Raw genomic sequence first — 40,757 nt, forward strand, 5'->3', positions numbered from 1 at the left:
CTGAAAGTATTATACGATAATGATATGTTGGATGCAATTGACGAACTGGCCAAATAAATGGGCAAATAAGTCCGTCTTACTGTTCGTGCGTTTATTCTGAAGGAAATTGAGGTTTGACTTTGCTGCCTATCAATGTTAATATATCAATAAAGTAACCGGTTACTTTACCGGTTACCACAACAATAGAGTTATAAAGAAAAGGAGGAATGAGTCATGAGAAAGAACGTATTAAGAGGCATTTCACTGGGGCTGGCCCTTGTGCTGGCGCCGGCCATGCTGACCGGATGCAGATTCGGTTTCGCGAGTGACCCGGATGATCCGAATGAAGAGGTAAAAGAAGAGCCGATCGATACCTCTGTGGACACATTCGAGTACGACAGCGCGCTGTCAGGCACGAATATCACACTGTTAAACTCAAAGGCGGAGATTCAGGTGGCGCTGGAGAAGATGGGAGAGGAATTTGAGAAGAAGTCCGGGGTTCATGTGGAGGTGATGCCGGTAACAGATGATTCCCCTTATACAAAGGTAGTCAGCCTGTACAATTCAGGGAATCCGCCCACAATGTCCATCCTGGATACAACGGACGTCATTGCGCTGGCAGAGGAAAAAGCGGCGGATCTGTCGGAAGAGGACTGGACCGAGGAGGCGGAAGGCTATCTGACAGAGGTGAACGGCAAGGTATACAGCCTTCCCCTGTGTATTGAGGGACGCGGTATGATTTATAATAAGACAGTGATCGAGGATGCTCTTGGAGAGGAATTTGACCCGGATTCGATTACTACGCTGGAGAATTTTACAGCGCTTCTGGACAGGCTGGTAGATGCCGGTATTGAGAAGCCTGTCTCTATGGCAAAGGAAGACTGGTCACTGGGGGCGCATCACCTGCAGTTTGTCTATGAGACCTATGACGGGACTTCCGAAGGTGCACAGGAAGTGATTAAACAGATCAAGGATGGGACGATGGACTTACATTCCTATGACCGGATGCAGGAATTTCTGGATATGTTTGATGTCTTAAAAGAGTACAATGTGGCCAAAGGGGATCCGCTGGGAGCAGATTATGACGAGATGGCGATTGACCTTGCGGACGGGAAGACGGCATTCTGGTTCAACGGAAACTGGGCATGGCCGAACCTTTCCGAAGCAGGAGCAGAGAATGAGGATGCATATGGTTTCCTGCCCTATTTTATGAACAACGATGAGGATGATTTTGCAAACCGGCAGATACAGGGTTCTCCCTCCAAGCAGGTGATGCTGGACGGACAGATTGCCTCAGAAAAAGAACAGGCTGCGGCAAAAGAATTTTTGAACTGGATCGTTTACAGTGAGATCGGACAGCAGATGATGGTAAAGACATGCAACCTGATCCCGCCGTTTCAAAATAATCCATATGAGCCAAGCGACCCGCTGAGCCGGGATATCTATGAAAAAGTACATGAGGGCCGTGCGTTCAATGCATCTGCGATCGTACCCAATGACCATTGGGCTGTGCTGGGCGCGGCAATGCAGAAATATCTCGCAGGGAGAAGCGACAGGGAAGAGCTGATTACATCGATTCAGGAATATTGGGATGAACAGGAATAGAGGAGGACATGATGAAGTCGAAAAATAATGGAAAAGATTTCTGTATTTTTGCGCTGCCGGGGCTGTTTTGCTTTATTGCAGTGGTGGTCATTCCGTTTGTATATGGAGTGTATCTGACTATGACAGACTGGAACGGAGTATCTGCAGTAAAGAACTTTGTAGGGCTGAAAAATTTCGGAGGAGTGATGAAGGACGTACAATTCTGGACCTCGCTGCTCCTGACATTTAAATATGTGATTTTTGTGGTTGTGATCGTAAATGTGATGGCATTTGGAATTGCCTATCTTCTGACCAGGGGGATGAAAGGACAGAATTTCTTCCGTGCGGGATTTTTTACGCCAAATCTGATCGGGGGAATTGTACTGGGATATATCTGGCAGTTTGTATTTTCCAGAGTCTTTGTAAATATCGGAGAATCCACGGGATGGACTGCGTTTGAGGTGTCCTGGCTCTCTGACCCGTCAAAGGCATTTGCCGCATTGGTGCTTGTATCCGTATGGCAGTTGTCCGGCTATATGATTCTGATCTATGTGGCCGGATTTATGGGACTCAGCGAGGATGTGATGGAAGCGGCAAGCATCGACGGCGCTTCCGGATGGAGAAAGATGAGGAGCATCGTGATGCCGCTTATGATGTCCTCCGTGACCATCTGCCTGTTTTTAACGCTTTCCCGCGCGTTCATGGTATATGATGTGAACTTATCACTGACAGCAGGCGCGCCTTACGGGACTACGGAAATGGCGGCCATGCATGTTTATGAGAAGGCATTTACATCCAGGCAGTTCGGTGTGGGCCAGGCGGAAGCATTGATCCTGTTTATCATTGTAGCGTGCATCAGCGGGATCCAGGTATATCTGACAAAGAAGAAGGAGGTTGAGGCATAATGCAGCAGACAGTAGTGGGCGGAACAAAAAAGAAAGCGGCAAATATGCTGGCAATGGCCGGATTGATCGTTATATTTATTGCGTACATGTTTCCATTCCTCATGGTGGTGATCAATTCGCTGAAGCAAAAACGAGATATCATCAAAAGCCCGTTTTCCTGGCTGTTTACGATCAAGGGCTTATCGTTTGACAACTTTGTAAAGGCATTTACGCAGATGGATTTCCTGAACGCGTTTAAAAATTCTCTGATCGTAACGGTATCGGCAACGGCGCTCGTGACCCTGTTCGCGGCAATGCTGGCATACTATATCGTGCGTCATAAAAACTGGATCTCGAAGATTACGTTTGCCCTGATGGTGGCGTCCATGATCATTCCGTTCCAGGCGATCATGATTCCGCTGGTGAGCATTTACGGCGGGACGCTGAATATATTGAACCACCGGCTGACATTGATTTTCATGCATACCGGATTTTCCATGGCAATGTCGGTATTTATGTTCCACGGATTTATCAATGGAAATATACCGATCGCGCTGGAGGAAGCGGCTTATATCGATGGGTGTACACATTCCCAGACATTTTTCAAGATTGTATTTCCGCTGCTTAAGCCGATCATTTCCACAATGGTGATCTTAAATGCGCTGGCATTCTGGAATGATTTCCTTCTGCCGTCGCTGGTACTGACGGATAAGGAACTGCTGACGCTGCCGCTGTCTACCTACAGCTTTTATGGAACCTATTCGGCAGACTACGGCACGATCATGGCAGGACTTCTGCTGTGCGTTGTTCCGATCCTGATCTTGTATGTAGTATTGCAGAAACAGATCATCAATGGCGTGGTAGCAGGAGCTGTAAAATAAGAGCTTTTTAAAATAACAGCAGGAAAGGGGAAGCATGTGAAAAATATATTGCATTTAAAAGCGCCTGGAAATTGGATAAATGATCCAAACGGATTTATTTATTACCAGGGAAGGTATCACCTGTTTTACCAGTGCTTCCCCTATGCGCCCGTATGGGGAACCATGCATTGGGGGCATGCGGTAAGTGAAGATTTGGTGCATTGGGAGCATCTGGATATTGCGGTATTCCCGACTAAAAGATATGACAGCAACGGAGTATTTTCCGGAAGCGCGCTGGAGAAAGACGGCAGGCTGTACCTCTATTATTCCGCAGTGCGGTATCTGGAAGAAGAGGAAGAAAATATCCATATCCCGGTGCAGGACGTCTACGAAACAAGCCAGGCAGTGATGGTTTCTGAGGATGGATTTCAATTTGACAATTGGAATGGGAAAAGACAGATCATTCCGGTGATCCGGGATGAACAGATTGCTGACGCGGGACATACGCGCGATCCAAAAGTATGGTATGACAGCGGAAGTTATTATATGGTCCTGGGCAGTACGTTTAGGGAAAAGGAAGGCCGCGCCGTGTTTTTCCGGAGCAGGGACGGGGAACACTGGCAGTATGCCGCGCAGTATAGGAACCCAAGCTTCGGCAGGATCCTGGAATGTCCGGATTTATTCCGGCTGGGAGACAGATATGTGTTTGTCGGGTCCGCAATGTATACGGAGGACGCGGAGAACGGATATGAACACCAGTCGGTCACCGCACTGGCAGAGTTTGACAGCCGTACATGCACCATGGAAATATCCTCAGAATTTCAATATGTGGATTATGGTATGGATCTGTACGCTCCTCAGACCAATGTGGACCGGGAGGGAAGAAGAGTGCTGATCGGCTGGATGAGGATGCCGGAGGCCGTAAAGGAGGAAGGAAAAAAAGACTGGAACGGGATGATGAGCCTCCCGAGGGTCGTGGAGATCGCAGAGGAGCATATTTATTTCAGAATCCATCCGGAGGTGGAAAAATATTTTTCCGCAGAAAAGGAAGATAAGAGGCATATGGATCCGGGTATGCCCTGCCGTATCAAAACAACGCTGTCGGAAGGGGAATATCTGGAAATCGGAGGGTACAGGATCTGGGTTGAAAATGGATCTGTGAAAACGGACCGCAGCCGGGTATTTGCCGGGACAGATGGCCGGGCAGCGGTGTGCGGCACGCCGACAAGTCTGGAACACTGCGGTTTGGATATATTTGTGGAACCGAATCTGATCGAGGTCTTTATTAATGACGGCGAATATGTGATCAGCAATGTGGTCTATGGTCTGGGAAACCGGATTACCGGATATGTGGAACATGTTTATACAGGATGAATATCTATGAAAAATAAAAAGGCGCCTGCCACGCCGGAGGAGAGAACTCCGGTGCGGCAGGTGCTTTTTGGTATATCAGGGAAGGACAAGATATCTTTGATGACGGTTTCCTGCATTTTGGGGAGGATGATCTATTTGGCACTAACGGATGATGCCAAATTTGTTTTTCTATTTGTTGAAATAAAAGACAGGCCAAGTTTATAATAAACATACGATGAAGAAAACGTGATTGGCCGATCGCACTTCTGAATACCAAAAGAAAATGAGGTGTGGAATTTATGAAAGAAAAAGTACAGTTATTTGGAAGATCCCTAAGCGGCATGGTCATGCCCAATATCGGAGCTTTTATTGCCTGGGGACTGATTACCGCGTTATTTATCGAGACGGGCTGGATGCCCAACGAACGGATCGCGCAGCTGGTCAGCCCCATGTCATCCGTGCTGCTGCCCCTGCTGATCGCATATACGGGAGGAAATGTGGTCGCGGGACAGCGGGGCGGAGTGATCGGCGCCATTGCGACCATGGGTGTGATCGTGGGTTCGGATGTTCCCATGTTTATCGGAGCAATGGTGGTAGGCCCTCTTTCTGCATGGGTGATCAAAAAATTCGACAAGCTGATGGAAAATCATGTAAAAGCCGGATTTGAGATGCTGGTCAATAACTTCTCACTGGGGATCATCGGCGCGGTTCTTGCGGTTCTTGCCATGTACGGCGTGACGCCGCTGGTCAGCACTTTGAACGAGTGGATGGGTATCGGGGTCGGCTTCTTTGTAAAACATGGCATTCTTCCGCTTACCAGCCTGTTTATCGAACCGGCCAAGGTCCTCTTTTTAAATAACGCGATCAACCATGGAATCCTGTCTCCGATGGGGATTCAGCAGGTGGAGGAAATGGGCAAATCCATCTTCTTCCTGTTAGAAGCCAATCCGGGTCCCGGGTTGGGTGTCCTGCTGGCTTACTGTATTGCCGGAAAAGGAAATGCGAAGAGCTCAGCGCCCGGTGCGGTGATCATTCATTTTTTCGGGGGGATCCATGAGATCTATTTCCCATATATCCTCATGAATCCCCTGCTCCTCCTTGCAACGATCGCAGGCGGGGCAGCCGGAGTGTTTACCTTCAACCTGATGGGCGTGGGACTGACGGCGCCTGCTTCACCGGGCAGTATCCTGGCACTGGTGATGATGGCGGAGCGGCATTGTTACGTGGGGCTGTTCCTGGGCGTGCTGGCAGCGGCGGCGGTTTCCTTTGTGATCGCGGTTCCACTTTTGAAATTCATGGGAAAAGATACGTCTCTGGAAGAAGCGCAGCAGAAAAAGGATGCTATGAAAAAACAGGCAAAGGGAATCAAGGATGACAGCAGCGCGGCGGGAGAGCCTGCAAAGGGACAGGGAAAGATCCGCAAGATCGCGTTTGCCTGCGATGCGGGAATGGGCTCCAGCGCCATGGGAGCAACCGTACTGAAAAAGAAGATTGCGGCAGCCGGACTGGAAGGGATTGAGGTCATACATACACCGGTGTCCAGTATTCCGGCCGACGTACAGATTGTAGTGACGCACCAGGAGCTGGGAGAACGCGCGGAGCGCAGCAATCCCAATGCGGAGCGGGTTCTGATCACAAATTTCCTGGCGGCACCGGAATATGATGTCCTGGTGGAAGATCTGAAGAAGAGGAATCAAGGATAATACAGAAAGCCTGTCACTGGCAGCTTTTCTATACAAAAGAAGGGGAGGGGCTATGGATATTTCGGCTCGTATGAGACAGATCCTGCTGGTACTGCTTCAGGAGGAAAGACCCATTTCTGTGAAGCTCCTGGCGGAGCAGATCGGAGTGAGCAAACGGACGGCTCAAAGAGAACTGGAATATATGGAAAGTACGCTGAAAGCGTATGAAGTCCGTTTTTCGTCAAAGACTGGCGTGGGCGTCTGGCTGGAAGGCAGCAAGGAGGAAAAGAAGCGTCTTCTTGCCGAACTCAGCCAGGGAAATCCTTATGATGTGAGCAACCGGGAGGAGCGGCGGAAGCGGCTCGTCCTGGAACTGCTGAGAGAAAAGGGGCTGAAAAAGCTGTATTATTACAGCAGCCAGTTCGGTGTCAGTGAGGCTACGGTCAGCGCGGACCTGGAAGCTGTGGAAAGCTGGCTGACCGGGTATGGCCTGCAGATCAGCCGGAAGCCGGGAAGCGGGATCGAAACCAATGGAAGCGAGGAGGATTACCGCAGGGCGATCCGCGCGTTTATTGAAGAAAATATAGATACGAAGGTACTGCGGGAAGCCTATGAGGAGGAAACCACGGTGCTGGATCCGCAGGATCTTCTGCTGAAAAGCGAGATCGGGCAGGTGCTGAACAACGATGTACTGAAACGTGTGATCCGCTGTATTGCAGGGATGGATCATCTCCAGGTAAAGTCCCTGACGGAAAATTCCTATGTGGGGCTCGTGATCCATATTACCATTGCCATTGACCGGATCCTCAAGGATGAGACGATCGAGCCGGGCAGCAGCTGGGGGGAACAGCTTGAACGAGATGAGGATTACCTTCTGTCGGAGGAGATCGCGGCGGAGCTGGAAGAGGAATTCGGAATCCGCTTTCCGACGATGGAGATTTCCTACATCTGCCTGCATATCAAGGGTGCCAAGCATGAGCGGATACGGTGGAATGCCGGGGAAGCCCTGACGATTGAAAACCGGGAGCTGCAGTATCTGGTCAATGAGATGATTGATGCCTTTGACCCAGTGCAGGCATGCCTGCTCAAACAGGACGAGGAATTTATCCAGGGGCTTTTGGCGCATCTGCAGCCGACCCTGATCCGGATCATATATGGAATGCATATTCAGAATCCCATGCTTGCGGAGATCCGGGAGAGCTACCCGGAGATTTACCGGAAATGTGTTCATGTGGCGGCGGTTCTGGAGAAGAAGACGCAGCGGGAGGTGCCGGAAGAGGAGATTGGTTTTCTGACGGTACATTTCGGCGCTGCGGTATTCCGCCTGGAGGGACGCAGGGAAAATATACGGAAGGTCCATGCGGGAGTGATCTGCTCCAGCGGGATCGGGATCTCCCGTCTGATGGTGTCCAAGCTGGAGAAAACCTATAAGGATCGGATGGTCCTGACGGCATACGGAAAAAATGATATTACGCCGTACATCATCGGAAAAACAGATTTTCTGATTTCCACGATTCCCATGGACCCCCAGGATATCCCGGTCGTTTCCGTGAATCCGCTTTTGAATAAGGAGAACATGGAAGAAGTACGGGAAATGATCCTGCGGTATGAGAGAATGCCGGAAAAGCACAAAGAGGAAAATGAGTTTTCCGTGAAGCTGGAGGAGATCAATCTGGTTGCCGTACAGATCAAGACGATTCTGAAAAATATGGAATTTTTTAAGGTAGACAATGACATTACCTTTGAGGAGCTTTTGATTGCGGTAGGGGAAAAAATGTCCCCCTATTCGGACCGCAGCGGACAGATCCAGGAAGACCTGATGCGCCGGGAACGGATTTCCTCCCAGGTCTTTGCGGAATTTGGGTTCGCGCTTCTGCATACCCGGACAAAGGGCGTGCTGCGGCCGGAGTTTGCGGTCTGTATGACGAAAGATCTGGAAGCATTTCAGGATCCATATTTTAAGGGAATTCGGACTGTGATCATTATGCTGGTGCCGATTGACGGGAATGGACAGATCAATAACGAGATCATGGGATATATCAGCAGCATGCTGATCGAAGAATACGAATTTCTGGAAGTACTGGCACGGGGGGACAAGGAGGAGATCCGGGAGCTGCTTTCCAGGTATCTGAAGGAATATTTCAACCGATATCTGGCGAAGGTGTGATATGTGACCGCACTGTTACTGTTCAAGGTGCCTTTGCGCATTGCTGCAAGGCATCCGGCCAGTAAAATAGCGGTTCTGGCGCTATCGGATAGTGCCAAATCCCATTTTCTATTTGTTGAAAAGAGATGTTTCCGGGGCATATAATAAGGACACAAGGAACAAATCCTCCGGGAAAATGAAAAGAGATAGAGAGGACACAGGTGGTCAATATGTTTTTTAAGAAAAAGGAAGAAAAAAAAGAAAAAAAAGAAAAAAAGGAATTACTGTACCGTGAAAACGTACATGTAAACTGCGAACCCGATACAAAGGAGAACATCATCCGCAAGGTGGGGCAGATGCTGGCGGATTCCGGATATGTGGAGCAGCCGTATGTAGACGGGATGGTGGAAAGAGAAAAAACGTTTTCCACATTTATGGGAAACGGACTTGCGCTTCCCCATGGAATCGAAGCCGTAAAGGACCAGATCAAGGCATCCGGGATCGCCGTGATGACATTCCGGGACAGCGTGGACTGGGACGGGGAAGAGGTGAAGGTCGTGATCGGAATTGCCGGCGTGGGCGAGGAGCATATGGATATCCTGTCATCCATCGCAGAGAAGATGTTGGATGATGCGACCGCGGAACAGATCAAGACATGCGACGCGGATACGCTGTACCAGATTCTTTCCGGAAAGGAGTAGAGAAGGATGATCATAACAGTCACGATGAACCCGGCTATTGACAAGACGGTGGAGATCGACACGCTCAAGCCCGGCGGTCTGAACCGGATCCGGAAGGTGGAGTATGATGCGGGCGGCAAGGGGATCAATGTATCCAAGACGATCCATGAGCTGGGCGGCGAAAGCATCGCTACCGGTTTTCTGGGAGGGAATGCCGGAAGGACTATAGAAAATGTGCTGGACGCGCGGAAGATCATGCACGATTTTATCTGGGTAGACGGGGAGACAAGAACCAATACCAAGGTGTTTGAAGAAAACGGAGCAGTCACTGAGCTGAATGAGCCGGGGCCGGCCATTTCAGAAGAACAGATAGGGAAATTAATGAATAAACTGGAAAACTATGCAGGAGTGAATACGTTGATCGTACTTTCCGGCAGTATTCCGGGCGGCGTGGGCAAGGACATTTATGAAAAGATCATCAGGATGGCTCATGAAAAAGGCTCCCAGGTTCTGATGGACGCGGACGGCGAGGTGTTCCGCCTGTCTCTGGAGGCAGGCCCGGATATCATCAAGCCGAACCGTGTGGAACTGGAAGAATATGCAAGAATTGATTACCGCGCGTCAGGGAAGGAACTCCTGGAAATGACCCGGAAGCTGATGAAAAAGGGAATCCATACGGCGGCAGTCTCCATGGGGAAGAGTGGCGCAATGTTCGTGCGAGGCGGATATGAAGCGGTCTGCCCGGCCCTTCCGGTGAAGGCGCATTCTACGGTAGGCGCGGGAGACGCGATGGTGGCGGCGCTGGCGTATGCATGGGATCAGAAGCTGGGAGACGAGGAAACCGTCAGGTTGTGTATGGCGGCATCGGCAGGAGCGGTTACGACGATCGGAACGAAGCCTCCGGCGAAGGAACTGGTGGAAGAGCTGAAAATGCAGGTGAAGATTGAAAGTGTACAATAAATTTGAATCAATGAGGAGTGAGCAAAAATGAAGACAAGAGCAGTCAGAATGTATGGAACGAGAGACCTGAGATTGGAGGAATTTGAATTGCCGGAGATCAGGGAGGATGAGATCCTGGTGAAGGTCATGAGCGACAGTATCTGTATGTCTACCTATAAGCTTGCGGAGCAGGGCAAGAAGCACAAGCGCGCCCCCCAAAATATCGACACCAATCCGGTTATCATCGGACATGAATTTGCGGGTGTGATCGTGGAAGTGGGAGAGAAGTGGAAAGACCAGTTCAAGCCGGGCATGAAGTTCGCTCAGCAGCCGGCGCTGAATTATAAAGGAAGTCTGGCTTCCCCCGGATATTCTTATGAATTCTTCGGAGGGGCATGTACCTACTGCATCATCCCTCACGAGGTGATGGAGCTGGGATGCCTGATGCCCTACGAGGGAGACAGCTTTTTCGAAGCGTCTCTGGGTGAGCCCATGAGCTGCATCATCGGAGGCTACCATGGAAATTACCACACCAACAAGAGGAACCATGATCTGGCGGTGGGTACGAAACCGGATGGCGACATCATCATCCTGGGCGGCTGCGGCCCCATGGGACTGGGGGCGGTGAGCTACGGAATCCAGATTGAAAACAGGCCGAAGCGGATCGTGGTGACGGACATTGACGATGCTAAGATCGAGCGCGCAAGGGAAGTGATCCCGGAAAGCAAGGCGGCGGAAAACGGAGTAGAGCTCCTCTATGTGAATACGGCGAAGATGGAAGATCCGGTGGAAGGTCTGCGGGCGATCACAGGCGGAAAGGGTTATGATGATGTGTTTGTATATATCCCCAACCGTAAGGTGGCGGAGATGGGCGACCAGCTCCTGGCATTTGACGGCTGCATGAACTTCTTCGCAGGCCCCACGGACAACCAGTTCAAGGGGGAGATCAACCTGTATAATGTACACTATACAAGCGCGCATATCATGGGAACGACCGGGGGAAATAACGACGACCTGATCGAGGCGAATGACCTGGCCGCGAAAGGAAAGATCGAACCGGCTGTGATGGTGACCCACGTGGGCGGCATTGACAGCATCGCGGATGCAACTCTGAACCTGCCCAAGATTCCGGGTGGAAAGAAGCTGACTTATACACAGTTCGATATGCCGCTGACGGCGATTGAGGACTTTGGAAAGCTGGGAGAAAGTGATCCGCTGTTCAAAAAGCTGGACGAAGTGTGCAAAAAGAACCGGGGGCTGTGGAGCGCGGAGGCGGAGCGGATATTATTCGAGCACTTCGGCGTGGAGCAGTAATGCCGTAAAATAAAGATATAAATACGGAGCTGCGCAAAGAAAATTATTCTTTGACAGCTCCGCTTTTATTTTTCCAAAAAGCCGAGGAATGAAAACAGAAAACCGACAACTCCTAATGAAAGTGTGATTGCGTCCAGCCCGGATGAGCAAACATGCAATACAAGCGCAAAAAGCAATATGGAAATCCCGAAGCCTATCTTTTTCATATCAACCTTCCTTTCCCAAAAATCGGAATTATATTTTTCTCATTTTAGCACAAATCCTTTAGTGTGAAAATAGTTGATTTTGCGCTGTACAAATTCTAAATTACACGCTATGATATCAAAGACGCTCCAAAGCCTGATTTCAAAAAGGAGTATACCGAAATGGAAAATGCATATGTATTGCAACTGTCTGACCATAAGTTTCAAGACCTTTATCTCTGCTTCTGCGGCTACGCAAAATGCGAACCCCTGCACAGCTTCGGTCCTGCCGTCCGCCCCAACTATATTCTCCACTACATCCTGGAAGGAAAAGGCAGGTATTATGTAGAGGATACCCAGTATGAACTGCAGGCCGGGCAGGGCTTTCTGATCGAACCGGAGGTTCAGACCTTCTATCAGGCGGATCAGGAGGAACCGTGGACCTACCTCTGGGTTGGCTTTAACGGCAGCCAGGCGCAGGAATATCTGAAAGACATCGGCCTCAACAGCCGCCAGCTGATTTTCCGGTCCGGACATGGGGACGAATTGAAGCAGCTGGTGATCACTATGCTGAAAAACAATACCTCCAGCACAACGAACCAGTTTCTGCTGGAGAGCCTTCTGTTTTCCTTTTTTTCTATACTGTCGCAGGATATCGATATTGTTCCATCTGTGGTCGCGAATGAAGAAAATATGTATATCCGCAGGGCGCTTGAGTATATCCACAACAACTATTCCAACAGCATCAAAGTGTCTGATATCGCGAATTATGTCTGCATTGACCGGAGTTATCTGTACAGGCTGTTCCGGCAGCGCATGGATATGTCTCCTCAGGATTATCTGGTCAATTACCGGATCACCCGTGCGGCAGAGCTGCTTTCCCTGACAGACCTTCCGGTAGGAGGAGTGGCGCTGTCCTGCGGATATCGGGATCCGCTTGTATTCGGAAAAGCATTTAAGCTGAAAAGAGGGATTACTCCCGCACAGTTCCGGAAGAAAAACCGTAAGGATGCCAACGAACATCTTCAGACGAATCAGGATATCCTGGGGAAATTATGACTCTTCTGCTGTAATCCGAGAATACTCTGCAGATGCGTGCTAAAACAGTGGAAAGCGGTGTCATCATTTTGTTACAGTTCACGGTCGGCCGCGAACTGTAACATCATTTTCACTGTTTTTCTAAACAAATGTGCCTACTTACTTGTCCGGCCTCCATATATAATAGACTTACAAGGAACGAAGAAATTGCGCAGCTTCTTTCGTCCGAATCAAGAAAAGAATTTGGAGGAAGAACTTATGAGTAATACAAATGCACAGACGCAGAAACCCCAATACAAGCATGTTTCTGCAAGAGAAAAATATTGTTTCGGAATCGGTGCGATTGGAAAAGACGCGATCGTAAATCTGGTAGGATCTTTTCTGATGCTGTATTTTACAGACACCTTATATCTGGCGCCGGGATTTGTCGGGGCACTGTTCTTTGTAGCCCGGATCTGGGATGCAGTCAATGATCCGATGATGGGCATGATCGTAGATAACACCCGGTCCAGATACGGCAAATTCCGTATCTGGCTGATTGTTGGAACCCTGCTGAATTCCGTGGTATTTATCTTCCTGTTTACAAGCTGCGGGTTGACCGGAACATCCCTGTACGTCTATGTTTCGGTGATGTATATCCTGTACGGCATGACTTACACCATTATGGATGTACCCTACTGGTCCTGGCTTCCGAACCTGACCAACGATCCCCGTGAACGTGAAAAGGTGTCCGTTATCCCGCGTTTCTTCGCAAGCCTTGCAGGCTTTACAGTTGCCACATTCGGTCTGTATATCATCAATGGCTTCAACCGCATGGCAGGAAATAAAAATCTTTATGCGGAGCAGGGGTTTACTATGTTTGCAGTGGCCATCGCAGTGGTATTCATCCTGACCATCGGCATTACCGTATTCAATGTAAAAGAAGAATCCACACTGAATGCAAAGGCTGAGAAGACCAGTCTGAAACAGGCGTTGAACGTGATCGTAAAGAATGACCAGCTCCTTGCGTTTATCGGACTGCTGCTGACCTTCAACCTCTGTACACAGATTGCAAAAGGCTTTGCCGTATATTATTTCAAAAATGTCTGCGGAAATGAATACCTGTACTCCATCTTTGGATTTGCTATTATTGCGGAAATGCTGGGCCTGATCTGCTTCCCGAAGATTGCGGAAAAGATCAGCCGTGAAAAGGTATATGCCCTTGCATGCGGACTTGTGATCCTTGGGCTTGCCACGCTGGGGCTGATGGGATTTATCGCTCCTCAGAGCAAGGCAGCTGTGATCCTGTGCTGCGGACTGATGTTCTTCGGCTCCGGCTTATCTCTGGGTGTGACCACCTGCTGCATGGCAGATGTGATCGATTACGGGGAAGTGAAATTTGGTGTCAGGAATGAAAGCGTGACCTGTTCTGCGCAGACCTTTCTGATGAAGGCTGCCATGGCAGCGGCAGGCGGTCTGACCGGCGTGGGCCTGCAGATTGTAGGCTACAATGCAAAGGCAGAGGCGCAGAGCCTTGGAACGATCACCGGCATCAGGGTTCTGATGATCGTGATCCCGATCGCACTGGCAGTATTGAGTTTCTTTATCTACAAAACGTTCTACACCTTAAAGGGTGAGAAAATGGCAGAAGTGACACGTAAAGTCAATGAAATGCATGCAATTCAGCAGAATGTGAATTGACAATCCGGCATTTTGGAAGAAAAATATCTCCAGGGCAGCAGGTTTTTGAAGCTGTCTTGGAGAGCACAGTAATTTGTTATTATATTATACCAGGAGGAGGGTTCTATGAGCATATTATTTTGCGAACGCACACGTACCTTTCATTTATTCAACAACGAGATCAGCTATATCATGACGGTCCTTCCCAATGAACAGATGGGCCAGCTGTATTTCGGCAAGCGGATCCATCATAAGGAAGACTTTTCCTATCTTCTGGAAACCGGCTACCGCCCCATGACCTCTTACGTATTCGAAGGAGACAGGTCGTTTTCCCTGGAGCATGTGAGGCAGGAATACGGCGTATACGGTACGACGGATTACCGGCATCCGGCAGTGGAGATCCTTCAGGAAAACGGCAGCCGCCTTTCGGATTTCCGTTATCAGAGCCATGCGATTACTGCCGGAAAACCGAAGCTCGCAGGACTTCCGGCCACCTATACAGAGGAGGACGGTGAAGCGGAAACTCTGACACTGGTTTTGAAGGACCCGGTAACGGAGATCACGCTACAGCTTTTCTATACGATGTTTGCGGGAGGCGGAATCCTGACGCGGAGCGCGAAGCTGACCAATCATGGAAGCAAAGATGTACATCTGCTGACTGCCATGAGCCTGTGCATGGATCTGCCGGACTGCGATTACGAATGGCTCCAGTTCTCAGGCGCATGGGCTCGGGAGCGCCATTTAAAGGTACGGAGACTGGAACAGGGCATCCAGGCGGTGGATAGCAGAAGAGGACATTCCTCCCATGAGCACAATCCGTTTATCGTGCTGAAACGTCCAGACACCAATGAATCTCAGGGAGAGGCTATTGGATTCAGCCTGATCTACAGCGGCAATTTCCTGGCGCAGGCGGAGGTAGATACCCATGACACGACCCGGGTGATGCTGGGAATCCATCCTGACAGCTTTGACTGGAAGCTGGAACCGGGAGAAGAATTTCAGACTCCCGAAGCTGTGATGGTTTATTCGGATGCCGGGTTAAACCGTATGAGCCAGACCTTCCACAAGCTCTACCAGAAACGTCTGGCAAGAGGTTACTGGCGGGACCGTCCAAGGCCGATCCTGAATAACAACTGGGAAGCGACATATTTTGATTTTACAGAGGACAGGCTGGTTGAGATCGCGTCCAAAGCAAAGGAATGCGGCGTGGAATTATTTGTTCTGGATGACGGCTGGTTCGGTGAGCGCAGCAGCGACCATGCCGGACTGGGCGACTGGACCGCCAATCGGGAGCGCCTGGCAAACGGCATTACCGGGCTGTCAGAGCGCATCGAAGACCTGGGAATGAAGTTTGGGCTCTGGTTCGAGCCAGAGATGGTGAATAAAGATTCCGACCTTTACCGGGCGCATCCGGACTGGATTCTGGAGACGCCGGAAAGAAGGGCATCCCATGGGCGCAACCAGTTTGTACTTGATTTTTCTCGGAAGGAGATCGTAGACTGCATCTATGAAATGATGGCAAAGATCCTACGGGAGGCAAAGGTCTCATATATCAAATGGGATATGAACCGGAGCATCACGGAATGCTATTCCGCAGCGCTCCCGGCCGACCGTCAGGGGGAGGTGTTCCACCGTTATATCCTGGGAGTCTACGACTTATACGAGAGGCTGACTTCTGAGTTCCCGCATGTGCTTTTCGAATCCTGCGCAAGCGGCGGCGGGCGGTTTGACCCGGGAATGCTTTATTACGCGCCCCAGGGCTGGGCAAGCGATGATTCCGATGCGGTCGAACGCTTAAAGATCCAATACGGCACCACCTATTGCTATCCTGTCAGCAGCATTGGAAGCCACGTATCGGTCATCCCGAATCATCAGGTGTTCCGCAGGACACCGCTGCATACACGGGCAAATGTCGCTTACTTCGGCACCTTCGGCTATGAACTGGACCTGAACCATCTGACGGAACAGGAACAGGAAGAGGTGAAGCATCAGATCGCATTTATGAAGGAATACAGGGAAGTGCTGCAGTTCGGCACGTTTTACCGCCTGTCCAGTCCTTTTGAGGGTAACATTACCTGCTGGATGGCGGTCAGTGAAGACAAGAGACAGGCGGTTGTCGGATGGTACCGTGTGCTCTGCGGCGTAAACCTGCCCTATGCGAGGATCCGGCTTCAGGGGCTGGATCCGGAGCTTTGCTACCGGAATCAGGAAACAGGACAGTCCTATTACGGCGATGAACTGATGAATCTGGGCCTGATCACGTCAGATGCGTTATCCGGCCAGGTGGAAGATTCGAATGCGGACTACGGCGACTTTGATTCCAGACTTTTTATATTTAAGGCTATATAATACGGAAATCGGCAGATCTGGAATAACAGACCATCGACCTGTCTGCTGTTCCGGATTTTTTAAAAATTATTCCAGCTGTGCGGTTGGATGCTCCTTGGAGCGTCCAACCCACTTATCCATTCGCAAAAACCGTGCTGACGCACTCTTACGTCTGCTAACGCAGCCGCTTTTTGCTCATTAATAAGTGGGTTGCTGATTCGACAGGTCATTTTCATTGTAATAAATTGCATGAAAATGACCTATCGAATCGCAACCGCACAGCTGGAAATTATTTACAGGGGGTTATTCGAATGGATACGCAAAACAAACCTTTTCTCAAACGCTGCATCATGATGGTGACCGGCATCCTGTTTATTGGGGTCTGCGTCGGCGCCTACCGGCTCAGTGCTTTCGGGGTGGATGCATTTACCTGTATGAACCTGGGGATCAGCGGATTTCTGCACATGACCTTCGGCACATGGCAGCTGATCATGAATGCGGCGATACTGGTGGTTGTGTTTTTTAAAGCAAAGCAGTGCATAGGGGCGGGCACTATCGTCAATATGGTCTGTGTCGGTTATCTGGCAGACTTCATATGCTGGCTGTTCCAGGACATCCTGAAAGTAGAGATGACGCTGCCGCTTCGGATCCTGGCTCTGATCATCGGCAGCATTTTCGCGGGGATGGGCGTGGCGTTTTATATGGTGGCGGAGATGGGGATCGCTCCTTATGACAGTGTAGCGGTGATTATCGAAAATGTGACCCGTGGTAAGATTCCCTTCCAGAATGCCCGCGTCATGAGTGATGTTACGGTAGTTGTGATCGGTGTTGTATTCTGCCTCATGTCTCATGGAGACCTGTGGCTCATCATTGGGATCGGCACGATCTGCAACGCACTGCTGAACGGACCATTGATCCAGTTCTTCAAGACCCATGTTGCGGAGCCGGTTATGAATGGGAGGCCAGCATGAGCGCATGGAAAATGCCGCATAAAGTATCAAATCCGGAAGATTTTCCAGAACGTACAAGACCACATCTTTCCTGATCAGGAGATGTGGTCTCTTCTGCATTCATCTTCAAGGTGATTTTTAGATTCCCGTTGTCACAGGTTCTTTTGACGGTAAGTTAATTCTTTTATCGAGATTTCGCTTATCCCCACCGCCTTAATTAAATCGACAGGAATAACCTGATGATTGCCTAAGCATTAAAAAAAATGCCATTAAAGAATTGTGAATTTTCATGTCGTACTACATAGTATAAAAAAGTGTAAACCCAATCAGGAAAAGTATTTTCAAATTGCGCGTGACATGGTACAATAGTCACAGATTTTTTTACTTATTTTGCGCAGAGTGCGGGAGCAGACGGTATGGACAGGATCGCTCAGAATATTTTCAAAGCAATACATGAGGGAAAATGGCTCAGCATAGAATATAAAAACCAGAGAGACCAGATCACAAACTACTGGATCGCTATCCACGGGATTGACGTCAGGAAACGCAGCCTCAGTGTGGAAGGCTTTCACCTAATGATGCATACCGTGGAGCGGTACGATTTCATTTATATAGACTCCATCCTGTCTGCCGCGGTGGTGGAGGCTTCCACCTATAAGATCGAAGAACAGCTTGTGGAGGACATCGAACGGAATCCGGAAAAATACGAACCCCTTTTCGGGCAGACTGTGAACCTGAAGATCCTCAATTACCTGATCGACTGCAACCGTCTGGATACCCAGCCTTACCAGTGTGAGTATTCCCTGCTTGAACACCTGGACGGCAGCTCTTTCAAAAATGGAGAATATCCCCTGGACAAGGAGCAGTTCCGGCAGCTGGTCCGGCAGTTCCAGGACGAGAGTACACGGCCGGAGAAGCATAAAAGCTGGCAGTACCGACAGATGGTCATGAATGAATTGAGCATCCTGGTCAAGGGCCGGAGCAGCCAGAGAGAAGCGCTGTATGTTCTTGCGTACCGGAAGCTGTATCTGGATGTGAAGCGGCGTGTCCTCCAGCCGGACAGAGAGATTACGATCAGCCGGGAATTTACTGTCAACGGAGAGAAGGAAAGCATCCGGAAATATATGGATCCGGCAGATTATGACCTGCTTGCGGAATTTACCCGGCACAGGGAGACGATCAAAGACCGGATCACACATTATAATTCGCTTAAGCAGGGGATCGATGACCGTCCCTATATCATCGCCCTTGCAAGAGATATCAAGGTGGATCTGAACAAGGAGTATGAAGCGGTCATCAAAAGCCTGGAGGAAGGAAAAGAGACTCAGCCCGTTAAAGCTTTTTTCGGAAAGCTTCTGAGCAAACCCAAGCGGAGGAAGGATTATCCGCTGGCGCTTTTGGAACACCGGGCCAATCTGGATCAGCTTCTTGCGATCCACAATGCTGTGAAATATCCGGTCACCTATGTCCAGGGCCCGCCCGGCACCGGAAAGTCACACACGATCATCAACAGCATCATCACGGCATTTTTTAATGAAAAAACAGTGCTTCTGGCATCCTACAACAACCACCCCATTGATACGGTGGTGGAAAAACTCCGGTCCATTCCCTACAAACAGGGAGAAGATATCCCCTTCCCGGTGATCCGCCTGGGAAATACAAACCTTGTAAAGCAGGCGCTTCTCGATATCCGGGAACAGTATGAACGGATCAAAGACAAGCCGGTTTTTGAGGGAACGCTGGAAAAAAATAAAGACAATAAGATCAACCGCGCCAGAAAACTGACAGAGCTTTTGAAAAAATATGAGAATACGTTGGCGCTGAGGGAAAAACAGGAGGCGATCGAGTGTCTGCTCGGCAGCACACAGCATCTGACTTTCCAGACTGACCTGCAGGGAAGGCAATTGGAAGAAATACGCCGGGAACTGCAGGAGATCGGCGAGATCACCAATGAACAGGCGCTCTCACTTTTGGATGACGATGAAGCGGAATTTAAAAAATACCTGAATTTCACCTCCATCAAATATCTCAAACGTCTGGGTGAACCCAAAAACGAGGATCTGCGTCATATCCTGGAGTTGGATGACGAGAACGAGAAGGTAAAAGCATTTCACAGTTATCTGAATGAGACAGAAAATGTAAAAAAATTCCTGCGCATTTTCCCTGTGGTTGCCACCTCCTGTATCTCATCCCACCGGATCGGAAGCCCGGAGGCACATTTTGACCTGACCATCATAGATGAGGCCAGTCAGTGCAGCACGGCCATGTCCCTGCTTCCTGTCATCCGGGGAAAGAACCTGATGCTGGTGGGAGATCCTCAGCAGCTGAATCCGGTGATCCTTCTGGACAGTAAAGACAATGAGATCCTCAAGCAGCGTTACCAGATTCCGCAGGAATACGATTATCTGGAAAATTCCATTTACAAGACATTCCTGGCAAATGACGCTGTCAGCGAGGAAATTCTTCTGCGGCATCACTACCGATGCTGCAGATCGATCATTGAGTTCAACAACATAAAATATTACAACAGCAGATTGAAGATCGAGAGCCGGGAGAAGCCGGAACAGCCCCTCGTCTATGTGGATGTCAAGGGCAATGAGACGGAACTGAAAAACGCGGCTCCCCGGGAGGCGGAGCAGATCGTCCGGTACGTGATGGACAACCGGGATAAAAAGATCGGGATCATCACGCCCTTTGCCAACCAGAAAGAATGCATCAGCCGGATGCTCAAAGACAAGGGGATTCAGGATGTGTCCTGCGGTACGGTCCATGCGTTTCAGGGAGATGAGAAAGATATCATCTTATTTTCCACAGCGGTAACGGATCAGATGTCGGAGAAAACCTACGGGTGGCTGAAAAATAACCGGGAGCTGATCAACGTAGCCACTTCCCGGGCAAGGGAAAAGCTGGTCCTGTTTTCCAGCACAAAGAATCTGGAACGCCTCCATGACGAGGCGGAGAAGGACGATATGTACGAGCTGGCCCGGTATGTGAGCAGCAAAGGACTCTGCCGTGTCTCCCCGGATGAAGTGCACTCCCGCGCTTTGGGCATCAAGCCTTACAGCGCGCAGATCGAGGCGGATTTTCTGGTCAGCCTCAATCATGCCCTTGGAAATATCCTCAACAACGGGCGGAAGTGTAAGGTGGAAAATGAAGTAGACATTTCACAGGTATTCCGTGACGGACACACAGGGGAAGGACTGTTTTATAATGAAAGGTTTGATTTTGTAATATATGAAAAGGAATACGGCGGCGGGGAAAAGCCGATCCTGGCTATTGAACTGGACGGAAAAGAACACCAAGATGAATCGCTGGTAAAGCAGAGGGACAGGCAGAAGACAGAAGTCTGCAGAACGCATGGATTTGAACTGATCCGGGTGGAAAACTCCTATGCCAGACGATACTATTATATCAAAGGGATTCTGGAGGAGTATTTCAGGAAAATCAGATAAAGCATAAAATCAAGACAAAAAGGAATGAGGCGCCTGTAAGCATCATAACTTAAAAAGCAGGACAAAGGGAAAGGGGAGACTGCAGAACAAATGTTAAACATGTTTCGCAAAAAGCAGCCGGTAAAGAAGGAATATGACAGAGCTAACCAGAAGCCTGTCCTGCGCTGCAGTATCTGTACAGGAGAGCAGGTGGCGGGCTTTAAAAATATTCATACAGGACAATGGGAAGAGGTGATGCTGATCAAAAATGAGGAGGATCTGGAGACATTTAAGAGGATGTATGATCTGAAGGAGGTGGCGAAGGAATACTGACGAAAAAAACAGGAAAAATTTGTATATTATTTATAGTGAAAAATGCTTGTTAATTTATTGTCAATGTGTTATTATTATGAAAGCGATGGCAAAATACGACAGGATTTGCCAGCTGAGTAACTTGTAGTAAAAAACAATAGGTTAAAGGAGAAAAAACATGAGCAGCAAAATCACAATCATTGGAGCCGGAAGCGTAGGCTCAACAATTGCGTACACATTGTCTGGAGAGGACATCGCGTCCGAGATCGTCATGATCGACATCAACAAGGAAAAGGTAGAAGGCGAAGTGATGGATATCGAGCAGGGAACATGCTTTAGAGATCCTGTTTCTATTGTTGCGGGCGAGTATGAGGACGCAAAAGATTCCGATATCGTGATCATTACTTCCGGAATCGCGCGTAAACCAGGACAGACAAGAATTGAGCTGACCCAGACCAACGTTAATATCTTAAAACAGATCACACCGGAGATTGTAAAAGCGGCTCCCAAGGCGCTTTATATCATCGTAAGCAATCCGGTTGATATCATGACCTATGTATTTACCAAGATTTCGGGGCTTCCGGAGAATCAGATTATCGGTTCCGGAACAATTCTGGATTCCGCACGTCTTCGCTGCGGTCTTTCCGAACATTTTAAAGTTGCACAGAGAAATATCCATGCATATGTATTCGGCGAGCATGGCGATACCTCCTTTATTCCATGGTCAGCGGCAAGGATCGCGGGCGTCAACGTAGACGATTACTATGAGATGATGCCGGGCTTTGAGAAGCTGGATAAGGAAGCGATGCTTACATATGTACAGAAATCCGGCGGCAAGATCATTGCAAATAAGGGGGCTACCTTCTATGCGGTAACAAGAGGCGTGTGCAAATTATGCAGCATCCTGATGGCTGCTTCTGAATCCGTATCTACCGTATCTTCCATGATGCACGGCGAATACGGCATTGAAGATGTCTGCCTGAGCACGCTGGCATTGGTTGGACCCAAAGGAATCCACAGCAAGATTCCGATGACGCTTACCGATGAGGAAGTAGAAAAACTCAAAATCAGTGCGGAGGCATTGAAAGCAGTCATTGCTCAGATTGAATTATAATTTTAATAAAGAAAGGACAGCGAGAACTATGAAGTACAGTTATTATCCGGGATGCACTTTGAGAACAAAGGCAAAGGATCTGGATGCTTATGCAAGGGCTTCGGCAAAAGCACTGGGATTTGAACTGGAAGAGATTGAAGACTGGCAGTGCTGCGGCGGCGTCTATCCGCTTGGTACTGACGAGATCGCTACGAAGCTGTCTTCTGTCCGCGCCCTGAATGAGGCAAAGGTAAAAGGACAGAGTCTTGTAACCCTGTGTTCCGCATGCCATCATGTGATCAAGCGTGTCAATGACGACATGAAGAACGTGGAGGACATCCGTACCAGGGCAAACAACTATATGGAGCTTGAAGAGCCTTATGCAGGTGAAACAGAGGTCCTTCATTTCTTAGAGGTTCTTCGTGATAAGGTTGGATTTGACGAGCTGAAGAAAAAGGTGACCAATCCTCTGACAGGAAAGAAGATCGGCGCTTACTATGGATGCCTGCTTCTGCGTCCGAGCAGCCTTTTAGCTTTTGACGATCCGGAGAATCCGAAGATCATTGAAGACTTTATCCGCGCAATCGGAGCGGAGCCGGTGGTTTACCCGTACCGCAACGAGTGCTGCGGCGGCTACATTTCCCTGAAGGAAAAGGATATGTCCAAAACGATGTGTGAGAAGATTATGGACAGCGCGGAAGGCTTCGGCGCGGAGATGCTGATCACGGCCTGTCCGTTATGTCTGTATAATCTAAACAAGAGCAGCGGGAAGCTCCCGGTGGTTTACTTCACGGAGCTGCTGGCAGAGGCTCTCGGCGTAAAGGAGGAGGTGCAGAAGTCATGAGTTCTGAAAAGAAACAGGCCGAACTGATCAAGGAGATCAGCGGCGTCAATCCGTTGAAATGCATGAAATGCGGGAAATGCTCTGCATCCTGTCCGTCATATAACGAGATGGATATCAAGCCGCATCAATTTGTATCCTATGTGGTCAATGAAGATATTGAAAGCCTGGTAAATTCCAAGTCGCTCTGGAAATGTCTTTCCTGCTTCGCGTGTGTGGAGAGATGCCCCCGCGATGTGAAGCCGGGAAAACTGATCGACGCGGCAAGACAGGTCGTAGTGCGTCAGAAAGACCAGGATTATCTGTCGCCAAACGAAATTCCGGAATTACTGGACCCGGAACTTCCGCAGCAGTTATTAGTCAGTGCATTCAGAAGATATAGGAGGTGAGGTCTAAGTGCAGAGGATAGGAGTATTTGTCTGCCACTGCGGAAGCAATATCGCCGCAACGGTAGATGTAAAAAAAGTCGTAGATATGGCACAGATGGAGCCGGGCGTTGTCCATGCCGAAGACTACCAGTATATGTGTTCCGAGGCGGGACAGGCGAAGATCGCGGCGGCCATCCATGAAAAAGGGCTGACAGGAGTTGTAGTATGTTCCTGCTCCCCGCGTATGCATGAAACCACATTCAGAAAGGCAGCGGAGCGTGCCGGACTGAATCCGTATATGGTGGAGATCGCCAACATCCGTGAGCATTGTTCCTGGATTCACAAGGATATGGAGGAAGGAACAAAGAAGGCAGTCATCCTGATGCGCGCGGCGGTTGCGAAGGTGAACTTAAACGCGCCGCTCCAGGCAGGAGAGAGCCGCGTGACCAAGAGAGCGCTTGTGATCGGCGGCGGTATCGCAGGAATCCAGACCGCTCTGGACATCGCGGACGCAGGCTATGAAGTGGACATTGTGGAGAAGACACCCAGCATCGGCGGAAGGATGTCACAGCTGGACAAGACATTCCCCACGCTGGACTGTTCCGCATGTATCCTGACACCGAAGATGGTGGAAGCGGCGGCCCATGACAAGATCAAGATCTATACATACAGTGAAGTAGACAAAGTGAGCGGTTTCGTAGGCGACTTCACGGTAGACATCCGCAAGAAGGCAAGAAGCGTGGATATGGACAAATGTACGGGCTGCGGCGTCTGCCAGGAAAAATGTCCGTCCAAGAAGGCACCCAGCGAATTTAACCGGGGCCTGAATACAAGAAGCGCGATCTACACGCCGTTTGCACAGGCGATCCCGAATGTTCCGGTGATCGACCGGGAGGCCTGCATCAAGTTCAAGACCGGCAAATGCGGACTCTGTTCCAAGGTTTGCCAGGCAGGAGCTATTGATTACGAACAGAAGGATGAGATCGTAACAGAGAAGTACGGCGCTATCGTAGTTGCCACCGGCTTTGACACCATCAACCTGGAAAAATATGACGAGTATGCGTACAGCCAGAGCAAAGACGTCATCACCTCCCTGGAATTAGAGCGTGTGATGAACGCGGCTGGACCGACCCACGGCCATCTGGAGAGACTTTCCGACGGAAAAGCACCGAAAGAGATTGTATTTATCCAGTGTGTGGGAAGCCGCTGTTCCGACGACAGAGGAAAGCCGTACTGCTCCAAGATCTGCTGTATGTACACCGCAAAGCATGCGATGCTGATCCGCGACAAATATCCGGATGTGAATGTGACCGTATTCTATATCGATGTTCGTACACCGGGCAAGAACTTTGACGAGTTCTACAGAAGAGCGGTGGAACAGTATGGAGTGAATTACATCAAGGGCCAGGTCGGAAAGGTCATTCCCCAGCCCGACGGCAAGCTGTTGGTTCAGGGCTCTGACCTTCTGGACAACCGTCAGATCCTGAAAGAAGCGGATATGGTGGTTCTGGCAACAGCCATCGAACCGAATCCGGATGTGCGCAAGATCGCAACCATGCTGACCGCAAGTATCGACACCAACAACTTCCTCACCGAAGCACATGCCAAGCTGCGTCCGGTAGAATCTCCCACAGCGGGTATCTTCCTGTCCGGCGTATGCCAGGGCCCCAAGGATATTCCGGAGACCGTTGCCCAGGCAGGCGCTGCAGCGGTGAAGGCGATCGGGCTTCTTGCGAAGGATAAGCTGATGACCAATCCGTGTACCGCACAGGCAGATATCCTGCTCTGCAACGGATGCTCCACCTGTGAGAACGTATGCCCATACGGTGCGATCACCTATGAGGATAAAGAAGTCAATGACCACGGAATCCGTGAGACCCGCCGTATCGCAGTGGTAAACAACGCACTCTGCCAGGGCTGCGGCGCATGTACCGTTGCATGTCCGTCAGGAGCCATGGATCTGCAGGGATTCTCAAATAGACAGATTATAGCGGAGGTGGATGCAATATGTCGTTAGAAAATAAAGAATTCAAACCGAAAATTGTAGCGTTCTGCTGTAACTGGTGCAGTTATGCAGGAGCTGACCTGGCAGGAAGCAGCCGTCTGTCCTATCCTGCTGACGTAAAGATCATCCGCGTTCCCTGTTCCTGCCGTGTGAATCCGATGTTCATCTTAAGGGCATTCGAGAAAGGCGCAGACGGAGTGATCATGTGCGGATGCCACCCGGGAGACTGCCATTACAGTACCGGCAACTATTACGCAAGAAGGCGTATGACCCTGTTGTTCTCCATGTTGGATTACATCGGTGTGGAAAACGGCCGTACACGCGTAGAGTGGGTATCTGCGGCAGAGGGTGTGAAGTTCTCTGAGACAATGAACAGTTTTGTAGAGAAGATCTATTCTCTTGGCGAAAATGTAAGATTGGGGGATTTAAGATGCAAGAAGTAGTAAACCGTGCAAAAGAACTGCTGGCAGATGGGACTGTGGCACGGGTTCTCGGCTGGAAAGCCGGAGACTTGCCTTATAACCCGGAGCCGGCTTACTTTGAGACAGCGGAAGCTCTGGAGGATTTCGTGTATAACGGATTCTGCGGGGCCAATCTGAGCAAATATATGATCGAGGCATCCAAGCTGGAAGGAAAGACATTGGTTTGCTTAAAGCCATGCGATACATACAGCTTCAACCAGTTGATCAAGGAACACCGCGTAGACAGGGACAAAGCCTATATCATAGGTGTGGGATGCAAAGGAAAACTGGATATCGAACGGATCAAAAAGCAGGGGATCAAGGGAATCGAGAGTATTGAAGGCGCGGAGATCACCGACGCTGCAGATACCCTTAAGGTCCATACCATCTATGGAGAAAAGACCTGCGCCTACGCAGACGCTATGCTGGAAAGATGCCATGTCTGCAAGGGAAAGGACCACATGATCTACGATGAGCTGATCGGAGAGTCCAAGGAAACCAAGGATGGGGAACGGTTTGACGAAGTGGCAAGGATCGAGGCTATGAGCCCGGAGGAGAAGTTTGCATTCTTCCAGAGCGAATTGAGCAAGTGTATCCGCTGCAATGCCTGCAGAAATGCATGTCCGGCCTGCAGCTGCCGCAAGTGTGTATTCGACAGCAACAAGTTTGACAGCTCCCAGAAAGCCAATGTGGATACCTTTGAGGAAAAGATGTTCCATATCATCCGCGCGTTCCATGTGGCAGGAAGATGTACAGACTGCGGAGAATGCAGCCGCGTATGTCCCCAGGGAATCCCGCTCCACCTGTTCAACCGCAAGTTTATCAAGGACATTGACGAGCTGTACGGCGAATACCAGGCAGGGGAAGATACCGAATCAAAAGCACCGCTTACAAACTATACGTTTGAAGACGCGGAACCAAGTATTGTAGGAAAGAGGGGATAATGTATGTATAAGATAGCAAAAAAAGATCTTTCCGCATTATTCCATTTAATCGCGGATAGCCAGGAACTGTATCTTCCGGTGAAAACCGCCGGGCAGACCAATTTTGCGGCATGGACTGAGGACGCAGAGGTGGATCTGGATACATTGAAGACCGTAAAATCAGCGAAAGATGCATTTTTCCCGCAGAGCGAAGGTCTTTACACCGTAAAAAAAGAAGGAAAGAAGATGTCCGTAGAGCCTCAGACGCTGAAAGAGCAGGAATTTGTCGTATTCGGCATGAAAGCCTGCGACGTGAAGGGGATCGAGGTACTGGACAACGTATTCCTTACAGATCCTGTCGATACCTTTTATGCGGCAAGAAGGGATCACGGAACCATCGTTGCCATGGCCTGCCACGAACCGGAAGAGACCTGCTTCTGCAAGGTGTTCGGCGTGGATGCGGCTCAGCCGGCGTCGGACGTAGCAGTCTGGACGGTAGGCGAGGATCTTTTCTGGAAAGCGCTGACCGAAAAAGGCGAGACGCTGACAGCGGCGGTGAAGGAACTGCTCTCGGACGCTGACGAAGCAGCCGTTGAAGCGGAGAAGGAAGCAATCCACAAAATCGTGGAAAAGCTCCCCTATATGAACCTTTCTCTGGAAGGATGGAACGGGGATGCCCTTACGGAAAAATTTGACTCCCCAATCTGGGAAGAATTATACAAGCCATGTCTGGCATGCGGCACCTGTACGTTTGTGTGCCCGACCTGCCAGTGCTATGATATCAAGGACTACACCGCAGGAAACAGCGTTTCCCGTTACAGATGCTGGGATTCCTGTATGTATTCCGACTTTACGATGATGGCCCACGGCAACAACCGCACCAGCCAGATGCAGCGGTTCCGCCAGCGGTTCATGCACAAGCTGGTATACTATCCGGCCAACAACGACGGGATGTATTCCTGCGTAGGATGCGGACGCTGCGTAGAAAAATGTCCGTCCGCCCTGAACATCGTGAAGGTCGTGAAAGCATTTCAGAATCAGGGAGGTGAAAAATAATGGGTGAATGTACATGTCATAAGAATTATACATTAGATACTCTGATCCCCCAGGTAGGCGTGATCACGGATATCCGGGAAGAGACCCCGGACGTAAAGACGTTCCGCGTCAATGCGCCGGAGGGCGGCAAGCTGTTCGAGCATATGCCGGGACAGTGCGCCATGGTCTGTGCGCCGGGTATCAGCGAAGGTATGTTTTCCATTACTTCTTCGCCGACCAACAAGGAATATCAGGAATTCAGTATTAAGAAATGCGGAATCCTGACAGATTATCTCCACAGCCTGGAGGTGGGCGACGAGATCACAGTCCGCGGCCCCTACGGCAACTCATTTCCGGTGGAGACAGAGTTAAAAGGCAAGAACCTTCTGTTTATCGCAGGCGGTATCGGCCTTGCGCCCCTCCGTTCCGTGATCAATTACGTGCTGGATAACCGTGCGAATTACGGTACCGTAGATATTGTCTATGGTTCCCGCTCTGCGGACGACCTGGTTCAGCTCAAGGAGATCCAGGAAGTCTGGATGAAGGCAGAGGGCGTGAATGTATATCTGACCATCGACCGTGAGCAGGAAGGCTGGGACGGCCATGTTGGATTTGTTCCGAATTATGTGAAGGAGCTTGGATTTGATACGGACAAGACAGCGCTCGTGTGCGGACCTCCGATCATGATCAAGTTCGTGCTTGCAGGCTTAAAGGAACTTGGATTTACCACAGAGCAGGTCTATACGACACTGGAGCTCCGGATGAAGTGCGGAGTCGGAAAGTGCGGACGCTGCAACATCGGTTCCAAGTACGTGTGCAAGGACGGTCCGGTATTCCGGTATGATGAGATTGATGAACTTCCGAATGAATACTAAGGCTCGATTGGATGAACATGAAATAATCAAAGAAAGGACATGAATGACATGGAAAAGATGGTAAATGTATATTTTTTCGGTAAAAAATACAGCGTACCTGCAGAACTTACGATCATGACTGCGATGGAATATGCCGGATATACACTGGGAAGAGGATGTGGCTGCCGTCATGGTTTCTGCGGAGCATGTGCGACGATCTACAGGATCAAGGGAAAAAATGAATTAAAGACCTGCCTTGCCTGCCAGACACAGGTAGAAGAGGGCATGTACGTGGCAAGTATCCCCTTCTTCCCGACAGATAAGAGGACTTATGAGATCAAGGATATCAAGCCGACCCAGCAGATTATGATGGAACTGTATCCGGAGATCTACAGCTGTATCGGATGCAACGCATGTACGAAGGCATGTACCCAGGATCTGAATGTAATGCAGTATATCGCATACGCACAGCGGGGCGAATTTGAGAAATGCGCGGAAGAGTCCTTTGACTGTGTCAGCTGCGGATGCTGTTCCGTAAGATGTCCGGCAGGAATCTCCCATCCGATGGTTGGACTTCTGGCAAGACGTCTCACCGGTAAGTACATCGCGCCTGAGACCGAGCATCTCAAAAACCGTGTGGACGAGGTGAACCGGGGCGAGTATGACAGCCTGATCGAGCAGATCATGCAGAAGCCGATCGAAGAGATGCAGGAACTTTACAACACAAGAGAGATTGAGAAATAGGGGAGGGTCGAATATGTATACACCATATCCAGAGAATATGATGGAATCCATCAAAAAGGTAGAGGCTACAAGAGCAGAACGTATGTCTACAGAACCAAGACGTCTGACTGCTGACGAAAAAGATGCTCTCCTGAAGGAATTTCATCCGGATTATAATCCAGATGCGTTTGCAGAGATTAAAGTAGGCCCGAACAAAGGACAAAAAGCGCCCCTTGAACTGGCTGAAATGCTTCACTCTACAAGCCGGCTTGTGGAGGAGAAGGTTGACATTACGAAAGTGGATTATGACGTAGATGTGCTTGTGATCGGCGGCGGCGGCGCCGGTTCCTCCTGTGCCATCGAAGCGCACAATGCAGGCGCAAATGTAATGATCGTGACAAAACTCCGTATCGGCGATGCGAATACGATGATGGCCGAAGGCGGCATCCAGGCGGCAGATAAGGAAAATGATTCTCCGGTACAGCATTATCTGGACGCGTTCGGCGGCGGACATTTTGCTGCAAAGCCGGAACTGGTAAAACGTCTTGTAATGGAAGCGCCTGACGCGATCAAATGGCTGAACGAACTGGGCGTTATGTTTGACAAGGACGCAGACGGACGGATGGTAACGACCCACGGCGGCGGTACCTCCAGAAAGAGAATGCATGCATGTAAGGACTACTCCGGAGCAGAGATCATGCGTACACTCCGCGACGAGGTATTGAACCTTCAGATCCCGGTGGTAGAATTTACTTCTGCGGTAGAGATCATCAAAGATGAGAAAGGCCAGGCAGCAGGCGCGGTCCTTCTCAATATGGAGACAGGAGATTATTCTGTTGCCAGAGCAAAGACGGTTGTGATCGCAACAGGCGGCGCGGGAAGAATGCATTACCAGGGATTCCCCACATCCAACCACTACGGGGCAACGGCAGACGGTCTTGTACTGGGATACCGGGCAGGAGTACCGCTTCTGTACCAGGATTCCATCCAGTACCATCCCACAGGCGTCGCTTATCCGGTGCAGATCCTGGGCGCTCTTGTGACAGAGAAGGTTCGTTCTGTCGGCGCACAGCTTGTCAATGCAAATGGGGAAGCTTATATTCATCCTCTGGAGACCCGCGACGTCAATGCTTCAGGTGTAATCCGTGAATGCAGAGAAGGCCGCGGCGTAGAGACGCCAGACGGAGAGCACGGCGTATGGCTTGATACACCGATGATCGAGATTCTCGGAGGAGAGGGAACGATCGAAAAGAGAATCCCTGCCATGTTCCGTATGTACATGAAGTATGGAATCGATATGAGAAAAGTTCCGATCCTGATCTATCCGACACTGCATTATCAGAACGGCGGCCTTGAGATCGACGGAGAAGGCTTCGCAAAGAACATTCCGAATCTTCTGGCAGCAGGAGAGGCAGCAGGCGGAATCCACGGAACAAACAGACTGATGGGCAATTCCCTTCTTGATGTCATCGTATTCGGCCGGAACGCAGGTAAGAAAGCAGCGGCAAAGGCAAAAGAAGTTGAACTTGGCGCTATGAATCTTGACCATGTGGCAAGCTATGACGAGGAATTAAAGGGCGCTTCTGCAGCGACAGGAGAGGTATCACCGAAGCTTCTTCCGAAGTATGCGCGCCATGAGAGATAATCGATAGCAGTATTGGGAACGGGGGTGCCAGGAAGGGATGATATTTCCACCTGTACGAGTCGGTTGGAGGCTCTTTAGAGCATCCAACCGTACAGGTGGCAATATTTCGAGTGTGAAAAATCAGTTTCCGGCAGCCCCGCCGTGAATATAAAGAAGGAGATTAAGTTATGCGTGAGATAGAAGTAAGCAAGATTACGGAAGTCGTAGAAAAACTTTGTATCGAAGCAAATGAGCATCTTCCGGAAGACGTGAAATGCGCGATCAAAGACTGCCGTGCCTGCGAGGACGGAGAGATCGCGAAGGGCGTCCTGGATAATATCATCGAGAATTTTGAGATCGCAGACAGCGAGTGCGTGCCGATCTGCCAGGATACCGGCATGGCATGTGTATTTTTAGAGATCGGCCAGGATGTGCATCTGACAGGCGGCAGCCTTGCGGAAGCGGTTGACGAGGGTGTACGCCGGGGCTATGACAAGGGATATCTTCGGAAATCCGTTGTAAAAGACCCGGTCCGCCGCGGAAACACAGGAGACAACACACCGGCAATGCTCTACACAGAGATCGTTCCCGGCGAGCAGATCAAGATCACCGTTGGACCGAAGGGCTTCGGAAGCGAGAACATGAGCCAGATCCGTATGTTTAAGCCGTCTCACGGCCTGCAGGGGATCAAGGACTTCATCCTGGAGGTTGTGGAGACCGCAGGACCCAACCCGTGCCCGCCGATGGTAGTCGGCGTTGGAATCGGCGGAACCTTTGACAAGGCGGCCCTTCTGGCGAAAAAAGCGCTGATGCGGCCCATTGATTCCTCCAATCCGGATCCCTTCTATGCAGACCTGGAAAAAGAGATGCTGGAAAAAGTCAACAAGCTGGGCATCGGACCTCAGGGCTTCGGCGGAAAGACGACAGCGATCGGATTAAACATTGAGACATTGCCAACCCATATTGCAGGCATGCCATGTGCAGTAAATATCAACTGCCATGTAACACGTCATAAATCGGAGGTGATCTAAGATGGCAGCAAAAAAGATTACATTACCATTGACAGAGGAACTTGCAAAGACACTGCACGCAGGAGACAGCGTTCTTGTGACAGGAACGATCTATACGTCCCGGGACGCAGGCCATAAGCGTATGTGCGAGGCTCTGGCAAAAGGCGAAGAGATTCCATTTGATCCGAAAGACGCGACCATCTACTATGTAGGGCCGACTCCGGCAAAACCGGGCCAGGTCATCGGTTCTGCAGGACCGACCACCAGCGGGCGTATGGATGCTTACGCGCCGACTATGATGTCCGTAGGCGCGCGCGGAATGATCGGAAAAGGCGCACGCCTTCCGGAAGTCATCGACGCGATGAAGAAGTATTCCGGCGTTTACTTCGGAGCCATCGGCGGAGCGGGAGCTCTGCTTGCAAAATGTATCAAAAAGGCAGAACTGATCGCTTTTGAAGATCTGGGTGCGGAAGCGCTGAGAAAGCTTTATGTTGAGGATATGCCGCTGGTTGTCATCATTGACAGCGAGGGAAATAACCTGTACGAGAGCGGAAGAGCCGCTTATCTGGAAGAGCATAAAGAGTAATTGTAGGACATTCATACAGACAGCGGGCCTCTGGCGGCTTGCTGTCTTTTACCATAGTATGCAGATCGGCTGCCGATGGGATGCTGTATGAGTCAGGAAGAAATGCAGTTCTGCACTGGCAGCGGATGTTCTGTATTTACAGAAGGGAGTCATAAGACATGGAGTTATTTGGAGGAATATTGGCAGTAAAGGCTGTAGTATTTCTTACGTTTTCGGTCTTTGCGATTGCGGCCATCGGGTATGCGATCGGTAAGATCACCGTAAAAGGAATCAACCTTGGAACGGCCGGGGTATTTATCATTGCTCTGGTTTACGGATGCCTGCTGTACACAAAACTGTCAGACAACCTGATGGCGGGAGAGACGACCTTTGCTACGGACGCGCTGAAAATCGTGGAAAATATGGGGCTCATCTTTTTCGTGACCTCTGTCGGCTTTATTGCGGGGCCGAATTTTTTTGGAAACCTGAAACGGAACTTCAAATCCTACGTTCTGCTGGGTGCTGTGATCATTTTTGCGGCGGCGGTTACCTGCGTCGCATGTATTCTGATCGGTTCCAACTTTACGGACCTGGAACATGAGCAGTTCCGGGCGATCATGGTGGGCCTGCTTTCCGGAGCGCTGACCAGTACGCCTGCATTTTCCGCATCCAAAGCGGCTGTCGGTTTGGATCTGGAAGCGCTGGTATCCGTAGGGTATGGGATCTCCTATCTGTTCGGCGTGGTCGGTGTGGTTCTGTTTGTGCAGATCGTTCCGAAGATGCTGAAAGCAAACATGAATGAAGAAGTGGCAAAGATCACCGCAAAAGAAGGCGAGGGCAGGAAAAAGAGCAGTCTGATCCTGACAGAAGTGGATGAATTCGGATTCTTCGCGTTTTCACTTGCGGCGATCATTGGAATCCTGGTGGGAAGCCTCAGCTACAGGAACTTTTCGCTGACCACGACAGGCGGCTGCCTTCTGACAGCCCTCGTATTCGGACACTACGGACATGCCGGAAAGATTTCCATCGTTCCGAAAAATTCCACCTTGAAGATGCTGAGGGAGCTGGGACTGATGCTGTTTCTGATCGGAGCGGGAGTATCCGGCGGTGCCAAGTTCGTACAGTATTTCGAACCGGTATATTTCCTTTACGGAGCGATCATGACGATCCTTCCGATGATCATCGGATTCATTGTGGCAAAGAATGTATTGAAGCTGCCCCTGCTCAATAACCTTGGTTCACTGACAGGAGGTATGACGAGTACGCCGGCCCTTGGAACTCTGATCAATATGGCCGGTACGGAAGATATCGCAGCTGCCTATGCGGCGACATATCCGATCGCGCTGATCGCGGTTGTACTGGCGTCGCAGTTGATTATACTATTCTGCTAAAATAAGAACCGCTGCAAAGGGGTGTCGGGAAAAAACGGAATCCACACAAATATATGGCGGGTCTCCGAAGAACCGTCAATAGAACGTGTGCGAATCCTGTTTCCCGATAGACCGCTGCAGCAAGGAACGCCTGAACAGGGCGTTTTTTTATTCTATAGAAAACTTCTCCGAATTTTCCTATAGTACAAAAACCCTCCGGGGGATGCGCACTGCGGCGTATGAGGTAGATGTCGCAATGCGACCGCCGCAGGCGCAAGTTTCGCAAGCAAAACTCTTTGTTCCCTCAGAGACTGTAAACCTGCCAGGCGCATACGCACATCTATCGTCAATTCACTGCCTGGCCGGCTGCATGCTGCATAGCTTCCTGCATTTAAAAAATTCTGTCAGAAAACCATAGAAATCAATCACGTTCTGAGAGTCCATCTTATTCCTGTTATAGTTAATGATAATGTCCCTCTGACAGACAGGCTCCTCGATCTTTAAAAGCCGAACATGTTCGTTTTCAATACTTCCCCATGTAAACTCCGGCCAGAAGCCGATGCCCATATTGGCTGCGATCATATTTTTTACGGCGGAGGGATTGTCGCTTTCGAAGATGATCTTCGGTGTAAAGCCTGCATGCTGGCAGAACCGGTCGCAGATATAGCGAAATTCTCTTGATCCCAGAAGGCTGATAAACCCTTCCTCCGCCACCTCATCCAGACAGACGGACTCCCGTTTCTTATATTTCCCGTTTCTGGGAACAGCCAGATAGATCTCCTCCGCGCAGGTAAAGCTGTTTTCTTCATTTACCGCCTGGTAAAACAGCTTTGTCTTAACAGCGATGTCATAAAGCTCGCTCTCCGAGTTCTGCTGGAGCTGAAAATTGATATCCTCATGCTCCTTCTTGTATTCTATGATGGCTTCCATCACAAGCCCTGAGGCCGCCAGAACATTCATATGTATGGTTTCGCCCTCCAGGGCAACCATCATCCGGAGCTGCTCCGGAATATCGTCAATCTGCGCCATCAGTGGCTCCAGCTTCTTCTGGAGATATTTTCCATATTCTGTCAGCACGATATTCCTGCCCTTGGCCGTAAACAGCGGAACCCCCAGGTCATTCTCCAGCCGCCGGATCGCCTGGGTCAGCGCAGGCTGCGTGATATGCAGGTTTTTTGCGCTGTTCGTCATATGCTTCGTGCTGGCCGCTTCCAGAAAATACCGGATCTGCATCAGTTCCATACCAAACCCCTCTCTTGCCTTTCTTTTAATTCATAATGTAAACATTATGAATTTTATAAATATTATATATTAGACATAATCAAACGTCAATGATAAACTATAGTCGAAAGATGAAACAAGAGCTGTAAGGAAAGAGAGGGAATAAAAAATGGCCGAACTTTTAGAGTCAACCATGCTGATCTGCTTCGGATTATCCTGGCCTATGAATCTTGCCAAGAATATCAAAGCCAGATCAGCCAGAAACATGAGCATCCAGTTTATACTGCTTATTATCACGGGGTACATTGCAGGAATTTCCGCAAAGATCTACAGTCACAGATTCAACTATGTGTTGGTCGTGTACCTCTTAAATCTGGTTGTCGTATCCGCCAACGTCATTGTCTACTTTATCAACACACGTTACGACAGGCAGGCGCAGGCGGCAAATGCAGAACTGAGCAGACAGATATCAGGACACACAGGAAATACGGACAAAGGCATCGCAGAAGCATCTGCAGACAACGCCCATACATCCGACCCCTTCCAACCATCCATGCATGAACAAGGAGATGATGAAATGCAGACTTATCGTGAACTTAACAGTATTACAGAAGCAGGCGGCGTCGTACTTTTCGGCTCAAATACATTTGCTTCACTTCCGGTTGGGGAGCTGGCACAGGCTTTCCGCATCACAGAGCCCATTTATAACCGAAGCGTCAAGGATATACGCATTGACCAGATCGAACGTTATCTGAAGGTGTGCCTGTATGACTTAAATCCCCGTAAGATTTTTGTAAATATGGGGGATGTGGATATTCGGGATGAGAATGTGGATGTAGACAACTTCATTTCCAAATATGAATGGCTGCTCTACATGATCCATACAAAGACGCAGGCGTCCATCTATATCGTACCCATCGTGTCAAAGAGCCCGGCCGCATTCAAGATCAACCAGCGTCTGAAAGCACTGGCCGTACAGACCGGCTGCAAATGCATCGATATCTCAGGTGTGTTCGAATCCAGGCGCCCCACCCTCCGGCTGTTCGAATTGATGAAGGTGCATATGCGCAATCATCCGATCAACTTTGCGGACGCAATGGAGGTTGGTACTCTCAGCAACCGGGTGATCGAGGATGTTCCCAATGACGGACAGCCGTCCGCAGCGCCTGGAATCAAGAAAGAGGTTGTATATGCGAAGCATTAAACGCATGCTGCAGAGCATATAAAACTGCAGATCATAATCTGAAATGGCTTTTATGATGCGAGTCACCCTCCGCCGGTTATACGGGAGAGGGTGGCTCTTATGTAATCAGTCAGAGTGGTGGCGCGAATATTTGATTCCTCCTATAGCTGCCAGTGAAAATACCAGTCCCAGGACCGCCGCTCCCCAATCTGCGGTATCGCCTGTCCGGACCGCGCCGGCAGAATTTTGGCCGTTCACATAGAGATCACCTTTGTTCCTTCCATTGCCGGAATCTGACGTACTGCTTCCGGCAGCGCCATTTGACGCGCCGTTCGCATGATCTCCCTTCGGGTCACTGCTTGTACCGGCCGTATTGCTTCCGCCGGGTTTATTGTCTCCGCCGGGCTTATTCGTTCCGCCGGGCGTATCCGTTCCTCCGGGTTTATTGTCTCCGCCGGGCTTATCCGTTCCGTCGGGTTTATTGTCTTCTCCGGGTTTCTCCTCTCCGCCCGGCTTATCTGTTTCTCCGGGCTTCTGATCCTCTCCGGGTTTGTCCTCTCCTCCGGGCGTTTCTCCGGTGTCTGACGGCTTCCATCTGGCATAAATGGTCATGTGCCCGGCTGCGGTCATCGTCTGATCCGCTGCAGTCTCTTTTCCGTCTGTGTTTATATACCACCCTTCAAATAGATAGCCGCTCCTCACCGGGTCAGGCGGCAAAGTAAACGTACTCCCCTCCGGCAGAAGCCGTTTTTCAACCGTACCATCTCCAAGATCAAATGTAATGATAAAATTGACTGTATTTCCTGTCTGCACCGTTCCGGTTCCTCCTATAGTTTCGGCCAGGCGGTTCCGTTCTTCCTCAGAAAGGTCCTCCGGAAGCAGAAGGATTCCGTCTACGACCAGAGTGTCTCCCAGTTTCAGATATATCGACAGGTTCTCGTTCGTAACATGTGTTTTTGCGTCTACAACGGCCCCTTCCTCTATCGTCAGCTTTCCTCCCGCCGGAATCTCCAGGACAGTCCCCCAGGCCCCATTGTTGGCAGTTCCCGCCCCCAGTTCCAGCGTCTGTCCATTCCTTAATACGGCATTGCCTTCCGCCTGATATCTGACCTGACCGGATTCTCTTATATTCACCAATCCGTTGATCGTCCCTTCATTCTGAATCACACCATTGTACGGATCGCCGTTAAAATTGACCTGAATGCTGCATAAGGTTCCGTCGGCATTGATCGTCCCCTTATTTTCCAACAGAGAGGTATTAAAAAATGTAGCTCCCGGCGCCAGATTGATCTCGCCGAAATTCCTGGTGAGTACCTCGCGGCCGCCGTTAGCCCCGTCGAAATTATGGAGTGTCCCTCCCTCTGATACATTCAATGTTCCATAATTGGTCAGTACGCCGATTTCTCCCGTTCCCCCGTAGCTGTTGCGCAGCGTGGCTCCGTCCGGGATCACTGCCGTTGTCCCTTCTGGAATCGTCAGGGTACTTCCAAGCATGCCAATATACAGCCGCTGGTCCGTTCCCAGCGGGAAACGGATATGCTCGTTCCAAACCACATTTCCATATACATTTCCGTTGCCCACAGATGTGATCTGGTCGGACGCTTCGTCATAGACGCAATCGGCATACTGGATATTATCCCCCTTCTGGATCAGATAATTATAGGGGCCTCCGCAGTATATCACGGCGCTGTTCTCCCATTTCACACTATTAGGGTCGGGGTAGATATCATAGCCTGGGGTCTGATTATTTTTCACATATAAGGAACCGCCGTTTACAGTAAAGTTCTTGCCGTTTCCAAATGTGATCATGCCTTCATACCCTGCGCTGCCGAGAGCCCTGACCTGGCTGGATTCAAACAGTACATTACCATTTGCGCTGATTGCGGTTCCGGCGCTGTTGACTGCGATCACGTGGCTGTTTCTTATGCTCACATCACCGATGTTATTTGTTCTCACCGCAGCGGAAGACACGGTAATCCCCGCGCTGTTTTTCAGAGTCACCCGGCTTCCGTTCTGGATTACAATGTCCCCGTATTCCGTAATGATCCCTGACGCGAAGCCATAGGTAACCGTCAGGTTCACGGCGTCCAATGTTACAGCGCCGTCTGTGCGGATTCCTTCCATCTGGCTGTCGATGGTCAGGGACCCGGTACCACGTACGTTCAGAGTCCGCGTGCCGGAATTGTTGCTGTCAGTCAGAAAGATCCCGCGGCCCTGAGAAGTAATCCGGTTCTCCCCTTCCAGTACCAGTTCAAAAGGCACACACATCCAGATTCCGCTCCCATAATTTTCAAAAGTAGCTCCACTATAAGTATTTTGAATGACCGCATCCCTCAGTGTCAGCCTGCCGCTGACCACATTTCCGGCCGAATCCGTTTCCGGCGTCCAGATGATCTGTCCCCCTCCTGCCGTATAGACGGTCTCTTCCGACGGGAGTCTCAAGGGATAGGCGTCCGGATTCGCAGGGTCATACCCGTCCTCATTAAAAATAAACCCATTGGATTTATCCCCTCCGTCTGCCGGCTCCTCCGCCCGTACCGCAAGCGGCATCATCCAGAATAGTACTCCCAGCAGAAGTGTAAAAAACTGATATTTACACAACTTTTTTCTCATCCTTTTTTCCTCCTGTCAATATTTGGTGGGGGGAGTTGTTTCTCCCCGTTTATACTTCTCTATTGCACATCATACAAAAAATTGGATTTGGATAACAAGGGAGCTTTCCTACTTTGCAATTTTTTTACCTACTTTGCAGTTTTCTGTTCTTGACACTGGCCGCTTAACCCTTTACGCTAATAGCAGAGAATTTGCAGGAGGTAGGAAATATGCTGCTTTGGAAACGGAAAGGGGCAATACCCCGATGGCTGGCAGGGGCGGTATTTCTAATCTGTGCGCTGGCAATGACAGGGCTTTTGGCATCAGAGGTTACTCCACGCCGGGAACAGCTCATACTGGAAGCAAGCGTCAATGGCGGCAAGATGACGCTGGAGACAGGCTATGAATATGGCGGCGCACTGACGCTGGCGGTGACGCTTCCCGAATGGGAGAGCCAGTGGCGTCCGATGCTGGAAGTCAGGCACACGGGTGAAGCGGAAGTGTTTTTAGACGGGGAGATGTTAGGCCGTATGGAGGCATGGGACGGGAAAACGCTGGGCAATGCCGTCTTTATGCTGCCTAAAGACTGTGCGGGAAAAACGGTGACGCTGGAAACGGCAAAGGAAGCAGAAGAGCCGCTCCCGCTTTTGTTCCTTACGGACAGCGGCGTAACGAGAGAAACTGAGCGGGCTTATACGGCGAAAAGCACACTCCCGGCAGCCGTTTTTGCCGTGGTGTCGCTGCTTGTCCTTGGGCTGTTTTTCTTTGGGCTGACAGAGGGACACTGTGACTGGCCGGTTCTGCTGCTTGGTTTTGCGGCGCTGCCCCAGGCATTTTATTTCCATGCACAAAGCCGGGGCGGGTATATCCTTCCCCCGGAAATTTATGGGCTGTGGCTTTGCCTGTCCAGGGCGGCGCTGTTCGCCCTCCCGCCGCTCTTTCTGCTGCTGCATATGAAAAAATGGCGGAAGCTGTTCCTGCCTTTTGCCATTCTGCCGGGGCTGGCTTATTTTGTAGTCGCGGGGTTTCAGACGGTGGTTCCTGCGTTCTCCATGGTCGGCTCCCGGATGGGGGAAGTGTTTTATCTGACTGTGGCGGCGCTTGTGGTGTGCGCCGTACTGGAATACCGGGATGAAAACCAGGTATTCCGCCTGTTCCTGCCGGGGCTTTTGTTATCCGCCGCCGGAATCGGTGCGGCGAGCCTGCTGTCGGGGCTGTGCGGCGGCGGGCGGCTACCCTATATGCAGTGGCTCGTTTCAGAAATCACCTGGCACCAGCCAGACCTCCCGCTGTACTGGTGGAGCGCCTTTGTGTTATTGCTTTGTTTTCTGGTGAGCGTACTGTCTCAGCTTCGCTTTCTGGCGGCGCGGGAAACACAGATGCAGGTGCTGGCCGCGCGGGAAAGCATGGCCCAGGAACAGCTTGCGGTGGTTCAGGAGAGCGATGAATCACTCCGCAGGATGCGGCATGAAACTGTAAATCATTACACCGTCATGCAGAAACTGTCCCAGGCTGGGGCATGGGACAGGCTGGAAACATATCTGGACGGCCTGCTGTCGGATGTGGAG

At 50.2% G+C, this 40,757-nt stretch carries 33 protein-coding genes; 31 read left to right on the forward strand and 2 right to left on the reverse strand.

Translation table 11 applies throughout. The features are described 5' to 3' along the window. Positions 1-213 precede the first annotated feature (213 nt). The 29 genes from ACTOY7_RS16210 (at position 214) to ACTOY7_RS16350 (ending at position 34,214) form a co-directional block, all read left to right on the forward strand. The gene (locus ACTOY7_RS16210) at positions 214-1,584 is read left to right on the forward strand and encodes an ABC transporter substrate-binding protein (protein WP_160280284.1); all 1,371 of its coding nucleotides are present in this window, start codon (positions 214-216) and stop codon (positions 1,582-1,584) included. Between the two features lie 11 nt (positions 1,585-1,595). Then, positions 1,596-2,468, forward strand: coding sequence for a carbohydrate ABC transporter permease (locus ACTOY7_RS16215; protein ID WP_004070083.1), 873 nt, complete (start codon positions 1,596-1,598; stop codon positions 2,466-2,468). Next, positions 2,468-3,328: a carbohydrate ABC transporter permease gene (locus tag ACTOY7_RS16220; RefSeq protein WP_004070082.1), complete on the forward strand. Its 861-nt coding sequence runs from the start codon at positions 2,468-2,470 to the stop codon at positions 3,326-3,328. Before ACTOY7_RS16215 ends, ACTOY7_RS16220 begins: the two co-directional genes overlap by 1 nt. A 36-nt stretch (positions 3,329-3,364) precedes the next feature. Then, the gene (locus tag ACTOY7_RS16225) at positions 3,365-4,681 is read left to right on the forward strand and encodes a glycoside hydrolase family 32 protein (RefSeq protein WP_482670847.1); all 1,317 of its coding nucleotides are present in this window, start codon (positions 3,365-3,367) and stop codon (positions 4,679-4,681) included. Positions 4,682-4,687: 6 nt separating this feature from the next. Beyond that, on the forward strand, positions 4,688-4,885 hold the full coding sequence (locus ACTOY7_RS16230) for a hypothetical protein (protein WP_160280281.1): 198 nt from the start codon (positions 4,688-4,690) through the stop codon (positions 4,883-4,885). Positions 4,886-4,959: 74 nt separating this feature from the next. Next, positions 4,960-6,363, forward strand: a complete 1,404-nt coding sequence (locus ACTOY7_RS16235) for a PTS mannitol transporter subunit IIBC (protein ID WP_482670848.1) — start codon at positions 4,960-4,962, stop codon at positions 6,361-6,363. 52 nt (positions 6,364-6,415) lie between these two features. After that, a complete protein-coding gene (locus tag ACTOY7_RS16240; RefSeq protein ID WP_482670849.1) occupies positions 6,416-8,509 on the forward strand; it encodes a BglG family transcription antiterminator in 2,094 nt (697 codons plus the stop codon). A gap of 209 nt (positions 8,510-8,718) precedes the next feature. Next, positions 8,719-9,189, forward strand: a complete 471-nt coding sequence (locus ACTOY7_RS16245) for a PTS mannitol transporter subunit IIA (RefSeq protein ID WP_160280278.1) — start codon at positions 8,719-8,721, stop codon at positions 9,187-9,189. A gap of 6 nt (positions 9,190-9,195) precedes the next feature. Further along, positions 9,196-10,128, forward strand: a complete 933-nt coding sequence (gene pfkB, locus ACTOY7_RS16250) for a 1-phosphofructokinase (RefSeq protein WP_160280277.1) — start codon at positions 9,196-9,198, stop codon at positions 10,126-10,128. A gap of 27 nt (positions 10,129-10,155) precedes the next feature. Further along, positions 10,156-11,421: a zinc-binding dehydrogenase gene (locus ACTOY7_RS16255; protein WP_160280276.1), complete on the forward strand. Its 1,266-nt coding sequence runs from the start codon at positions 10,156-10,158 to the stop codon at positions 11,419-11,421. A gap of 365 nt (positions 11,422-11,786) precedes the next feature. Then, positions 11,787-12,662, forward strand: a complete 876-nt coding sequence (locus tag ACTOY7_RS16260; protein WP_482670850.1) for an AraC family transcriptional regulator — start codon at positions 11,787-11,789, stop codon at positions 12,660-12,662. A gap of 237 nt (positions 12,663-12,899) precedes the next feature. Next, the gene (melB, locus tag ACTOY7_RS16265) at positions 12,900-14,321 is read left to right on the forward strand and encodes a melibiose:sodium transporter MelB (protein WP_285824034.1); all 1,422 of its coding nucleotides are present in this window, start codon (positions 12,900-12,902) and stop codon (positions 14,319-14,321) included. Between the two features lie 105 nt (positions 14,322-14,426). Further along, entirely contained in the window at positions 14,427-16,649 is a 2,223-nt protein-coding gene (locus ACTOY7_RS16270) for an alpha-galactosidase (protein WP_482670851.1), read from the forward strand. Between the two features lie 290 nt (positions 16,650-16,939). Further along, on the forward strand, positions 16,940-17,599 hold the full coding sequence (locus ACTOY7_RS16275) for a YczE/YyaS/YitT family protein (RefSeq protein ID WP_004070061.1): 660 nt from the start codon (positions 16,940-16,942) through the stop codon (positions 17,597-17,599). 395 nt (positions 17,600-17,994) lie between these two features. Next, positions 17,995-21,030, forward strand: a complete 3,036-nt coding sequence (locus tag ACTOY7_RS16280) for an AAA domain-containing protein (protein ID WP_482670852.1) — start codon at positions 17,995-17,997, stop codon at positions 21,028-21,030. Between the two features lie 90 nt (positions 21,031-21,120). Further along, complete coding sequence (locus ACTOY7_RS16285) at positions 21,121-21,342, forward strand: hypothetical protein (protein WP_004070057.1); 222 nt, start codon at positions 21,121-21,123, stop codon at positions 21,340-21,342. 157 nt (positions 21,343-21,499) lie between these two features. Continuing rightward, positions 21,500-22,435 (forward strand): L-lactate dehydrogenase, encoded by a 936-nt coding sequence (locus tag ACTOY7_RS16290; protein ID WP_004070055.1) that lies wholly within the window; start codon positions 21,500-21,502, stop codon positions 22,433-22,435. 28 nt (positions 22,436-22,463) lie between these two features. Then, complete coding sequence (locus ACTOY7_RS16295; RefSeq protein ID WP_004070053.1) at positions 22,464-23,258, forward strand: CoB--CoM heterodisulfide reductase iron-sulfur subunit B family protein; 795 nt, start codon at positions 22,464-22,466, stop codon at positions 23,256-23,258. Further along, positions 23,255-23,644, forward strand: a complete 390-nt coding sequence (locus tag ACTOY7_RS16300) for a 4Fe-4S dicluster domain-containing protein (protein WP_004070051.1) — start codon at positions 23,255-23,257, stop codon at positions 23,642-23,644. The genes ACTOY7_RS16295 and ACTOY7_RS16300 overlap by 4 nt, the downstream gene beginning before the upstream one ends. 7 nt (positions 23,645-23,651) lie before the next feature. After that, positions 23,652-25,640: a CoB--CoM heterodisulfide reductase iron-sulfur subunit A family protein gene (locus ACTOY7_RS16305; RefSeq protein WP_004070049.1), complete on the forward strand. Its 1,989-nt coding sequence runs from the start codon at positions 23,652-23,654 to the stop codon at positions 25,638-25,640. After that, positions 25,631-26,071 (forward strand): hydrogenase iron-sulfur subunit, encoded by a 441-nt coding sequence (locus ACTOY7_RS16310; protein ID WP_004070047.1) that lies wholly within the window; start codon positions 25,631-25,633, stop codon positions 26,069-26,071. Before ACTOY7_RS16305 ends, ACTOY7_RS16310 begins: the two co-directional genes overlap by 10 nt. Continuing rightward, complete coding sequence (locus ACTOY7_RS16315; RefSeq protein ID WP_004070045.1) at positions 26,059-27,033, forward strand: 4Fe-4S dicluster domain-containing protein; 975 nt, start codon at positions 26,059-26,061, stop codon at positions 27,031-27,033. The genes ACTOY7_RS16310 and ACTOY7_RS16315 overlap by 13 nt, the downstream gene beginning before the upstream one ends. Before the next feature lie 3 nt (positions 27,034-27,036). Further along, positions 27,037-28,068: a 4Fe-4S dicluster domain-containing protein gene (locus ACTOY7_RS16320; protein ID WP_482670853.1), complete on the forward strand. Its 1,032-nt coding sequence runs from the start codon at positions 27,037-27,039 to the stop codon at positions 28,066-28,068. After that, positions 28,068-28,922, forward strand: coding sequence for an FAD/NAD(P)-binding protein (locus ACTOY7_RS16325; protein WP_004070040.1), 855 nt, complete (start codon positions 28,068-28,070; stop codon positions 28,920-28,922). Before ACTOY7_RS16320 ends, ACTOY7_RS16325 begins: the two co-directional genes overlap by 1 nt. A gap of 48 nt (positions 28,923-28,970) precedes the next feature. Further along, complete coding sequence (locus tag ACTOY7_RS16330) at positions 28,971-29,645, forward strand: 4Fe-4S dicluster domain-containing protein (protein WP_004070038.1); 675 nt, start codon at positions 28,971-28,973, stop codon at positions 29,643-29,645. Between the two features lie 13 nt (positions 29,646-29,658). Beyond that, positions 29,659-31,269, forward strand: a complete 1,611-nt coding sequence (locus ACTOY7_RS16335; RefSeq protein WP_004070036.1) for an FAD-dependent oxidoreductase — start codon at positions 29,659-29,661, stop codon at positions 31,267-31,269. 167 nt (positions 31,270-31,436) lie between these two features. After that, on the forward strand, positions 31,437-32,279 hold the full coding sequence (locus tag ACTOY7_RS16340) for a fumarate hydratase (protein WP_004070035.1): 843 nt from the start codon (positions 31,437-31,439) through the stop codon (positions 32,277-32,279). 1 nt (position 32,280) lies between these two features. Beyond that, positions 32,281-32,844 (forward strand): Fe-S-containing hydro-lyase, encoded by a 564-nt coding sequence (locus tag ACTOY7_RS16345; protein WP_004070034.1) that lies wholly within the window; start codon positions 32,281-32,283, stop codon positions 32,842-32,844. A 158-nt stretch (positions 32,845-33,002) separates the two neighbouring features. Beyond that, on the forward strand, positions 33,003-34,214 hold the full coding sequence (locus ACTOY7_RS16350) for an aspartate-alanine antiporter-like transporter (protein ID WP_160280269.1): 1,212 nt from the start codon (positions 33,003-33,005) through the stop codon (positions 34,212-34,214). Positions 34,215-34,544: 330 nt separating this feature from the next. On the opposite strand, the gene ACTOY7_RS16355 is transcribed toward ACTOY7_RS16350, so the two are convergent. Further along, a complete protein-coding gene (locus tag ACTOY7_RS16355; RefSeq protein WP_004070032.1) occupies positions 34,545-35,435 on the reverse strand; it encodes a LysR family transcriptional regulator in 891 nt (296 codons plus the stop codon). A 148-nt stretch (positions 35,436-35,583) separates the two neighbouring features. Between ACTOY7_RS16355 and ACTOY7_RS16360 the strand changes: the two genes are divergently transcribed. Beyond that, positions 35,584-36,618: an SGNH/GDSL hydrolase family protein gene (locus ACTOY7_RS16360; protein ID WP_004070031.1), complete on the forward strand. Its 1,035-nt coding sequence runs from the start codon at positions 35,584-35,586 to the stop codon at positions 36,616-36,618. Between the two features lie 105 nt (positions 36,619-36,723). On the opposite strand, the gene ACTOY7_RS16365 is transcribed toward ACTOY7_RS16360, so the two are convergent. Continuing rightward, positions 36,724-39,210: an InlB B-repeat-containing protein gene (locus ACTOY7_RS16365; RefSeq protein ID WP_482670854.1), complete on the reverse strand. Its 2,487-nt coding sequence runs from the start codon at positions 39,208-39,210 to the stop codon at positions 36,724-36,726. 209 nt (positions 39,211-39,419) lie between these two features. On the opposite strand from ACTOY7_RS16365, the gene ACTOY7_RS16370 reads away from it, so the two are divergent. After that, the coding region (locus tag ACTOY7_RS16370; protein ID WP_482672712.1) for a hypothetical protein at positions 39,420-40,757 on the forward strand (1,338 nt) is incomplete at its 3' end.

The organism is Schaedlerella sp. (assembly GCF_056796775.1).

Coding starts and splice junctions, on each gene's coding strand:
- ACTOY7_RS16210 (WP_160280284.1), top strand. CDS start 214: ATGAGAAAGAACGTATTAAGAGGCATTTCACTGGGGCTGGCCCTTGTG.
- ACTOY7_RS16215 (WP_004070083.1), top strand. CDS start 1,596: ATGAAGTCGAAAAATAATGGAAAAGATTTCTGTATTTTTGCGCTGCCG.
- ACTOY7_RS16220 (WP_004070082.1), top strand. CDS start 2,468: ATGCAGCAGACAGTAGTGGGCGGAACAAAAAAGAAAGCGGCAAATATG.
- ACTOY7_RS16230 (WP_160280281.1), top strand. CDS start 4,688: ATGAAAAATAAAAAGGCGCCTGCCACGCCGGAGGAGAGAACTCCGGTG.
- ACTOY7_RS16235 (WP_482670848.1), top strand. CDS start 4,960: ATGAAAGAAAAAGTACAGTTATTTGGAAGATCCCTAAGCGGCATGGTC.
- ACTOY7_RS16240 (WP_482670849.1), top strand. CDS start 6,416: ATGGATATTTCGGCTCGTATGAGACAGATCCTGCTGGTACTGCTTCAG.
- ACTOY7_RS16245 (WP_160280278.1), top strand. CDS start 8,719: ATGTTTTTTAAGAAAAAGGAAGAAAAAAAAGAAAAAAAAGAAAAAAAG.
- pfkB (WP_160280277.1), top strand. CDS start 9,196: ATGATCATAACAGTCACGATGAACCCGGCTATTGACAAGACGGTGGAG.
- ACTOY7_RS16255 (WP_160280276.1), top strand. CDS start 10,156: ATGAAGACAAGAGCAGTCAGAATGTATGGAACGAGAGACCTGAGATTG.
- ACTOY7_RS16260 (WP_482670850.1), top strand. CDS start 11,787: ATGGAAAATGCATATGTATTGCAACTGTCTGACCATAAGTTTCAAGAC.
- melB (WP_285824034.1), top strand. CDS start 12,900: ATGAGTAATACAAATGCACAGACGCAGAAACCCCAATACAAGCATGTT.
- ACTOY7_RS16270 (WP_482670851.1), top strand. CDS start 14,427: ATGAGCATATTATTTTGCGAACGCACACGTACCTTTCATTTATTCAAC.
- ACTOY7_RS16275 (WP_004070061.1), top strand. CDS start 16,940: ATGGATACGCAAAACAAACCTTTTCTCAAACGCTGCATCATGATGGTG.
- ACTOY7_RS16280 (WP_482670852.1), top strand. CDS start 17,995: ATGGACAGGATCGCTCAGAATATTTTCAAAGCAATACATGAGGGAAAA.
- ACTOY7_RS16285 (WP_004070057.1), top strand. CDS start 21,121: ATGTTAAACATGTTTCGCAAAAAGCAGCCGGTAAAGAAGGAATATGAC.
- ACTOY7_RS16290 (WP_004070055.1), top strand. CDS start 21,500: ATGAGCAGCAAAATCACAATCATTGGAGCCGGAAGCGTAGGCTCAACA.
- ACTOY7_RS16295 (WP_004070053.1), top strand. CDS start 22,464: ATGAAGTACAGTTATTATCCGGGATGCACTTTGAGAACAAAGGCAAAG.
- ACTOY7_RS16300 (WP_004070051.1), top strand. CDS start 23,255: ATGAGTTCTGAAAAGAAACAGGCCGAACTGATCAAGGAGATCAGCGGC.
- ACTOY7_RS16310 (WP_004070047.1), top strand. CDS start 25,631: ATGTCGTTAGAAAATAAAGAATTCAAACCGAAAATTGTAGCGTTCTGC.
- ACTOY7_RS16315 (WP_004070045.1), top strand. CDS start 26,059: ATGCAAGAAGTAGTAAACCGTGCAAAAGAACTGCTGGCAGATGGGACT.
- ACTOY7_RS16320 (WP_482670853.1), top strand. CDS start 27,037: ATGTATAAGATAGCAAAAAAAGATCTTTCCGCATTATTCCATTTAATC.
- ACTOY7_RS16325 (WP_004070040.1), top strand. CDS start 28,068: ATGGGTGAATGTACATGTCATAAGAATTATACATTAGATACTCTGATC.
- ACTOY7_RS16330 (WP_004070038.1), top strand. CDS start 28,971: ATGGAAAAGATGGTAAATGTATATTTTTTCGGTAAAAAATACAGCGTA.
- ACTOY7_RS16335 (WP_004070036.1), top strand. CDS start 29,659: ATGTATACACCATATCCAGAGAATATGATGGAATCCATCAAAAAGGTA.
- ACTOY7_RS16340 (WP_004070035.1), top strand. CDS start 31,437: ATGCGTGAGATAGAAGTAAGCAAGATTACGGAAGTCGTAGAAAAACTT.
- ACTOY7_RS16345 (WP_004070034.1), top strand. CDS start 32,281: ATGGCAGCAAAAAAGATTACATTACCATTGACAGAGGAACTTGCAAAG.
- ACTOY7_RS16350 (WP_160280269.1), top strand. CDS start 33,003: ATGGAGTTATTTGGAGGAATATTGGCAGTAAAGGCTGTAGTATTTCTT.
- ACTOY7_RS16355 (WP_004070032.1), bottom strand. CDS start 35,435: ATGGAACTGATGCAGATCCGGTATTTTCTGGAAGCGGCCAGCACGAAG.
- ACTOY7_RS16360 (WP_004070031.1), top strand. CDS start 35,584: ATGGCCGAACTTTTAGAGTCAACCATGCTGATCTGCTTCGGATTATCC.
- ACTOY7_RS16365 (WP_482670854.1), bottom strand. CDS start 39,210: ATGAGAAAAAAGTTGTGTAAATATCAGTTTTTTACACTTCTGCTGGGA.